Source organism: Chryseobacterium ginsengisoli, assembly GCF_039542325.1.
Taxonomy (GTDB): domain Bacteria; phylum Bacteroidota; class Bacteroidia; order Flavobacteriales; family Weeksellaceae; genus Chryseobacterium; species Chryseobacterium ginsengisoli.
Window position 1 is genome coordinate 173,015 of record NZ_BAABHX010000003.1, and the last position, 57,671, is coordinate 230,685.

Consider the following 57,671-nt stretch of genomic DNA (forward strand, 5'->3'; position numbering starts at 1 on the left):
TGGTGAAATGTAATCTATTGTGCCTTCAAAATTATTATTTACTATTTTGACTAAGTCTTTTGCAAAGCTACCATAGATTATCCTTGCATTATCATGGCATTTGTTGTTTTCAAAAAGAAATCCCCAGCAAACATTACGTTTTTCGTTATCATCAGTAAAACCAAAATATACACATTCATCATTCTGAGAAAAAGCACAGCCGGTAATTTGTACTGAAGCCACATTGTAGGCATTAGAACTTTTAAAGGATATAGCACGATTGAAACCTCTAAAATGGCAGTCTCTTACAACAAAAGGCCATACTGGTCCGTCAAATTCAGACTTAAAATCAATTGCAAAGGTTGAGCCAGCCGTTCTTCCTTCTTTTGCCAAAAACTGGATAGATTCCATGAAAACGGGATCCGTAACTGTACTTTTAAATACAAAAGCGCTGCTGTTTTGAGGAACTATCAGAGAACATCCTGAAAATGGAGAATGCGGCTGTTGCGCATTCCACCAACTTTCTTCTCTTAAAAATGCGCCTGAACCAATAAATTTTACTCCACCTCTTGTATTTTGAATAGGCGTATTGAGAAGGTAATTCCCAGGAGGAAAGAATAACGTTTTCTGAGATGTTTTCTCACAAAAATCAACTGCTTTTTGGATGGCTTCAGAATCGTCGGTTAATCCATCTCCAATTGCGCCAAACATTTTTACAGTAATATAGTCATTTAATACTCTTTTGTAATATTTATGCTCATGTTGGATATAGATTACATGATCACAAAGACTATCATCCATAAGTGTTGTATTATCATACCACTTTTCTGTTTCTACATACTTACACTGTTCACCAGTGTATTTGTCAATAATTAATAAATAACTCATTTTTTTCAAATTAAATTTTAAAATTGGATATTCTTCAGAAGAACTTTATGTGGCTAAAATAGTGATGGATAGCGACAGAAGTTGACGTATTAAATTAATTATTGAAATTAAATTTATTTAAATATTAGTTAAAAAAAACATACCTTTGCGTATTCATAACGCAAATTAATTAATGAGCACTCCAAAAAAATTACAAGACATAAAAGTTGCCGTAGACGCAGTTATTTTCGGATATTTTGATAAAAAAGATCTTCAGCTTTTATTGATTAAAAGAAATATAGAGCCATTCAAAGGAGGTTGGGCGCTTCCCGGAGGTTTGGTTTTGGATGATGAAAATCTTGATGATGCTGTAAAAAGGGAACTTCATGAAGAAGCAGGTATAAAGCCCGATTTTCTGGAACAATTGTATACTTTTGGAAATGTAGGGCGCGATCCTCGAAATAGAGTGGTTTCGATAGCTTATTTAGGGCTTGTGAATCCTTCTTATCACCAACTGTTTGCAGATTCCGACGCGGATGATGCACAATGGTTTAGTGTCAATCAGCTTCCGAAACTTGCTTTCGATCATCAGACAATTATTGATATTGCACTAAAGCGACTTCGTACAAAAATTCAATATCAACCGATTGGCTTCAATCTTCTCAACGACGAATTTGCTTTTTCTGATTTGGAAAATTTATATAAAACGATTATAGGAAAAGAAATCGACCGCCGAAATTTCCGCAAAAAAATCATGAGTTATGGATTGCTGAATGAAACGGACAACGTGAAAAAAGAAGGCAGCGGCAGACCGGGAAAACTATTTACATTCAATCAGGAAAAATATAAAGAGCTCGAAGAAGAAGGATTCTATTTTGAGATCAAATAAATTTAGACACAAATTTTTACTAATCTAATAATTCTTTCGTATTGTCATTCTGAACGAATAGAAGATCTATAAGTTGAAATTAAGGTTCTTCTTTGCCATAATATAAAATAACATTCTTTAATTTAAATTTTCCTGTTTGGTTAAAATAAATTTTTATAACTGAAAATCAATTAACTAAATTACTTAGTGTAAAATTAACACAAATTAATTTGGAGGGAAAATCATATTCTTTTAAATTTGCGTAAAAATGACACAATAATGAAACATTCATTAAAAAATATAATTGAGAAATCTCAGAATAAAGAAAAGTTAGATTTTTTATTCTTTTGGGGGCATACGGTGAAAGACGAGATTACAAAAGCTTGTTTCAGTCAATGGTTTCCTTTTGAATTTGAAGAAAATGGGATTGTTTACAAAACGGCTGAACACTATATGATGGCGGGAAAAGCAAAATTATTTAATGATCAGGAGGTTTTAGAACAAATTTTACAAGCAAAAACTCCAAATCAGGCAAAAAGTTTAGGTAGAAAAGTCAAAAACTTTGATCCGAAGATTTGGGATGAATATAAATATGAAATCGTAAGACAAGGAAACCTTTTGAAGTTTTCTCAAAATGAAAAGTTTAAAGAATTTCTGCTTTCAACAAACGATAAAATCCTGGTAGAAGCCAGCCCATACGATAAAATCTGGGGAATCGGAATGTTGGAATCGAATCCAAAAGCGGAAAATCCAGCTCAATGGAATGGTGAAAATCTGTTAGGATTTGCTTTGATGGAAGTAAGAGACGAATTAAGAGGATAAAAACACAAAACCAAATACAAAATATTGATTATGAAAAAAATAGAATTACATCCGCAGATATTTTTGATTGAAAATTATCTTTCAGATTCAGAATGTGATCGTTATATTGAATTGACACAAGACAAAGTTTTCGAAGAAGCTAAAATCAATATGGGTGGTCGACAGATGATGAGTAAGGGAGTGAGAAACAACGACAGACTGATGATTTTTGACAAAGATTTAGCTAAAAATCTTTTTGAAAAGGCATCTGAATTTCTTCCTCAGACTCATGAAGATTATAATGTTTTGGATTTTAATGAAATGTTCAGAATTTATAAATATTCTCCCGGACAAAGATTCAAAATGCACAGAGACGGAAGTTACATCAGAAATGAAAATGAGAAAAGTTTTTATACATTTTTAATTTATCTGAATGATGACTTCGAAGGTGGAGAAACAGAATTTGAAAATCTGTTCACTGTAGCTCCAAAGAAAGGATCTGCATTGGTTTTTTACCATCCGTTACGACACGAAGGAAAAACCTTGATTAGCGGACTGAAATATGTTTTAAGAACAGATGTAATGTATTTAAAAACTTAAGAAATGAAAAAGATATATGTTTCAGGAAATGGGAATGTATCTTGGGAAAATTTTCATCAGTTTTATATTGAACCATTAAAAAAATTCAATCTTTCAGAATGTGAATTTATCATCGGGGATTTTTCAGGAACTGATACTTTAATGATGGAATTTTTAAAGGACAAAACTGAAAACGTGACGATTCTTCACGTGGGAAGAAGACCAAGATATTTTGCCAATTCGTTTAAAACAAAGGCAGAGAAATGGCATATTATAGGCGGTTTTACTACTAATTATGAAAGAGATATGTTCGGAATCGATCTTTGTACCCATTTTCTTGCTGTCGATTTTAACACAGATAAGAATAGGAAAAGCGGAACATTAAAGAATATTGAAAAGTGTTTTGCTTTAAATAAAATCAAAGTGTAAAAAATTTTACCCATAATTTGCGTAAAAAATACACGAAATTAATAAATTGTTTCACCAAAAAACTTAAAGCTATGTTTGGTTTCAGACACATCAAATTTGATTCAATGACTTACGTTCTTCATTTTAAAAATGGAAAAACCGTAAAAGAAGGAAGAGGGCTGTCATTCTTTTATTTCGCTCCAAACTCGTCTATCGTTGCAATTCCGATGGGAAGTAATGATTTGCCGTTTATCTTTAATGAAAATACCCATGATTATCAAACGGTAAAAATTCAAGGACAGATAAGCTACAAAATTACAGATCCGAAAGCGCTTTCAGATACATTGGATTTCACGGTAAACGAAGCCGGAGTATACAAGAAAAATGATATTGAAAAGCTGAATCAAAGGATTATTAATTTGGCGCAGACTGCAACTTCTTCTTTTATTCATGAATTAAGTTTAAAAGACGCCATTCGTTCTGCAAAACAGATTGAAGGCAACATTCTGGAAGGTTTAATGAATTCTGAAGCAATAAAAACGATGGGAATTGAAATTCTTGGAACCAATATTTTAGCAGTTCAGACGACTCCTGAAATGGCAAGAGCGCTTGAAACGGAAACAAGGGAAAAACTACAGCAGCAAGCGGATGAAGCGATTTATGAAAGAAGAAATTTTGCGGTAGAACAGGAAAGAAAAATCAAAGAATCTGAACTGAATACGGAAATTGCTGTTGAAGAAAAACAAAAGCAGATTGAAGAAAAAAGAATGGAAACCGAGGTTCAGCAAGAAGAAAATAATAGAATTCTGAGAGAAATGAAAATTGCTGCCGATATTTCTGTTGAAAATCAGAGAAAACAGCTGATCGAGCAAAAAACGGAAAACGATAGAAAAGAAGCCGAAACTCAAGGATATATGTTAGAAACGTCTTTGAAACCTTATAAAGAAATGGATTGGAAAATCTTAAGTGTTTTGGGTGGAAAACAGGATGCGAAAAACAATATTGCATTAGCTTTCAGAGAATTGGCAGAAAATGCCGGAAAAATCGGAAACCTGAATATAAGTCCTGATTTGTTGGATACTATTTTGAAATAGTAAGAAATTTTAAGTTATTAAGAATTATTAAGTTGAACTTTGGTTTAAGCTTAAAAATTAGAATGATTTTTCTTAATTAAACTTCACAACTAAATTAAACTTAATGGTTTAAAAATGTTTATAATAAAACAAAATGAAAATCGAATACGCCATTATCATCAAAAATAAAACAAGACTGGAGTGCTTGATTGAAAGATTCAATACCAAAGCTCAGGCGAAATTTTATATTGAAAGTTCGGGAGGAAATTTTCAGGAATATGTGGATGAGCATGAAAAATTTTACGAGTCATTTTTGGAAGTTCAGACAAAGCTTTCGAAAGTCATTAAAAATAAGGTGATTGAAAGAGAGTTTGTTCCGTCTTATATTTTCTCTGAAAATAATTTGATTGTAGTTGTCGGACAAGACGGATTGGTGGCGAATGTTGCTAAATATTCCAAGCATATTCCAATCATCGCAATCAATCCCGATCCTGAAAGATATGATGGAGTTTTGCTTCCATTTACGGTAAAAAATTTTTTAAACGGAGTAAATTCTGTTATCAACGAAAACTTTAGTTTAAAAAAAATGAGGTTTGCGGAAGCAGTTCTTAATGACGGACAAAAACTATTGGCAGTGAATGATTTATTCATCGGGATTTCTTCTCACAGTTCGGCAAGATATAAAATCATGCTGAACGGAAAAGAAGAAACACATTCTTCCAGCGGAATCATTGTTTCCACAAAAACAGGAAGTACGGGCTGGCTGAGTTCAATTTTCAATATGGCTTTCGGAATTTTAGGAAAAACCGATTTGAAATATCCGCAACTGAATGAAGAAGATTTGTATTTTGCAGTAAGAGAACCTTTCAAAAGCATCAGAACGCAAACGGATATTTGCAGCGGAAAGTTGGCAAAAGGAAATAGGCTGATCATAGAATCATTAATGCCGAATAACGGGTTTATATTTAGTGATGGAATTGAGCAGGATTTTCTGCAGTTCAACAGTGGAGCAACGGCGGAAATAAAGCTTTCTGATGATGAAGCTGTTTTAGTAATAAATTAAAAATAACCATGAAAACACAAATTTTATATAGACCTGTTGGAGAAAAAGAAATGCTTTTAATTATAGAAAGCAATTACAAAAAATTTCCTCCAAGATTGGAATGGCAGCCGATTTTCTATCCTGTTTTATATGAAGACTATGCTTCTGAAATCGCAGAAAAATGGAATACGAGAGATGAAGCAGGAAATTATCTCGGATTTGTAACCAAATTTGAAGTGTTGGAAGAAATTGCAAATCAATATCCTTTGCAAAATGTAGGAGCCAAAAATCACAACGAATTGTGGATTCGTTCGGAAGAATTGGATGCTTTTAATAAAGCAATTGTCGGGAATATTGAAGTAACGAAAGTTTTCATTGGAAAAGATTTTAAAAACCCCGCAAATGATGAGATAGAAAATTTATTAGTAAACATTAAAAAACTAACAATGACAAATAAAGGAATGGCAAAAGATACACTGGAAATCTTAGCCAAGAAATATTATATAAACGAACAAAACGAGAAAGTAAGCATAGAAAATGAAATGAAAATCTGTATAAAGGAAACCATTTTGTTTTCATCGGAAGAACTTTCGGAAATGACAAAAAGTAAATTTTCGGAAGCCAATTTTGAAACACAATTTGAAGTGTGGAAATGCAGTTCTTTAAAAGCAATTTTACAATTAGCCGCAGAAGAAAATCAGGAAAAATTGATGTGTCTGAATTTTGCATCTGCAAAAAATCCAGGCGGTGGTTTTATTAACGGAGCTGAAGCTCAAGAAGAAAGTTTGGCGAGAACTTCGGGACTTCATGACAGTTTGCTTCAAGGTTGGGATTATTATGAAACTCATCGTGCAATGGAATCGTGTTTTTATACAGATATGATGATTTACAGCCCGAAAGTCCCTGTTTTCAGGAAGGATAAGGGTGAATTGTTACTGAAACCTGTTTTGTGTAATTTCATCACGTCTCCGGCGGTGAATGCAGGTGTTGTAAAACGTCAGGAACCGGAAAGAGCTCAAGAAATTTTCGGAGCAATGGATATAAGAATGGATAAAATGTTGGCTTTGGCATTACATCAGGGAAACGAAACCTTGATTTTAGGAGCTTGGGGATGCGGAGTTTTTAAAAATGATCCGAAAGAAATTGCGGAATTGTTTAAAAAGCATCTTCACGGAAAGTATAAAAATAAATTTAGAAGAGTGGTTTTTGCAATTCTTTCGAAGAAGGAAGAGATGATACAGCCGTTCGAATAAATATAATGAAATTAACGAGAGAAGAGGTAACTCTGGAAATTTTGGAATTATATTCAAAGTTAAGCTTTATTTTAGATCATAGAGCTGCAGAATATTATGTTGAAAATCCAGATAAGATATTGCCTTCAGTACAGATAAGATATAGAAGGGTTTGTGTTTACTTTGCTTATTTGGGTGTAAAGATTGAAAATATTAAACACTTTTATAGCTTAGATTTTATAGCAGATTTTAAAGATTATAAATTTTCAGATGAAGTAATACCAACTATAAATTCAGTTTTAGAAGGAAATTTTAAAATTGAAAACATAAGAAACAGAAGCCTTAAATTCATGATTTTAAGACTGGTAAATTTCAGAAAAGGTTATATGGATGTTTTAGAAAACTTTTTCGGTGGAGTACGTTTAATGGGATCTATATCTATAGAAGAAAGAGCGTCAAAAGCATTTGTATTAGAAGGAAGGAAAGATATTGACAATCTTATTGAAAGATTAAATAAAGTGATCACTCATTTATTATTTCCACAAACAAAGGATTTTGACCTAAATCTCCTCATTGAAAAGTATAATTTTCCAACAGAAGATTATAAAGTTCTTGATAAAAAAGAATGGGATGATTATCATGAAGGAATTTAAATTAAAAAAATATAAAGAACAGCTGCAAGATTGGCCTGAGAAAGGACATCACGTCATAGCTCAATATGATGATGAAAAAATTATTGTTTATCAGTCATATAGAAAAGAAATTGGTGAATTTGCCGTTAAAAATCAATATTTTGGAGGAGCATTCAGCTTAGAAAGAATGACATGGATAAAACCGAATTTCCTTTGGATGATGTACCGAAACGGTTGGGGAAGAAAGGACGGTCAGGAATATGTTTTGGCGATTCATTTAAAAATAGATGCTTTCAAAAAATATCTTGAAAATGCAGTTTATTCTTCATACAATGACAGACTGGAAATTTCCAGAGAAGAATGGCAGGATCAGGTAAAAGAATCTTCTGTGAGATTGCAATGGGATCCGGATCACGATCCTTTTGGAAACAAACTCGAAAGAAGAGCAATACAGATTGGCTTAAGAAATGAATTTGTTAAATCTTTTGCTAAAGAAGATATTATTTTGATTGAAGATATTTCGGACCTTGTGAAAGAACAACATCAATTTGTATTAAATGATGACTTAGATAATTTGATTCTTCCCGAAGAAAAACCGTTGCTGTTTGATGATGAAGATTTAAATAAAAAATTAAGGTTAAAATAATGAAAGATAAGCTCTTGATTGCTGCAAAATCATTAACAGGAATTTCTATAGGTGATGCTTTTGGAGAAAGTTTTTTCGGAGAAGAAAGTTTGATGAAATCTTATATTCATCAGAGAATTATTCCTGAAAGTTCTTTCGATTTTACAGACGATACCATCATGGCGATTGCTGTTTTTAAATCGTTAGAAAAATTTGGAAAAATCAATCAGGGTTTTTTGGCAGAAGAGTTTACAAAAAACTATTATTTTGATATTAATCGAGGTTATGGTCCTTCAATGCATCAATATTTTAGAGAAACAAAAAGTGGGGAAAACTGGAAAGAAGTTTCTTATTCAAAGTTTGAAGGACAAGGTTCGATGGGAAATGGCGGTGCGATGAGAGCTTCGGTGATTGGAGCTTATTTTTATGACGATTTTGACAAGCTTAAATTAAATGCTGAACTTTCCTGTGAAGTCACTCACGCCAACAAAGAAGCGATTGAAGGAACAAAAGCAATTTCATTAGCTGCCGCTTTTGCAGTTCAGGAAAAATTGGAACTCATAAAACTTAATCAACAAGATTTTATTCAAAAAATTCAAGATGAATTAAGTGATTCCGATATGAAAAGTAAGTTGAATAAAGCTCTTTATTTAGATGGAAATCCAAGTATTGAATTGTTGGTGAAAACTCTTGGAAACGGAATAAAAATGACCGCTCAGGATACTGTTCCGATTGTTATTTGGATGCTTTCGAGATGCAGAAACAATTTTGAAGAATGTCTTTGGAATACGGTTTCAGCTTTAGGCGACAGAGACACAACCTGTGCAATGGTTGGAGGAGTAAGTGCTTTATGTTGTGAAGAAAATACAATTCCTGATTGGACAAAAAATGTTGAAAATTGGAAAAACAGCAAATTTTATGAAAATTGAATTAATAAAAGGCGACATCACCAAAATAAAAGCAGACGCAATTGTGAACGCAGCGAATTCTTCCTTGTTGGGAGGAGGCGGTGTTGACGGAGCCATTCATCGCGCAGGAGGACAACAGATTTTGAAAGAATGTATTGATATCAGAAACCGACAAGGCAAATGTAACACAGGTGAAGCGGTTGTAACGACAGCCGGAAATCTTCCTGCAAAATACGTCATTCATACAGTTGGTCCTGTTTGGAATGACAATGAAGAAAAAGAATCGAAACTATTAGCAAATTGTTATAAAAATTCATTAAAATTAGCTGAAAGCCTTGAAGCGAAAATCATTGCTTTTCCGAATATCAGTACAGGAATTTATAGATTTCCAAAAGAATTGGCAGGAAAAATTGCTGTTGATGAGGTTAAAAATTTCAAATCAGACGTCATAGAAAAAGTTATTTTCGTCTGTTTTGATGCTGAAAATGAAGAAATTTATAAGAAATTATTGAAAGAATAAATTAACGCTCATTTGCTGAGTGAAACGCCTTTGCGAAAGAAAATATGTAGAATAATTTAAATAAAATCTTTGCGAGCTTTGCGTTAAAAAAACTAAAATAAAACTAAAATAAAACAAATGAAAAAACTAACCATATTAACCGGCGCCGGAATCAGTGCCGAAAGCGGAATAAAAACTTTCAGAGACGGAGATGGTCTTTGGGAAAATCATAGCATAACAGACGTTGCAAGTCCGGAAGGATGGAAAAAAGACAGAGCTTTGGTATTGGAATTTTACAACCAGAGACGTCGACAGCTTCATGAAGTTGAGCCAAATGATGCTCACAAATTATTGGCGGAATTAGAAAAATATTTCGAGGTTCATATTATTACTCAGAATATTGATGATTTACATGAAAGAGCTGGTTCTACGAATATCATTCATATTCACGGAGAGTTATTTAAGTCATGCTCTTGCAATAATAAAAGTCTGATTTACGAACAAAAAGATGATATAAATATTGGTGACAAAGCAGGAGATGGAGCTCAATTGCGACCTTTTATCGTTTGGTTTGGAGAAGATGTTCCTTTGATGAAAGAAGCGACAAAAAAAGCGAAAGAAGCGGATATTTTCTTAGTGATCGGAACTTCTTTACAGGTTTATCCGGCTGCAGGATTAATTCATGATATCAAAGATGATTGTCTTTTAATTGTTATTAATCCCAACGAAACGGGCTTCGGATACGGACAAAGAGCTGTTGTGATGAAAGAAACCGCAACTCAGGGAATGAAATTGCTGTTTGATAAATTGATAAATCTTGCGTAATGGAAAATGTTGTAAAAGCAGGGATTTTCGGAGTTTGCATTGGTGATACTTTAGGCGTTCCGGTGGAGTTTAAAAGTAGAGAAACATTAAAAAGTTTTCCTGTTGAGAAAATGCAGGAATTTGGATCTTGGAATCAGCCAAAAGGAACCTGGAGTGATGATAGCTCATTAACACTTTGTATTGCGGAAGAGTTGGCAAAAGGATATGATCTGGAAAAAATAGGGCAAAGCTTCGTAAAGTGGGTAAAATATGGACATTGGACCGCTCACGGAAGACTTTTCGATATTGGCGGAACAACAAGACATTCCATTGCAAGATTAATTAAAGGTGAAAGTGCAAAATTTTCAGGAAATGTTTTTGAGGAAGATAATGGGAATGGCTCTTTAATGAGAACTCTTCCCTTGGCTTTTTATCTTAAAGATGAAGAAAATCTTGAAAACTTATATCAGATTGTAAAAGAAGTTTCGTCGATTACTCACGGACATTTTCGTTCAGTTTTTGCGTGTTTTATCTATGTGATTTTTGCAATTGAATTATTGAAAAGAAAAGATAAAAAAGAAGCTTACAGTCATACTCAAAAATCAGCTTTGGAATTTGCAGAAATTCAAGGATTTAACCCAAATGAGATTCAACTTTTTGATAAGATTTTAAAGAATGATATTTCAACATATTCAGAAGGTGAAATTAGAGGTAGCGGTTATGTTCTTCAAAGTTTAGAAGCCTCATTATGGTGTTTTCTAAATTCTGAAAGTTATTCGGAAGCTGTTTTGAAAGCCGTTAATTTAGGAGAAGATACGGACACGACCGGAGCCATCACAGGTGGAATTGCAGGAATTTATTATGGCTTTGAAAGTATTCCTCAAGAATGGATTGTAGAGTTGGTAAGGAAAGAAGATATTGAGAATTTGTGTGAAAAATTGGAAAAGAATTTGGAATGGAAAAAACAATAAGATTTTATCTATTACTTTATCAGGAAGATGTAGAATATTTGTTTCGGAATAATTTCAGAGAACTGCCGGTGAAAGAAATTTCCAGTACCTACAGTTTAGAAGGTATAGAGAATTTCGCTGTAAATATGATGAAGTATAAACATGAACCTCTGATAACAGCCAAAGTAATCTGTGATTTTGAAAGATATAAAGAATATAAAGATTCTCAACAAGAAGATGAAGAATATATTAATGAGTTTGGAGATTTTACGAAAATTGCGGTAGAAGCTATCAATTATTCTGTAATAGATAAAATAAATGTCATTAATATCTTTGGCAAAAAGTTACAAGAAATTGATAAAAATATCTATGACATTTTAGATGATGAAAGTCGTTTTTTTAAATCAAGATTAAATCAATTTATCCATTCAAATTCCCGTGAGATTATTCCGTACAATTATTTTGGAAGAATAGCTGCTGAAAAAAAAGAATCTCCCACTTTCACAGATAAGGAAATACAACAACAGATAAAGTATGCAATTGCAGAAGAGGAAATCACATTAAAAAACGCAAAAGAAAGAACAGCAACTATAAATTCTGTTGAAGAAGCGGTTGATTTTTTAATTAATGAAGATCTGGAGCAAAAAGATTTAGATCACATTAAAAATAAATCATTAGCTACTCGATTTGATGAATCCGGAGAACATTTTGGATACAACATGTATCTTCGCAATATATTTATTTATCCCAATAAAAATAAAATATTTCTTGAAAATCTGGAGAATTATAATTCACATTATTTAATTGACAGAGGTGAGTTTGGAGAAGGAATTATTGAGGATTTGCTTTGGCGAAAAGTAAACAATTGCGAAACGACGGAGGAAAACAGTGAAAAAATAAAAGAAATTCAAAAACGGATTAACAAAAATATTGAAGGAGATTCTTATTGGAATTTATATATGAAAATAAAAATGCTTTCTTATAATTTCAAAGACGAAGAAATTGAAAAATATCTTGAATTAGAAGATCAATCTGAGAATGATGAAGATAATTTTTACGAATATTATTATCAGCAAAAAGCTCTTTTAGCGAGATTAAATGAAAAAGAAAGAGAAATTTTCGAAAACTTAAAACAAGATTATTTCAACGTACAAAATATATTAAATAAACTAAAAATATAAACCATGAACGAACAACAAAAGAAAAAAATAAGCAAATTTATAAGCCTGGTTCTAAGACATAAACCCGAAATCATCAATCTAAATTTAGATGAAAATGGCTGGACAGACGTTGATGAATTAATCACAAAATCAAAAAGAGATTCTTATGGTGGTTTTACCTTTGAAGAACTTGATGAAATTGTGGAAACCAATGATAAAAAACGTTTTATTTTTAATGAAGATAAAACCAGAATCAGAGCAAACCAAGGACATTCGATTGATATTGATTTAGCATTGAAACCGCAACAACCTCCTGAATTTCTCTATCATGGAACGGCTGAAAGTAATATCGATTCCATTTTAGAAAAAGGAATTGAAAAAAGAAATCGACAGCACGTTCATTTGAGTCAGAACAAAGAAACTGCAACCAAAGTCGGAATGCGCCACGGAAAACCTGTTATTTTGATTATTAAAACAAAGGAAATGTTTGATAACGGAATTGAATTTTATCTTTCAGAAAATAATGTTTGGCTGACCGATTTTGTGGATGCAAAATATATTCAAAATGACAACTAAAGAATTTGAAGAAGAAGTAAAAGGTTTTTCGCCTGAGAAAGATAATTTAAAAGAGACAGTTGATGAGCTATTTGGTAAAGGAGCGGGAACCGTACATATTTTATACTTCATTATAGAACATAAAAACTGTAAATTAACAGAAGCAATGGAGATTGTTGAATCCTGTCCGAATTATCATAAAAGATTTAAATGAAAAGAACTTTAGCAATAGGCGACATTCACGGTGGATTAAAAGCTTTGAAACAAGTTTTTGAAAGAGCCAACATAACTGAAAATGATAAATTGATTTTCCTCGGAGATTATGTAGATGGTTGGAGCGAGTCTTCTCAAATTATTCAGTTTTTAATCGAACTTTCCGAAAAGCAGGAATGTATTTTCATCAAAGGAAATCATGATGCATGGACGGAAGACTGGCTTTCTTTCGGAGCCGATCCCGATGTTTGGCTTTTCAATGGAGGACAAAGCACGGTCGATAGCTATTCTGGCTATTCTTTGGAAGATTTGGAAACTCACCTAGAGTTTTTTCAACGGATGAAAAATTATTATGTTGACGAAGAAAACCGCTTGTTTATTCATGCCGGTTATTCTTCGATGCATGGTTCTGAGAAAGAGGTGTATTCAAGCAATTACCGTTGGGACAGAACGCTTTGGGAAACTGCTGTTGCGATGGATAAAAAATTAGACAAAAACTCAGAACTGTATCCGAAAAGGCTGCTTTTATATAAAGAAATTTTCATCGGTCACACTCCGACTTTGTATTTGGGAAGTAAAGAGCCCGTTAATAATGCCAATGTCTGGAATTTAGATACTGGAGCAGCATTCACTGGATCATTAACGATCATGGATGTCAATACCAAGGAATTCTGGCAAAGCGATCCACTTCCGATTTTATATCCTGATGAAAAAGGAAGAAATAATTATAATGTAAGACCTAAAAACCGATAAGGCATAATAAACATCTGCACCATCTGCAAAATCTGCGAGAATAAAATAAAAATATACAGCAAGTTTGTCATTCTGAACGGAACAAAGTGAAGTGAATAATCTCTAAAAATAAAGCTAAGATTCTTCCTTCGTCAGAATGACAAACCGTATATAATGATTGGAAATTCAACATTCAGCCTTTGCTGAGTGAAACGCCTTTGCGAACGAAAAATACGCAAAACAACTTTAAATAAGATCTTTGCAACCTCTGCGTTAAAAAATTCATCGATTTTTCAGTTTTAGAAAAAAGAAAGTAATTTTAAAGCTCGAAATATCACTTCAATGAAACTGAAATATCTCTTACTTTTCTTAAGTTCATCCTTATTCTTTGCACAAAACAATTTTCAGACACCTTTTGAAAAAGGAAATGGAAATCAGACCGTTACTTATGACGAGATGAATGCATATTATCAAAATTTAGCTAAAAGTTTCAACACAATTCAATATCTGAAAAAAGGAGAAGATGACAATGGGAAACCAATTTATGTGGTTATTTACAATCCTTTTCCTGAAAAAGATTTAAATCAATTAAGAAAAGATAAAGCAATTTTATTCGTCAACAACGGAATTCATCCAGGCGAACCAGACGGAATAGATGCGACAATGATGTTAATGCGGGATTTAGCAACAAAAAAAATCAAAACACCACAAAATTTTATCATTGCAGCGATTTCAGCGTACAATGTGAGCGGAATGCTGAATCGTGGTTCATTTTCCAGAGCGAATCAGAATGGTCCAGAACAATATGGCTTTAGAGGAAATGCAAGAAATTATGATCTGAACAGAGATTTTATCAAAGCGGATACAAAAAATGCCAGAAGTTTTCAGGAAATTTATCAATGGCTGAAACCTGATGTTTTTATTGACAATCATGTGAGTAACGGTGCAGATTATCAATATACTTTCACTTATATTTCAACTTTCAAGGAACGTTTGGGAAATGTTTTGGGAGAATATTTTTACAATAATTATCAGGCGAAAAACCTTGAAGATCTAAAGAAACTGGGTGACTAAAGTACGCCTTATGTCAATATTCACGGAGATATTCCGGAAGTTGGCTTTGCTTCGTTTGAAGATTCGCCGAGATATTCTACAGGTTACACGACTTTGTTCAATTCTTTAGGAACGGTTCCTGAAACGCATATGTTAAAGCCTTATGACAAAAGAGTGGATGCAACGTACAAATATATGTTGGTAAACCTTCAGAATTTAGACAAAGATTACAAAAAGATCAAACAGCTCCGAATTGAAAATTTAAAACAATATAAAGCCGGAAAACAATACGGAATCCGTTGGAAAATCGATTCTACGAAATATTCTACGATGGATTTCAAAGGATATGAAGGAAAGTATAAGCCAAGTGAAATTTCAGGGAAAGAGAGATTGTTTTATGACAGAAATAAACCTTTCACAAAAAATATAAAACTTTTCACAACGGCAGTTCCGACAGGCTATATCACGATTCCGAAATATTATGTAATTCCGCAGTCGCAGTATCGTGTAATTGATGAGTTTAAAAGAAACCAAATTCAGATGAAACCGATTCAGAAAGACAGCACTATTGCGGTGGAATCTTATAAAATTAATGATTTTAAAACGGTAAAAAATCCTTATGAAGGACATTATTCACATTTTGAGACAACTGTTGATAAATCGAACCACAAGTTGACTTTTTCTGCCGGAGATTATATTGTTCCAACTAATCAAGAAGGTGTAAAATATATTATTGAAACCTTAGAACCGGAAGCACTGGATTCTTTCTTCAACTGGAATTTCTTTGATGGAATTTTAGCACAAAAAGAATATTATTCAGCCTATATTTTTGAAGATACAGCTGCAGAACTATTGAAAAAAGATAAAGATTTAAAACAAAAATTCGAAGCCAAAAAAGCATCCGACAAAAAATTTGCAGACGACGGAACGGCTCAATTGGATTGGGTTTACAGAAATTCTCCTTATTTCGAGGAAAAAACATACAGACAATATCCGATTTATAGAATTTTATAAATCTTGTTGTTGGTAAAACGCAAAGGCTCAAAAACTTAACATTTATCTTGCTTTTAAGGCGAAAGAACACTTCGACGAGCTCAGTGTGACAAAAGATTTTCAGCAAAGTTACACGGTAATCAATTTTATCGAAGATAAAATCCTTGCGTCTTAAAAAAGATATAAAAATATTCACTTTGCGTTTTACCAACAAAAAAATATAATTAAATTATTGACAATCAAATCATAATTACCGTAATTTTCACATACGCAATTGTTGTTTTTACTGACGAAAATTAATTTTTATCAGACGAAATTTGCTTTATTAAAACCAATAAAAACTAACACTTATGGCAACTAAAAAGCAATTTTTCGTATCACTGGAAGGCGTCGACCTTACAGACGAACAGCTAAAAAACATTGACAGAGGAATACAAAATGTAGTTCTTTCCGAACTTTCAAAAGTAGATAATTCTCAGGCTTTTGGAGCACATCGAAATTTTAAAGAATTGACAAGACCTCTGAAAGTAAAGGATTGGTTTCCTTGGGGAATCATTATTTTCAAACCGGGAATAGACCTGAACAAACAAATGTTAGACATCCAGACTCAAATAAAGGGTTATGGAGGCTAGTTTTAATTCTTCAAAGAAGATGTGTCCCAGTTATGTTGGAAAAGTTGGGGCACAACTTTTTGGGGTTGTTAACAAAGACGGAAAGGTGCAGTTTATTACGCCTCTCACCGTCACAGAAGATTTTCTTGAAGAAAATGAAAATCTCGAGCAGAGATTTCGTTTTACGGGAAAATGTGTAGAAAAAGGCTGCGCTCAATGGAATAATGAAGAATCGAAATGTTCTTTATCTCAAAAAGTTCAGCATTTGGATAATAATAAAAGTTCAGAGTTATCTTTTTGTCCGATTCGTTCTCAATGCCGGTGGTTTTCACAGGATGGAAATGAAGCTTGCTTTTCGTGCAATGAGATTACGAGAAATATGGAAGAATTACTTTTAAACAGAGTATAAAACAAATTTCTATAAAATTTGTAGACTAAATTTGATTGTATTTCACTAAAAATTGTTAAATTAGTGATAAACAAATAATTATGAAGCAAATTTATAAATTGGCATTGATCCTCGGAATTCTGCCTGTTGCAGTATCTGCACAGTACTCACAAAGTTTTGATTCAGCAACCGTTCCTTCCGATTGGACAATTATCAACGGAGGAGATACAGAAGCTTGGCAAACTTGGACATCTTATGACTCGACATTCAATGCTCCACATTCAGGAACACATTTTTTAGGCTTAAAATACGGAAGTACAGCTCACAGCGATTATGCTATAAGTCCGGCAATTGTTGTTACTGCAGGTGTTTCAGACAAGCTTACTTTTTGGGCTAGAAATAGAGGAGCGGGACTTATAGAACAGTTCGACGTGAAAGTTTCTACTACAAGCCCAACTGCGGCAGGACTTACAAATACGGTTGTTGCTGCATTGAAACCGCCGATTTCCTGGACACAATATACGTATGATCTTTCAGCCTATGTGGGACAAACCATTTACATCGGATTTTATTCTTCAACTACAAATGTCTGGTTTGTAGGAATTGATGATTTTCAGGTTTTTGGTATGGCTTTATCGGTTTCAGATGTTGATAAAAAGAATGCTAAAATTTATCCGAATCCGGTAGAAGATGTTTTACATATCGAAAGCAAAAATAAAATTTCCGATGTTAGTATTTATGATATGTCAGGAAAATTACAGCAACACACAAAAGTGAATTCTGAGGATGCAGATATTGACGTTTCTACCTTAATAAAAGGAACCTATCTTATCAGAATAAATGACGGAAAGTCTGAAAAAACACAGAAAATTATTAAAAAATAAAATTAAAAAGACGTTTCAGGTTGGGACGTCTTTTTTTACTTATTGCCTAAGAAAGATAGAGGAAAACTATACTTCAGATGATACAAATCATATTTATAACTGTTTAGGGAAATTTTAACAGAACATGAATTATTATCATGTATAAAAGTATTATGATAATAATTCTCTCACTAATTAGAGACATAAGTAAAAAAATATTATAAAAAATATGATTGAAATAAATGTTTATCAGATATAATTACTGCTATATTTGCCAAAATTTAAATTCATGAACTATAAGCTTGAGCTTAACATGCAGGAGGCCGGCTCTAATATTGTTTTTAACACAATTGTATTTGATTTTTTTAAAATTAATATCGTTGAAAGATATACCGGAAAGATGAATTTTAATCCGACGCTGTGTGAGGTTATATTTAAAGTAAGAACTTTGGATGATACTCTCATCAATAGAAAAGATGGAAATGCAAGAGTGAAAATAAAGGGAGATCATTTTGAAACTTATCAGAAAAATATACAGGTTTTAAACTCTTATGATTACAAAAACAAACTGATCAACAGGAAAGATGCTGATCAGGAATATGTTCATTTTATTTTAGGTATGGTGATCGCATTTTATGATCTGAATTGATTTCCAACAATTTCTCTGCTTTGGCGGCATACCCTTTGAATGATTGAATAAAGTTCGTGTAACGAAATAATCAATCATCAATTTACTATGAAAAAACTATTAGCCGCCTCTTTAGTCGGGATTTCAGCAGGAATTGCTGTTGTTTTTATTTTTGGGTATGGATATATTTTTAAAGCTTTAGCCATTAACTTAAAAAAAGGACCAATAACTCCTTCCATTGATGATGAGGAAAAATTTCCGTCCCGGATAGTTCAGAATCATGATCCGCAACAGTGGGAAAAAAGTGATACTTATAATACAAAAACACTTTCAGAAAACCTTTTAAAAGAACTGAAAAAAACACGCACCTCATCTCTCCTTATTGTACACGATGGCAAACTTATACATGAACAGTACTGGAAAGATCACAATTCTTCCTCGTTAATGAATTCTTTTTCAATGGCTAAGGGAATTCTGTCGGTTTTGGTAGGTTGTGCAATTGACGATGGCTATCTTCAGTCTGAAGATCAATTAATTTCTTCTGTATTTCCTCAATATAAAAACAATCAGTACGGAAAATTCCTCACTTTTCGTCATTTGATGACTATGCAGGCTGGTTTGGATTGGGAAGAGGAATATCATCATCCTTTTGCAGAAAATTCAAAGCAATATTTTGTAGATGATCTTGCAGAGCAGGCTTTTGGAGTAAAGATGAAAGAAATGCCGGGTCAGAAATACGAATATCAAAGTGTTTCTGCTCAATTGTTAGGTCTTGCATTGAGAAAAGCAACGGGAAAGGAACTTGCATTTTATCTTTCGGAAAAAATTTGGAAACCTTTAAAAATGGAATTTCCTGCCAAATGGAGTATCGATGAAAAAGGGATGGAAAAAGCTTTTTGCTGTATTCATGCCGCACCCAGAGATTTTGCAAAACTCGGTCAGCTGATCATGCAGGAAGGAAATTTGGAAGGAAAACAGCTAATCAGTAAAGAATATTGTAAGAAACTCCTTACTCCTACACAGGAAAACGATGCTTTTTGTTTTACAATTTGGGCAGATGATGATAGTGCTCTGAAGTGTAGATTTTTCTATGGCTTTTTAGGTCAGTTTATTATTATGATTCCTGAAAAAAATATGGTCATTGTAAAAACAGGCTTTTATAACCGATTGGAAGTAGATAAAAAAATGAGACCGGTTCAGGTAAAGTTTTTGGTAGAAGAACTAAGTCGATTGATTTAAATTGCTCAACTAAGTTTATAACAAAATAAAAAAGCTGCAAATCGCAGCTTTTTATGTAATAGTAGATTAAAATGAATCTCTGTAATTTAGATTCCCGGTTGCTCCTTGAGGAAGGAAAACAACCTTTCTTTTAATACCTTTTGCTTTCTCCAATGCTTTAATTGCTTTTTGGCGTTCAACTTCTCTGGTGAAGTGAGAATTTACATTTTCTGCTTGTGTAGTTGATGCTTTCATATATAATATTTTTTGGTGTGTGTTAAAAACATCTAATCTAAAAGTATACCGTTTTAGAAGGTAATAGAAAGATGTGGTATCTAAAAATTTATTTATTATTATTTTATCTTTTAGAGATGAAATTTGCTATTCTTGGCATAGTACTTGAATGCTAAATTGCAACTATTAGAAATAAACAGTTATAAGGGACAATTAAATATTCCCGGAGGAATTCGGGAATATTTTTAATAAAATAAGACACCACTATCACTTTAAATATTAATACTTTGATTAAATCCTCAGCTTCGGTTGGGGATTTTTATTATATCTAATTTTTATAACTTTACAAAAAAATCCCATGTCGTATGTAATAAAAACAACATCAGATGGTTTGATCTATATAAAAGCCTCTTTTGTTACGAACGTAAAAAAACCGAATGCATTGGAAGGTGCAAAAGTATTGGGAAAGCCTTTAGTTATTAATGCCAATCATATCGGTTTTCTCAGTTTTAATGTAGAAGGTCATGTAACGTACTTTATGGCAAGTGGTTTTGAGATCTCAATGAACGTATTATATGAAGAAGCGGAAGAGGCTTTTAATTGTGCAAAAGGAAATATTGAAAAGATTGTCAGGTAATTTACAATCCTTTTTTAATAAAATTAAAAACCCGTATATCAGAGACATACGGATTAGTAAAAAACACAAATGAGAAACAGTTAAATCTTGGATGCTTTCTTTGAAAAAAACATTCTTAACTTAAGCTGTCAAAAATATTTTTTTGATGAAATGTGATGTTTCATTTTTAAATTCAGCCTCAAAAGAGATTTATTATTCATAATAATGATTTCGTGATCTGTTTTAATTCTTCTTTGCTCAGACCCTGCAAAGTGTAAGATTTGCGAATCTGTTTTCCATTTATGGAAATAATTGAAAGATGTAGTCTGGAGTAAAATAAATGATTTTTTATCTCGGCACCATTAATTTTATTCAAAGGAAATTCTAAAGAGATATCTCTGTTCTTTTTAATGTAGTTGAAATACTTTATAGTGACGACTTCTCCGGTATTTTCATATTCAAAAAATTTTGTATTGAATAATAGAAACAATAAATACAGAAATAAAATGAATAAAATTGTAAGTAATAACTTGTTTTGTAATCTTAACAAAAAGAGAAGGATGAAAGATAAAGCAACTGCTATTAAAGATAATAAAAGACAATTTACTCTTATTTTTACTGCCTTTTTATTGTTTATTTTTACAGTATTCAATGTTTTTTTAGCTTAATTTAACCTCTTTATTGCTCTACAATAGTAAGCGCATTATAAATTCCACCACCTGAAGTATCAAACTGACTTATTGTACCATCAAATCCTACAGTGATCCAGGTAAATGGTCTTAATTTATCTCCTTTGTTTAAATATACACTTACCGTACACGCAGAACCTACAGGAACAGCATTCGGACTCGCTCCTGTATCTGAAGCGTAACCGTTGTTTGTTTTTACTCTTTGGGTAATTGTTCCGGATGGATTTCTCACTTCCCAAATGGCTTCAGTCTGGTTATTTCCTCCTGTATTTACCTGGCTGGATTGCAATGCAAAAGTAAAAGTCGCAAAATATACACCATCTCTTGGCGCCACGAATTCACCTGTAGCCGGATCAAAATTAGCTGTTGGTACACCTGAATCTGAATCCAGTTTTTCTGTCCAGTTAGTCAAATAAGAAGACCTGCGTTGAACAATTCCTGACTTGGTGCCTATTTCTGCAGGGACTGCACTTTCAAATACATAAGTGTCCTGTGTAGTTTTACTTGCCATTACTATAATACGTGGTTTACCTTTAGGGAAAAAACTGATCCAATTGGTACCGTCAGAAAACTCTAAATAACCCTTTACACCAATTGCAGGACTTGCAACATAACGCAATGCACCTGCGCCTGCCTGAACAGCTGTTTTATCAGTATTTCCTATCGCCACTGAACCATTGGTATTGCGTAGATCTATCGCTACTTTCGGATTGGGAACCAGAACACCTAGTTTGCCCGTGTTATCTACAATTACATTTCCCGCATCGGTTTTAATTTCCAATGGATTTACTGGATTTTGTATTCCAATTCCTATTTGTGCTTTCACCTGTGTTATCAAAGACAACAGAGGTATTAAAATGCCTAATAAATTCTTTATTTTATTTTGTTTTTTCATCGTTGTTAAACTTTTACAATTCACTAATGCTTAAATTATTTAATTTGCCGTCATTCAGAGTATTTCTTGCACTCCCTATATTGTGTTTAACACTGAATTTGATGGTGTCATCCTTTTTAAGATTAAAAATAGCATTACAATTACCACTTAAATAATTGCTTACCGCGCCTGCCTGAAATGCAGGATAAGAATTTACAGTTTTAAAGATTGGAATATTATCCGTACTCTGATTGCTTTCTATTGCAGTTTCTATGAAAGTATTTTTAGGAATATTACCACTGGCTAAAGTGATGCTGAAAGAAACCAAATAAAATCCGTCACGGGGAGCTGTAAAAATACCATTAGCAGGATCAAAGTCGCCACCTGCACCAGTACCGGAATCAGCAGTTTCGGCCCAGCCATTAATGAAAGTTGAAGAGGCATTTGAAATACTTTGAGCAGAACTTTTATTGGCATTTACCAATGCTTTAGCCGGAGGATTAAGGGGCAAAGCGATCCAGCTAACTCCGTCAGAATATTCTATAAAACCATTTGTATTGTAACGTATTGCACCTGCACCGGCTTCAGAAGGAGTTTGTATATTGGTTCCAAGACCAATAATTCCTTTATTATCTGATGATCGAAGATCTACTTTAGTTACAGGATTTAAAACTCCTATTCCCAATCTGCCTTCCGATGTTACAACAACATCATTTGATAATTTTGCCGCATCCGGTGTTGCACCATTATCTTTTGCTGCATCTATTTGTAAAGGCTGTGCAGGATTTGAAGTAAAAATCCCTATTTGCGCGGATATTTTACCTGCTGAAAAAAGTAAAATGAAAGTCAGCAGTTTATATATGATATTAATTTTCATAATATGTTTAATGTTCTATAATGGTTAAATTATTAAATCCATCATCCGGATTTGCCGGATCTGAAGAATCAGTCGTAACACGAAGTGCAACAGAACCACTTGATATAAGATTATGAAGCAGTCTGGCTACGATTTTTGTACCCGCTGTTAAAGTAAGTGTAACTGTACTTGAACCTCCGGCTTGTGTAGATCTTGTAGAATTAGCATCATCGGAAGTACCTGTCATCGATTGTCCGAAGGTTTTGTAAACGCTTGCCAAAACAGTATTTGTCACGGGATTATAGAACTGGGATTCTACTCTGGATCCGTCATTAATAATCGTACTGTTGAAATTAAAGGTTAATAAAAAAGTATAAGTACCATCACGAGGAGCAGTAAATTCACCAGTACCAGGAATGAAGCTGTTGCTCATATCGCGTACCTCACTCCAGTTGATAATAGTCGTGGGCGAACCTTGTACTATCGCCTGACTTGTAATTTTACGAACTACTACTACTGCTTTTTGGGGAGCGATATAAGCTTTGTTCCAGACAGAACCGTCTGATACTTCTATTTTTGCTCCTACAGGGGCATTAACGACGTCATAACGTACAGCACCTGAACCAGCGGCGGAGGCAGTCATCGTAGTGGTATTTAAGCCTAAGGAGTTTTCGGTTGCTGTCGATCTCATATCTAATTGTACCGTTGGGTTCAGAATACCAACGCCAATATAACCTGTTGTTTTGCTGATAATAACATCATTAGCTAATTGTGCGGAAGTCGGGATTCCTGTAGCTGCGTTATCTTTGGCACCATCTACATGTAAAGCTCCTAATGGATTGGGTGTACCTATTCCTGTTTGAGCATAGGCTAATCCAACGGAACAATAGAATATTGGTAAGAGCAATATTTTATTTATCTTTTTCATTTTGAATAATTTAGATTATTGTAACGGTAGAATTTCAGACGTTTCTGGATGTACAATTCCTTTGTGAATCGAAATTAAGTGTGCCGATAATGGCAATTTTTTTTTCATTTTTTATGTATTTAAATATGTTTTTAATTTCAGAAGATCAATTCCTTATATGAGAAATTGGGTTTTCCATTTGTTTATTGTATTTCTGCTCAATTTAAAGTGTTTGGCAAGCTGAGAATTATTCAGGTTGTGTTTTTTCTGGTATTCTAATATTTGAAAAATCGTTGATTTATTATAAGAACGATGCCTTTGGTTGAATTCGGAGTTTTCTGTAGAGCTTTCATCAAAAAGAATCCGGCTTATCTCAATAATATCAAGCGTTGACAAAGTGTTTTTTAAAAGCAGATGATTGCATATTTGTTTTTTTTCAGGATATTTCAAATCGATCATGTCGCTGTATATCCTTTTATAATCAGGAGATGCTTCCACGAGCTGTTCAGAATTATTTTTCATCATTATTTTCTTTTAATTGGCGGTATTTATTCATCCATTTATATATTGTTGTTTTTGGAATTCGGTATTCGCTCATGATCTGGGCTTTTGTTTTGTTTCCGCTTTCTATCTGCTCCAGAATAAAGTCTACCACTTCTTTCGTATAAATATTTTTTCTGAAGTTGGGAAGTGAGGACTTTTTATTTGAATTATTATTGTAATGTGTATTGGCTTGAGGAGCATATAAAATCAAATGTTGAGAATAGATCCTGAAAAAATCATACTCGAGAAGAATGCTTAACCTCAATACAATTTCAGTATCCAGAGATTTTTGGGTCTGCATAGATTTCCATTCCGATTCTGTGCATTTTATAAATTTGCATATTCTCGGCGAGTCGATTTTTTTTTCTGCAACCCGCTGACTGATCAGATTTCCCAAGTGGATATTTTTCAGGTCTATAATCATGGATTAAATATTTGGAATTTGTGTTTTAATATGTCGTGACATAAATATCACTCACTCTGTTGTTCGTATTGTCTGTACAGTACAAAAACAGTCTTTTTTTGATCAAACCGAAGAAATATCTTTTCAGTGTACATTCATATCCTACGGATTGTATCTTTTCAATCTTATAATCTTTCAGCAATACCTGAACTTCTGAAATTGTTTTTCCTACAAGTATTTCATAGTTGCCCTGTTGCATTTTCAAATAGTGTTTTATAAATGAATTCCCATTGTGTGTTTTCAGAATATAATTCATCCTGATTTATAATACCCTTTCGATACTTACGCTGCTTTCCGTGGTTCCTCCAAAATTGTAACTGCTGATCGACCATGATGAACCATCCAAAACCAGACGGAATTTCACATCATTATTAACGTCCAAAAATAAAACGCCATCTGTAGAAACAAGATAATTTCCGACATTGATAAAAGGTGATGCTTTACCGGACATATAAGCTTTTTCTACTCCGTTTACCACAACAACAATGGTGATTCTGGCTCCGTTAAAATCAAATCCGGCGGTGAAACCACTGAATAACACATTAAAATTAATCCTGTATAATCCTTTCTGTCTTATCCTGAAGGTTTCAGAATCTCTTACAACAGACAGATAATCAGAAAACTGAGAACTATTTTGGGGAACAGAAAATTTCAGATTATCAGAGCTGCAAAGCTGTAAAAGCTGCCCAAAAAGATCGGAAGTGGAAAGACAGGTCATGTTGGTGCTGTTAATATTCGCTCTTGTCCATGTTGTTGACTTGTTTTTAGCGTTAAAAGCCTGCTCCCATTTTGTGCCGTCATAGACTTTGGTAAGGCTTTCACTTTTATTATACATCAACATCGCTTCCATCGTGGCATCATCGTCATATTTATCAGGTTGAGAGCTGTTGTATTTTGGTAGTATCGTTTCGTTTTCTGCAACGGGAAGAATAAGCACTTTCTGCCCGGAATTTTGAAGCTCCAACTGGGTATGACTATTTAAAGGGGTTGATCCTCCCATGACAACCTGAGAATTTGCCAACATAAATCCCAACATACCTGTAAATGCTAAATATTTTTTCATGTGTTTAAATTTTAATGGGATTATCTTAATTTCTGAATATTAACAAAGGTTTCCCGATGATCCACAGAATTTGAAAAAGTAGACAGTACAGAATCTGTATTTACTGCAGCCTGAAGTCTTATCCGTGAATTGGCAGGTAATGTGACCGAAGCTGAAACACTTGCGCTTTTATTTCCTCCCTGTCCCAAATCAATGAAGACTCCGCCATATAGTTTGGTTTCCTCAAATGCTAATGTAGACCAGTTTGTACCTCCGTCATAGCTTACATCAATACTTACCCAAAATGTAGCATCTTTTCCCAAAGAGCCCAATGAAAAACCTCCAAATCCCGTCACTCCTGAAATATAATACAGTCCTGCTTGCGGTATCTGGATCACATTGTCACTTCCATTTACAGGCAATGTTGTATTCAGATTGTTTACTAATAATTGAGATCTGTTTACTGTAGGCGAAAGTGAAATGGTCTGTTTGTTGTTGCTTCCCAAAAGGGCAAAAACACTGCATGTACTTACTGTAATTGGAGTAAATGGCGGAAAAGGATTGAGAATTTGTACTCCTAAACAATTCCATGTTTTAGAATTGTCCGCTTTTCTTCTCGCCAGAAAAGGATTATACCACCCTCCAAGCTGAAGCGCAGGAATCCAGGTTGTTCCGTCATATTTGTAATACTGCTTGTCTTCTTTATTATAGAGAATTGCTCCTTCCAGAGTTGCTTCATCATTAAAGTAGTCTTCCTGAGTATTATCAAATAAAGGAAAAGTTGTAATATTCTCAGCTCTGGTAAAGATCACGCCTTTATTGGCATCTTTTATATCTAGTAAAGCATTTTGATGGGCAGAGCTAGCTGTTTTGGAAATCATCACCTGCGCATTGAAAAATGCTGCTGCCAGTAAAGCTGTTGCCGATAAATATATTTTAGGATACATAATTTTAGAATTAATGATTTATAAAACAATTTTCTCGAAAATCAACTCTCCGGTTCCATACGTATTATTGTTCTGAAAACTCGTCGAAGAATTGATCAAAGGTGAAAATCCTGATTGCATAAAACCCTGCAGACGGAATTTTTCTCCGGCGCTGACCTGTACAACGATCGATCCGTTGAAAACAGGTGAATATCCCAGATTGTCATTGTCGCTCGTAAAAGATTTAGAATCGATGGTTGAGAATACTGTAGGCGTTGCAACTGCAGCTTTTTGTAATCTCAACTGAATTTCATCCGTATTCAGTCCGTTGAAAGTTGCGTAAGATCTGTAAGTAATTCTATACAAGCCAGTTTCGTTTACTGTCACGACATTGGATGCCAACGAAAGATTTATAGAACTTCCCAAAAAATCTGAGCTCCCATTGTTTACAAGTGAAATGGTTCCTGAAGACGTACAGCCATACGGAGGAAGAAGTCCGCCATTACAGGAAAGACTCAGGTTGGATGAGCGCGAGAAATGAGCAAAATATTGTGGTCTTACTTCCACAACATAATTGTAAATGCTCGACCAATTGGTTCCGTCATGCTCATAAATCGTAGCATTGTTCTTACTGTAAGCTATTGCTCCCCTATAATTGTTATCATTATCGGGATCTGCCGCATTGGTGATCTGTGAAACTACGGGCAACAAAACAGTCTTCGAAGGTGTTGAGGATTTCACATCGAGAATTGAGTTTTGGTGTGGTTCGTGGTCGGCAGGATTGGGAGCAATACCTATTTGGGCGTTGTATAAATTTCCCAAAATAAAAAGTGAAATAAAATAGTGTTTTTTCATCATCAATTTTTTTAAGTGTTATTAACTGTCAATTGAATCAAACTCTTTTTTTTCAAAAGCAATAAATTTTTTAATCATTTTTAGCGTGTGTGTTTTTAGAATCTGCGTGTTACTAAGACTCAAATAATTCAATATTACTACTGGATTACAGTGCAATGTTAGAAACTTTTAGAGGTTGTTTCAAAGTGATAGGGGTTGTAAATTCGGAAATTCGAACGTAAAAAATAAATCAATAATGCGTTTGTTATTAATATTTTACAGCGTTACTAATCAAAATAAGTTGTATTTTAACATAAGCAATTTAAAGGATGAAAAAAAGTGATGTGTTGGGTAATAATTTTAAAAATTTGTTGAGGTGGTTTTTCCATATTTTAAGGTTTAAATGGCTAATAATTAAACCTTTATAAGGAAATCAAAAAGTTGTAATTTCGGAATTTATTACAAAAAAGACACGGATTATGAATTAAATAGCACTAAAATTGTAATCTAAAAAAAACAATACAATGATGTCCACAGGGAAAACTAGTCTTTTATTATTAAGTAGCTTGATTTTTGGGTTTTGCAACGCTCAAGTTGGGAATCAAACTATAACAAAAGAAAGTATCGACAAAAAGATTTCTTTAAATAAGAACAGCTCCAAGAATCCGCGTGAAGATCTTTATTTATTTTTAAAAATTAATAAGGATTCAAAAAGTATTAATTATAAAGAAGGAATTGTAGCCAGCGCAAAAAAATTAATGATTCTTTATCACAGTACCGGAGATGATGAAAAATCTATTGAATATTCTCAGGAACTTGAAAAGCAGGCAAAAGAAATCAATGATAACGAATCTGTTTCTACCGCTCTTATTCAAAGGGCGACAGATTTTTCTTCACTCGGTCTTTCCGACGAAAGCTATAAGGAACTGCAAAATGCTAAATATTATGTAAACAAGATCACAGATGCCAATAAGAAACATTATCATATGTCGCTTGTATATCAGGGTTTAGCTGCAGGTTATTATGTTCCTAAAAAAGCAAATCAGGATACTGTTTTGTCTTATTTTAATAAAAGCCTGGAAGAGGTAAAACAAATTTCCGATGACAAAAATAATATAAAGCAAACAGAAGAAAAATATGATATGATCTCTTATCTTTATATGAATCTGGGGATGTATTATGCCATGATGCATCAGCCTAAAAGATTAGATCTTGCCGAAGAATATTTACAAAATTCATTAAGTACACTCAATAACAGAAAATTCACTGAAATTAAGGCGAATAAAATTCCGATTTTAAATTATTTGGGAAACTTTTATTCTGAACAAAATAAAAATACAGAAGCGATCGATTATGCAAGACAGGTCATAAAACTTGAAAAAACACAAAAATCTCCCGCTGCAAGAGTCTCTGCCTATGCTACTTTAGCGAATTCTTATGAAGCAATGAAGAATAAAGACTCTACGATAAAATATATGTCATTATATACTAATCTTAGTGATAGTCTGGCTCATATAACTAAAATATCTACGGATAAAGCAATAAAAAAAATAAGCTCAAAGCAAGATAAAGTGCATAAAGACAATGAGTTGAAAATTATCATTATTTCCTGTATTTTTTTCCTTCTACTCGTTGTATCCGGCTGGTTCTTCTGGAAGCGAAATCAAAATAAAATTCATAAAAAATATAAAATTGTCATTGAAAATATTAAAAATGAAGCAAAAGAAAGAGAAGTAAAAACCGATGTTGATCTTTTGCCGGAGATGGAAAATAAGATTACTGAAAGCGGCATGAAGATCTCTCAGGATACGACCTCATCTTTACTGTTTAAGCTCTCAAAATTTGAAAAATCTGAAAGATATTTAAAAAAAGACATAAGTCTGCCATCTTTAGCCGGATCATTAAATACCAATACGAGATATCTTTCCGAGCTTATAAAACAACATAGAGGCAAAAATTTCAATAATTATATCAATGGATTGCGGATACAGTATATCTCTAATAAACTATATGCAGATCCTATTTTCAGAGAATATAAAATCAGCTATCTCGCAGAATTCTGTGGGTTTTCTTCGCGGGAGGTTTTTGCTGTAATATTTAAGAAAGAAACTGGAGTTACGCCGTCCTATTTTATCAGCCAGCTCAAAAAAGAGAATCTGGAAAAGGAGATTGTGTGAAATGTATGGCAAACAATTTCAAGATCTCACAGAAAAATGCTGTTTGTATGAGAAGTTTTTAATAGGTAAAAGAAAATAATCAAATAAAAATAACCAACAAAAAAGACGTTTCCAACAGAAACGTCTTTTTAATTATCTTGGTAAGCCTCTTTTCAGAGCGATTTCTGCTCGTTTTATGGCTACTTTTTCTTTCCAGTCCATGTACTTTTTCTTGAAATTCTTCTTCATAATGTCGTCGAATTTTCGCTGAACCGTAAGATTCCATAAAGATTGTGCCTTTACAGCCCACGATTTGTCCCATGCTCTCAGAGAGATCGAGAAACTTCCGTCCAGATATTTCATCCAGTGCCACCAACCTGTCGGCATGAATAAAGTGTCGCCGTGTTCCAGATAACAGTCGATACCTTCAATACCGTTCAGTGCAGGGAACTTTTCGAAATCAGGGTGTTCTATATCATAATCTTCCAGCGCGTAGGTAGCATAAGGAAGCTGATACAGTCTTTCTTTCCATTTATTTTCGAATAAAATCACATGCTTTCTTCCGTTGAAGTGAGTGTGAAAGATGTGCGCCAAATCTATATCATAGTGCAGAAAAGTTACAGAGCTTGCTCCTCCGAAAAACATACTTGGATATTTATCCAGAAAACCACCCATCAATTCTTTAGGAGAAATATAGTCTTCCAGTAATTTGTTGGCATGTTTTATAGGATCAAAAAAGAAAATTCTGAGATCAGTAGGCTCTCTTTGGATGAGGTCTATGTAATCTGCAAATTTCATTTTTGTAGTAGGAGTGTTAATGGGAGCGGCAGGATCAGCTTTTTTAGAATCATAAAGGGGTACTTCCACATCTCCGACAACTTCCTTTACATACTCCATGGTCCACTTTTGGTAAGCAGGCCATTTTTTTGCCATGTTTTTGATGACAACAGGCTTTCTCGGCTTTAGATATTTTTCAATGAATTCTTCTTGTGTAATGTCATCTACAATATCTATAGGCTTTAGATTGATTCCCATTTCTTAAAATTTAATGTTACAAAATTATTAAATAAAAATATACGCTCACGTATTTAAGCTTTTTTTAATCTATGATTCAAATCATTTTTAACTATTTAGACCAAATAAAAGTATAGAAATTTTTTATGCAAAAAGATAGTAAGGATCATGATAATAGATACATCTAATATAAACTAAAAAAGCTTTCCTGTCTTAATAAAAGAAAAGAACCGGTTAATAAAAATATAAACTTTTATAACTATTACGAGTTCAGATGATTTTGTTGTGTTTAAATTTTTGATTTACAGCGGTTTATAGATTTTTTATATAACGGGTTATATTATTTTAAAAAAATTAAATAAAAACACGTCGAGTTTTGTCGCCTCCCATGTAGATACTTGCACTAAGAAAAATCAAACTCTAACATTTATAAATTAAAAAAAATGCAAGAACAAGAAATTAAAACGAAAGCAGAGTTAAAAACTCTATTTGAAACCGGAGATAAACCTACACAGGCAGATTTTTGGGCGTGGCTAGATGCTTACTGGCATAAAAAAGAAAAGATCGCCATGGAAAATATCAGCGGCTTAGAAAACGGACTTCCTAATCCAAGCAATATTTATGCAGAGATCGACGAAGCAGGAAATGCTTCTTTAGAATCTTATTGGGTAAAAAAACTATTTGTAAAAGAGGGAACTCAAAATATTCCTGACAATTTTGCAGCAGGTATGAGCTTAACAGATTTAGAAATACCTGATTCCGTTATAACTATCGGAAATGGTTCTTTCGGAAGTAATAGGCTTAAAAATATTACGTTTTCCGATAATATTACTGCGATTGGGAATTCTGCGTTTTCTGGCAATCAATTGAGTAATATTAAATTACCTAAGTATATTACTTCTATTAGCGATTCTGCTTTTAGTAATAATAGATTGGAAGAAATTAATCTTCCCGCCAATCTTATTTCTATTGGATCAGCTGCATTTGCAGGCAATCAATTAACGGTGCTTGATATTCCCGATAATGTTACCAGCTTAGGGGATTACTCATTTAATGCCAATTTACTTAAAGAAGTAAAAATCTCTAAAAATTTAGACCGTATCGGAATTGGAGTCTTTAACTCTAATCAATTGGAATCTATTGATCTTCCTGATAATATTATTTATATTGATAATTCTGCGTTTAGCAACAACAAATTAAAGGATATTTCTTTACCGAAAAATCTGATTAAAATTGGTGAGTATGCTTTTTCAGGAAATTTGCTTTCAACCATTTCCATACCGGAAAATGTTACTGAAATCGGGTATAGTGCATTTAATGGAAATACTCTCGAAAGTATAACATTATCCCAAGGATTAACCAAGATCAGAGATTATGCTTTTGCAAATAATCAGATTACTTCTGTTGTCATTCCTGACACTGTTACTGAAATGGGCAATCAGCCATTTTATAACAATCCTATTAAGGAATTGGGATTACCTGCAGGATTAACTAAAATTACAGATAGTTTTTTAATGAACGGACAATTATTAAGTCTTACTATTCCCAAAGGAATTGTAGAAATTGGGATCAATGCGTTTAATCAAAATCAGTTGACGGAATTGATTATTCCTGAAAGTGTGAAAACTATTCAATATTATGCATTTGCTAATAACAAGCTTGCTAAACTAGAGCTTCCTGATGCGCCGCTTACTATTAGATCTGGTGCTTTTATGAACAATGATCTTACCGAAGTTGTATTTCCGGAAGGCATTGCCTATATCGAATATAATTCGTTTACAAATAATAAACTGACGCAGGTTACGCTGGGACCAAATACACAATATTATTCTTCTTCTTTCGACAGCAATGTAGAAGTAACTGGAGGAGTGTTTTTAGGATAAAAAACTTAAAAACAAAAAATAATCTATATATTTTTATCAGGATAAATTATTTAAAAGCTAAGAGATAATTTTGAAATTTAAATTAACTCTGTTTTTATTAAGCAAAAAACTCTGCAAAAGAATTGCAGAGTTTTTTATGTTTTATGAGGAAATTAAAAAAAAATACCCTGCAAGAAAACTTGCAGGGCAAAAACACAATTTGATGAATAAAAATTCATTTCGTGAGACAAATGTAAAGCATTTATTTTTAATTAAAATTCACTAAAAAGTGGATAAAATAAACTCAAACTATAGAATTTTTTCTATAGTTTTCTTAAAAGGTTCTGTTATGATTTAAATAAAGAATCCATAATGCTTTTTTGATTAATTTTTTTAAGTTGAGAAAAAATTTTGTTTTTTTTCATGCCCAAAAAATACAGCGTAATTTGTTGATTTTCTTGTGCATTGGGATTCAAAAATTATTCATAGGTTTGTGACATGACACAAATGAGAAATTCGCGAAACATTTTGCGGTGCTCTACTGCAAGATGTATTTCTTTTTAGAAGTCATAAATGATGCATCATCCAACTTGGTTGCTTTATTCTAGATAAAGGTGACCAGCTTGGGAAAATTAATTATTAACGATTCTAAAAATTAAATTTTATGAAAAAGAAACTTTTATTTTGCGCCATGATGGGCGTGTCGGTTATGGCGTTTGCGAAAACAATGCAAGCAGTTTGGACTTCAACTTGTGGTGTTCAACACTATACAACATTTACAGGCAACTGGAGCTACACTGCTATGGAAAGCTACCTTGCATCTATTAATGAAATAGAATGTGGTGTAAGACCTGTTATAAATCTTCATCCTTAATATTAAATTGGATAGGCAGAACAACTTCTGCCTATCTTTTATATCTAGACTAAATATGAAAAAAACTATTTTACTTTTTGCCATTTTTATTTTTTCAATAATACTTTCTCAAAAAATAGAGTTTGATCCAACAATAAAAGTAACATATGATTCTAAACTTCAGCTCGGAGAAAAATATTATCATAACCAAAGATTTGTTTTAGTAGGAAATTCACAAGACTATTATTTTGGAGCTGCACAAAATTATTTGAATGACACAGGACAATACGAAAGCAAAGGGATAGATCTAAGAGCAATTAGTGATTATTTTCAGGAACGAATAATTAGAAAAAATAATAAAACTACAATTTATATTTCTGTAATTGATTCTAAAATTAGATACGAAGAATCAGACCCTTTGCAATGGGTTTTATATAGTGATACAAAAATAATCAATGGTGTGAAGTGTCAAATGGCAGCAACAAATAAATTCGGGAGAAGGTGGATTGCTTATTTTTCTAAAGATTATCCTCAATCTTTAGGTCCATATAAATTCACAGGATTACCTGGGTTAATTTTTGAATTATATGATACAAGAGATGATTATCATTTTACAGCAGCAAAAGTTGAAAAAGATTCTGATGAATTTACCTTTAATCTTTCAGCATATAAACTGATGAATAAGAAAAACTATCTTCAGGCAAAATATAATTTGGAATTTACGGTTGCAGCTTTTCCCGAAATGGATGAACAAATGAGAAAAGAATTTGAAGGTGTATTAATGAGAAAAAGAAAAATGTATAATAATCCTTTAGAACTTAAACCTTTTGAATAATGCTTCGAGAGCCTCAGCATGACATATCTCTAATACTAAAGGCATTATTTTAACCGTCAATTTGTAGCGATGTCATGCTGAGGCTCTCGAAGCATCTATACATTTAAATTTCAGTAAAGTGGAAATAAAAAGGCTCTAAAAATTTGAAAAAAAACAGAAATCTATAAACAGTAAGATAAAAATGCACAACAATCCTTTAGAACTTAAACCTTTTGAATAATGCTTCGAGAGCCTCAGCATGACATATCTCTAATACTAACGGTATTATTTTAACTGTCGATTTGTAGCGATGTCATGCTGAGGCTCTCGAAGCATCTATAATATTTCAAAGTTTTCAATAAAATAGCACATAAAAAAGCCCTAAAAATTTAGGGCAAAAACACAAAAATGTCAGAAAAACCGACTTATTTTTTCAAATTTTTAATTAATTCTTCGAGTTGAGCAGCTAGAACTTTTGCAGCTTCAGAATCTGTTATATTGATAATAATTCCCTGTTGAATATCCTTTTGTCCAATTGAATTGTCTTTTAATTCTGCATTTTCAAGATTGTTGTATGTTGTGTCTTTTTGATTGTCAAACAAATCAAGAATACTCACTTCATAAATTTCAGCTAACTTTGGTATAAATTGAGACTTAATATCAGTCGATTCATTTTCCCAGTTGGTATATGTATTTCGGTCTATTCCAAGCATATCCGCAATTTCCTGTTGAGAAAATTTTGTTTTACTTCTAAGTCTTTTAAGATTAGTTCCTACTCCCATAAATGAAAATTATTTTTACAAATGTATACATTTAGACAAAAAATAAATAATAATCCTCCTGAAAATTCTGTTTCCGCCACAAATACCATCATTTACCGCAAAAACAAAGAAAAATTTTCATCGTATAGAGAAAAATATATTAAAAAATAAACATGGAAATACTGTGAAAATATAACTATATTTGTAGTGATAAAAATAGGGCTTTAACTTTTTGCTTTAAATACAATCTTTATAGGTGTGTAACAAAAAGCTGTAACCATTAACTAATTAGGCAAATAATAAATTATGAAAAAGAAAATTTCTTTATTCCTGATGATTTTTTTCTCCGTGCTATCCTTTGCACAGAAGACAGTTTCAGGGAAAATCACGGATGAAGACGGTGTGGCGATTCCAAGTGCAAGTGTCACGGTAGAAGAACCGGGAAAAGACGCAATCCTTGCCTACGGAATCACCAATGCGAAAGGAGAATATAAAGTAACTTTCACTTCTGCAGAATCTAATGTAGACCTTAAAGTAAAGGCTTTTAACCAAAGACCTTTAACAAAACAGATCACCAACAGCGACCAGACCATGAGTTTTAAAATGGAAGGTGAAGCTACGGAAATCAAAGAAGTAAAGCTTAAAACAAAAATGGTAACCGCAAGAGGAGATACCATTTCATACGATCTGAAAGCATTCGACAGCAAAAGCGACAGAACATTAGCCGATGTTTTGAAAAAAATGCCGGGAATCGAAGTAAATACAGACGGAACAATTCTTTATCAAGGTAACGCGATCAATAAATTCTACGTCAACGGAAAAGACTTAATGGAAGGAGGTTACGGAACGATCAATAACTCGCTTCCGAAAGATGCGGTACAAAAAGTTGAGGTTTTGGAAAATCACCAACCTGTAAAGATCTTGCAGGATAAAGTACCTTCTGATCAGGCAGCCATCAATATCAAGCTGAAAAATTCAGTAACTATGACGGGTAGAGGAGAAGTAGGAGTCGGCGGAAGTCCTTTGCTTTGGAACGTGAAATTAACACCGATGTTTTTCGGACAGAAAAGTCAGTGGGTGGTAAATTATAAATCGAATAATGTAGGAGAGCAGGTAGAAAATGAAGGAAATATTTTATCATTCGGAAACAGATTTGAAGGTAAAAGAATCAACGCCTCCCAAAACGACTGGCTGAATGTAGAAAATGCAAGCACTCCGAATCTTCCGGTAAAAAGATATTTGATGAACAGTGTTCATTATATATCTGCTAATTATTTGACGAATATCGACAAGAAAAAAGAATGGGAGCTGAAAGCAAACGCAAATTATACGAATAATGCAGTAGAAAGAGAGTCTTATAGTGAACAGCAGTTTTTTGCTACAACAGACACTCCTGCATCGACAGTATTTCAAAACATCCACAATAATTTCTATACGGATAAAGCAAAAGGAGAATTGATTTTTACCAAAAATGCTAAAAAAGGATTCTTTAAAAATACCACAAGCTTTTCTCAATATTGGAATGCAGACAGAGGAATTGTTGATAGAACAGTTAATAGTACTGCAAACTTAACAAGACATGGAGAAGAAGCGGTAGAATCTCCTACAACATCTTTCCAAAACTCACTAAGTACAATCATTCCTTGGAAAGAGAAAATGGTGAATGTAATGTCTTATATAAACTATCAAACTGATAAGCAAACACTGGATGTTTCACCAGCTTCTTATCTGGCAATTCCAGGATTTCTTCCTACATCTACAGATTTTGTAACTCAGAATTTAAGACTTAAAACTTTTGAAGCGAATCATTCTGTAAACATTGGTTTTTCTGCAAAAGGATGGACATTTACACCAGAAGTTGGATTTAATTTTAAATCAACGGATCTAGTTTCGAGTTTGTCAAATATTATAACAAATCCTTTTACTGGTCCAAATGCTACACCAGCTTCACAATACAGTAATGATTTAAGTTATACTACTGCAACACCTTATGGAAGTTTAGGGGTAAATTATAAAAACGATTCATGGTCATTGTATGCGAGTCTGCCGGTGAATTCAAATAATATTAAAGCGGAAGATCCTTTAAGATTAGTTTCAAAAGAGGTAAATAAAGTAACTTTTGAGCCGATTGTTTTTGCTCAATATACATTTGCTTCTTTTTGGAAAGCTTCGGTAAATGCAAATATCAATAATAATTTTGGCGAAATAAATTCAGCATATTCCGGATTCTTAATGACTTCGCCAAACGGAATAAATGCAATGTATGCTAATAACCCGATTCCTCAGAATAATAATAAAACGGCAGGAACAAGAATAGAGTACAGAAATCCCTTGAATAATCTGTTCTTTAATATCAATTATCGTTATTCGGATGCAAAAAGAAACCTGATTTCTAATCCGAGAATTGTTGCAGGGTATACGGTGATGGAATATAAAGAACAAGATAACCATTTGTTGAATAACGGATATAATTTAGAAGTCGGAAAATATTTTCCAAAGTTCAAAACAAATGCCTCTGTTAGCTATAGTAATAATACAGCAAAATCTGATGCTTTTTTAAATAATGATTCTTATACAAACAAGAATAACAGTCAGTCAGTTGGTGTAAAGTTCAACAATACGTATTTCAGCTGGATGAGCATCGATTATAATGCAAGTTTCTCAAGAACAAAACAGACAAGTACAGGACAGGTAATTTCTAATGCAGCAAGAAAAGGATTTACACACAATTTAGGTCTTTTCTTGTATCCGATCGAAAATCATACTATTGGATTCAATTGGGATCAGGTGAATACAAATGCAGCTAATGAAAAGTATAATAATGGCTTCTACGATCTTTCATATCAGTTTACTTGGGCTAAAAAGAAAATTGATTTTGAAGTAAAATGGTTGAATATAGCGAATAAGAGAGTATTTGAAACGTATGATATTAACACAAGTAATATTTCTTACACAAGAATACAACTTCGACCAAGTCAGGTAATGTTCACCGTAAAATTCAATTTTAAATAAAAAGTAAGACTAAATAAATATAAAAACCAATCTCACGAGATTGGTTTTTTGTTTAAGATATATTGGAATGATTTTAAAATCCGGGATTATCTGCAGAAGGACCATAACTTCCCGGCAATGGAATGTCATTCAGTCTGTAATAAACGCCAAGCTGTGCTCTGTGATGTGTAATCTGATTCAGACTGTGACGGATTGATCCGTATTTCGACCATTTTGCCAATTCCTCGCCATTGTTTTTCAAAGCCCAGGTTTCGTTGAGGTCATCTTCTTTTGCATTGCTTAACGCCTTGTCGCTTAACTGGTAATTTTCATCAAGAGCTTTCAGAAGATCTTCTTTTGTGGAAAGTTGTTTTGGTTTGTAATCTGTTGTTGCAAAATCCAGATCAGAAGTTTTCAGCATTGTATCTGCCCATCCGAAAACTTCCCCGATATGAGTCGCAAGAGGCATCATTTTCATGCTTTTCTCGTGCGGGGCAAAATCATTTTTGTCATCAGGATATTCTTCAAAAAACTTTCTGGTTGTCTGATACTCTTCCTGAAGCTCGTTTTTTAATTGAGATAATGTGTCCATAATATTTTGTTTTTAAGTGATTTAAATGTAAGATTTTTAAAGATGAAAATATTTTAACGAAATCATAAAATTTAAAATATTTAGCTAGTAATATGCTGAATGTCATTCACAACGGAGCAAGGCGAAGTGAAGAATCTACAAGTAGTAATCAGTTTCTCCTTCACCAAAACGAAAAACAAAGTCGTAATATTTCCATGGTTATCATTTGCAGAGTAAAATGCCATTGCGAACGAAATAAAGTACAATTTGAATAAAATCTTTGCGTCTATTGCGTTAAAAAATATTTCTTCAAAAAATAATTTCAAAAAAATCTGTAACAAAAAACACAAACCAGAAACTAATAACTATAAACATTAGAAAACAATGAAAAAACTATTTTCAATATTCTTTATCACTCTATTTGCTTTTGCAAGCGCTCAGGATAATGATTCGAAGGAAACAGCAAACCGCTTTTTTTATGAATTGACTTTCAAACCGAAAAAAGATTCTGTAAAAACTGAAAAAGTAATGACTGTTCTGGATATTGTGAAAGACAGATCGGTTTACAGAGATTATACCATGATCGGGCAGGATTCTATTATGAAAGTTCAGATTGAAGCAATGCAGAAAGCGGGTACTTTTAAAGATTTATCAAAATCGATCAGAATGCCGAAGTTTTCAGAAAAAATCGTGAAGCATTATCCTGATATGAAACTGCAGTATATCGAAAGAATCTCAAGCGGATTCACACCTGCAGGTATTGCATACAGCGAAACAGCAAAATTCGACTGGAAAATCTTAAATGATAAAGCAAAGATAGGAGCTTATAATGCTCAGAAAGCAACCGTAGATTTCGGAGGAAAAAAATGGGTAGCTTGGTTTACTACAGAGCTTCCGTTCCAGGACGGGCCATACAAATTTTCAGGACTTCCGGGATTGATCGTGAAGATTGAGGATGAAGGTAAAAACTATTCTTGGGTTCTTCAGGGAAACAGAAAAGTGCCGAATTGGGAAGAATTATCTTACGCAGAAAAAATTTCCAACATGAATCTGAAAGTGACGGAAATGCCGAGAGAAAAATTCGAGAAAACATTTACAGAATTCAAAAAAGATCCTTTTGCAACGGTAAGACCAATGATGAACCAGGAAATGTTGTCTAAAACAATTCCCGGAATGGACGGAACAATCGGCGATATGCTGAAAAAACAGGAAAAAATGTACAAAGATTTCTTTAATTCTAACGATAACCCGATCGAGCCGCCTTACGAAAAGCTTAAAGTTGGAAAAGTAGAAAAGGTAGGAAAAGAAAAAGATTAAACGACACATTCATTCAACTAAATTATATCTAAGTCAACCCAAATGTATTCATGCATTTGGGTTGATTTTTTTCATGATAAGTCGTTATTTAGATTAAATTTAAATAGCGTATATTTGCAGACACAAAAATGTTGGCTTTGAAAGAGAAGGATTTACATAAGTTGAGCGGATTTCCCAAGAACAGACTGGGAAAGATTGTGGGATATGATAATGACAGCCTTAGAATGCCCAACAAAATCATCGAAATGGGGCTTCTTCCCGAAACTTCTTTCAGAATTTTGTATCAGGCTCCGTTCAGCGGACCGATGTATGTGGAATTTGGAGACGAAAAAAGCCGGATTGCCCTTCGTGAGGAAGAAGGAGATTATATCATTGTTGAAGAATTGAATTAATGCAGAGCTCTCAAAAAAAACAGGTCCTTTTAGTCGGAAATCCCAACGTTGGAAAGTCAACGGTTTTCAATGCTTTAAGCAACAAAAAGCAGAAAACCGGAAACTACGCCGGAGTTACCGTTGCAAGTCATTCCGGGAATTATACTTATAAAAATGAGGAGGTTGAGATCATCGACTTGCCGGGTTCTTACAGTATTTATCCAAGTTCGGAAGATGAAGCGATTTTTTCTAAATTTCTTATCGATGAACAGCAGAATTACGCAGGAGTTATCTATATTCTTGAAGCATTAAGTTTAAAAAGAGGTCTTCTTTTATTCCAGCAGATTCAGGATCTTGGTGTTCCGATGATTTTGGTTGTCAATCAGATCGATCAGGCGGAAAGAAGAGGAATTAATATTGATATTCAGAAATTCTCAGAAGCTTTAGGTATAAAAATCATTCAGACCAATGCCAAAGAGCATGTCGGGATTGACGAAATTAAAGAGGCCGTATTAAACAACGATTTTTTAAAAACAGAAAAAATTTCTTTCGAAACGCCTAACGAACATAAAGATTTCATTCAGAAATTAGCCTCTCACAAAGGTTTTGATAATGAATATAAAGCTTGGATGAGTCTTTCCTTAGGAACAGATTTAGGTAGAATTGATTCTATTATTGGCTTAATGAACGAGCCGGACTCTAAAAGCTTAGTCCCGAAAAGATTACAGGTTCAGGAAACGGTAAGAAGATATCAGAATGTTGATAAGATTTTGGCGAATGTTATCACGAAAAAACCTCAGTTCAAAGAATTATTAACGGAGAAATTAGACAAAGTTTTAGTTCATAAATTCTGGGGATATGTTGTTTTTCTAGCTATTTTATTGATCATTTTCCAAAGCGTTTTCTTTTTGGCGGAATACCCGATGAACTGGATTGATGATCTTTTTTCATGGCTGACTGCTTTTTCATCTGAACATTTACCTAAAGGACCGGTTAATTCACTTATTTCAAACGGAATTGTTCCGGGAATCGGAGGGATTGTAGTTTTTGCGCCACAAATCGGGATTTTATTATATTTCCTTTATTTACTGGAAGATTCAGGATATATGGCGAGAGTTGTTTTCCTGATGGACAGGATTTTACGCCCTTTCGGACTGAACGGGAAAAGTATTGTTCCATTAGTTTCGGGAACGGCTTGTGCAATTCCTGCAGTGATTTCCACAAGAAATATTGAAAATTTAAAAGAGAGATTATTAACTATTTTGGTAACGCCTTTCATGACGTGTTCTGCAAGGCTTCCTGTTTACAGTATCATTATTGGATTAATCATTTCAGATAAAACTTTTTTAGGTATAAAATACAAAGCTTTGGTTTTGATGGGAATGTATCTGCTTGGTTTTGCCGTAGCATTATTTTCCGCAGCAATTCTTAAAAGATTTATTAAAAATAAAGGGAAAACCTACCTAGTAATGGATTTGCCGACTTACAAAAAACCTCTTTTTCTTTATGATTTTAAAATGGTTTTGGGTAAAGTTTGGGACTTCATTTCGGGAGCAGGAAAAATTATCTTCATTGTAAGTATCATCATCTGGTTCTTAAGTTATTTCGGACCAAAACAGAAACCGGATCAGTTTGTGGCAACAGACGTTCATTTGGATCATTCTTATTTGGCTAAAATGGGAAAAGGAATCGAGCCTTTAATTGCACCGCTTGGTTACGACTGGAAAATGGGCGTTGGAATTCTGACAAGCTTCGTAGCGCGTGAGGTTTTTGTAGGAACAATGTCAACCTTATACAGCCTTGAAGATGATGCTCCGGAAGTGAAAGTAATCGATAAAATGAGACGGGATGTAAAACCGAATGGCGAAAAGGTTTTCAGTTTTGCCACAGGAGTTTCCGTACTTTTATTTTACGCATTTGCAATGCAGTGTGTTTCTACACTTGCAGTAGTCTACAGAGAAACCAAAAGCTGGAAATGGACCGGCTTACAGGTAGCAATGATGACAGGTTTGGCATACTTTGTGTCGATGATAGCTTATCAGATTTTGAAATAATGGATTCTTCATTAATTTTACAGTATATAATTGTTTTACTGATCGTTGCATTCGCATGTTATTCTTTGTTTAAAATACTGAGAAAGAACTTTGCACCGAAAAAATTCAGTTCCAAAAGAACCAACTGCGATAAGGATTGTGGTTGTTCTTAAATTTTAACTAAATTTTTTTAGGAGCTTAATCCCGCTTTTCGCTATATCTTTTTTGTTACGGCTTCGCTCCGCTTCGCCGCAACAAAAAAGGATGCCGCTGCAATCGGGCTAGGTTGCAGTCGTATATTTAAGCATTTGGAATATTCATACAATTTGTCATCCCGTAGTGATCTAGACACGAATCTTTCCATAATATTTCTAATACTACGCCTAGATCACTACGGGATGACAAAGGTTGAAAATAAAATAATCTCATCGATATTTTTCGACATCAACTACCATGTTTTATTTGTATTTTTGAACAAAATTTAAACACCATTTTGTTGATGTCAACAAAATGGTTTCACTAGGAATGTATAAATAAAAACATAATTAATGTCACTAATAAAAAGTATTTCAGGAATCCGAGGAACAATCGGCGGAAAAGTAAATGATAACTTAACACCGCTTGATGTGGTAAAATTCGCTTCGGCATTCGGAACCTGGCTTCAGAACAATAAAAATAAAAAAGATTTAACGCTAATCATTGGAAGAGATGCCAGAATTTCTGGACAAATGGTATCTTCTTTGGTGACGGCAACGTTGCAAGGTCTTGGAATCAATGTAGTTGATTTAGGACTTTCTACCACTCCAACCGTTGAAATTATGGTTCCGGAATTGAAAGCAGATGGAGGAATTATCCTTACCGCTTCTCACAATCCAAAACAATGGAACGCTCTGAAATTATTAAACGAAAAAGGAGAATTTATCACGGGTGAAAACGGAGCAGAAGTTCTTGCTTTGGCAGAGAGTGAAGATTTCAATTATGCTGAAGTTGATGATTTAGGAAAATATGAAACAAGAGACGATGCTTTTGATATTCATATTCAGCAGATTTTGGATTTGCCGATGGTAGATGTTGAAGCAATCAAAGCTAAAAATTTCAAAGTGGTTTTAGATGCGGTAAATTCTACGGGAGGTATTGCAATTCCAATGTTATTGGATAAATTAGGTTGTGAAGTTGTAAAGTTATATTGTGAGCCAAACGGACAATTTCCGCACAATCCGGAGCCTTTAAAAGAACATTTAGGAGATATCTGTGAATTAGTGAAAAAAGAAGGAGCAGATTTAGGTGTTGTTGTAGATCCTGATGTTGACAGATTGGCTTTAATCGACGAAAAAGGCGAAATGTTTGGTGAGGAATACACTTTGGTTGCCGTTGCAGATTATTTATTGAAAAATAAAAATGGGGTGGCAATTTCCAATCTTTCTTCAAGCCGTGCGTTGAGAGATGTCGCACAAGCACACAATTCAGAATATTTTGCAAGTGCTGTCGGAGAAGTGAATGTAGTAACTTTAATGAAGGAAAAAAATGCAGTAATCGGAGGTGAAGGAAACGGAGGAATTATCTATCCGGACTTGCATTACGGAAGAGATTCTTTGGTAGGTGTTGCTTTATTTTTGACTCATTTAGCCAAAGAAAATAAAACTGTTTCTGAACTAAGAGCAGGATATCCAAGTTATTTCATGGGGAAAAAGAAAATCGAACTGACACCGGAAATCAATGTGGATGATATTTTATCTAAAATGGAAAAAGAATATCAAAACGAAAATGTTTCAACAATTGACGGCGTGAAAATCGATTTCGAAAACAATTGGGTCCACCTTAGAAAATCCAATACAGAACCAATTATCAGAATTTATACGGAAGCTAAATCTCAGGAAGAAGCCGACAAATTAGGAGACGATATCATCGCAAAAATCAAAAGTTTGATTTAATAAAATAATAGGAACGGAGCTTTTAGTTCCGTTCTTTTTTTTGCAAAAATGTTCGAACATCTACAAAACAGATTCTCTTTTCCGAAAGAAACATGGGGAAAATACAGGAAGAATTTCACACGAATTGAAGTTCCGGCAAAAACCATTTTGTTGAATGAAGGAGAAATTTCGTTAAATGCTTATTTTATCGAAAAAGGAATTGTAAGAGCGTGGTACAACAACGACGGAAAAGACATAACCTTCCAGTTTTTCATGGAAAATACAATGTTTTCTTCATTGGAAAGCTTCCGGAAAGGATTGCCAAGTATGCTTTCAATGGAAACAATTGAACCTTGCGTTTTGTGGCAAATTGATAAACCGACCGCAGATAAAATCTTAGAAGAAGTTTACGAAGATCCAAAACTCAGAAACGAATTTATGGATTCTGTTTTTGAACGTGTTTTCGATTATATGAAACATTTTTTTTCTTTTATTAAAGACAGTCCGCAGGAACGCTATTTAACTCTTTGCAAAGACAAACCAAATATCATCAAAAGAGTTCCGCAACATTATATTGCGTCTTATTTGGGAGTTACAACCGTTCATTTGAGCAGAATTAAAAGTAAGATTTTGAAGGAAAAATAATCAACCGATAACAAATGTTATTGCACTTTGAAACGCTTTCAAAATAATTTTGCATTAAAATTTAAGATAAATGAAAGCAGCAGTAGTATTTGAAAAAGGCGGAATTCCTCAATATGCAGATTTCCCGGATCCAATCGTTAATAATGATAATGAAGCTTTAATATTCGTAAAAGCAGCCTCCATCAAACACCTTGACAGAGCCAGAGCAAGCGGAAAACATTATTCAACAGAAAATAATGAACATCAACCGACAATTGTCGGAAGCGATGGAGTGGGTTTCCTTGAAAATGGATCTAAAGTTTATTTCTTCAGTAAAAAAGGAACCGTTGCAGAAAAGGCGGTCGCAGATAAAAAAATGATTGTTCCTATTCCTGATGAATTAGATTTCACGATTGCGGCAGCGTTACCAAATGCAGTGATGGGTTCTGCGATGGGGCTTAAGTTTAAAACTAATTTAAAAGCAGGAGAAACTGTTCTCATCAATGGAGCTACAGGAATCACAGGAAAAGTTGCCATTCAGATTGCAAAATTATATGGAGCTAATAAAGTGATTGTGACAGGAAGGAATGAAGAAGCATTACAATCTCTGCTTGAATTGGGTGCAGACGAAACTGTTTCTTTACAATTGAGTGATGAAGATTTTAAACAAAAAATCAAAGATATTCATAACGAAACTCCGATTGATATTGTATTGGATTATATTTGGGGACATTCGGTGGAAAATATTTTATCAGCATTAAAAGGGGACGGAACTTTTTCCCATAAAACACGATTGGTTTCTGTCGGTGGAATGAGCGGTGACACGATTCAGTTATCATCACAAATTTTGAGAGGAACAGACATTCAGATTTCAGGTTCAGGCTTGGGAAGCTGGACTCAGGAGGAAATGAAATTGCTTCTTTCGGAGATTATTCCTGAGATGTTTCAGGCAGCAGTTAACGGAAATTTAAAAATTGATACAGAAACCGTTCATTTGGAAAATATCCAAACAGTTTGGGAAAGCGAAATAACCAACAGAAAGCGATTAGTTGTGTTAATTTAATAATAACTCCTCTTTTTTATCCACAATTCTTTGAATTTAATATTCTTTTCACTATCTTTAAGATAGAAATTTACAAAGATGAATGTCGAAAAAATTTCGCAACTTTGCATACATTTTGAATTATAAATTTCAGAAGTAATATTAATTTAAGAAGTTTGTCGAGGTTTGTAAGTACATTCGAACATTGGCCGACTAAGGAAACGAGTATTGGAAGAGTATTTTGGAAATGAACTTGTGAAAAAGTTCGAAGAAATGATGGAAAATAATGATGAATTCTACTTTGATACAGAAGAGTTGGAAGACATTATTGTTTATTATTTGGAGCTTGGAGATTTTAATTATGCAAATACTGCAGTGAATTATGGTCTGAAGCTTCACCCCAATTCTTTAGATATCAAGATCAAAAGGCTTGAAATTCTTTTGGAATGGGAAGATTATAATACATCGAAAGAGCTTATTGACGAGTTGAAAGGTTCCTCTATGGAAAGCACAGACTTTTTGGTTTGCTATGCGAAGTATTATTCGAATTTAGGAAATCCTAGAAAATCCATTGAAATATGTAAAAAAGCTCTGGAATTGCAGGAAGAAGAGAATTTTCTTCACAATTTTATTGCGGATGAATATGTGAATTTAGGAGATCCTTTTAACGCTCTTAAACACTACAAAAAAGCCCTTAAGGAAGATCCGACGGATGAATATTCTTTGGAAAACTGTATGGTTTGCTTTGCAGATTTGAATAAGAGTGAGGAGGCGATTGCCTTTCTTAATGAATATTTGGATGAATTTGCCTATTCTGAGATTGCGTGGTTTGAATATGGACAGTTTTATTTCAACAGAAAAAATTATGAGGAAGCAATAAAAGGGTACGACTATTTATTGGCGATCAATTCAAATTCTGTTGGAGTATATGCGAATAAAGCGGCTTGTTATGAGGCATTGGGTCAGTATAAAAAAGCGATCGAAGTTTACGAAGAAATGATGGAGCTGGAATATACGAAAGCTTTCACATTTTACAAGATCGGACTTTGCTACAAAGCACTGAAACAACCAATTGTAGCATTGAATTCTTTCCAGAAATCGTTGAGAGAAGATCCTCAGTTCTATCTTGCAATGATGGAACAGTCTTATCTTTACGAGGAAATGGGCGGAATGACAGAAGCTTTACATTTTGCAAAAGAAGCGACCCATCTTAATGATGATAACCTTGATTATCAGAAAAGACTGGCATTTTTATTCATCGATTCAGGGAAGTTTGAAGAAAGTCTTTCTTGTCTTAAAAAGTTGGTAGAAGCTGAGCCTACAAGATTTTACAATTGGTACGCATATTCGGAAGTGTTAATGCTTTTGGGTGAGTATGAAGAAGCTGTTACTCTTTTAAATAAAGCTGTAAAAGTGCATGACAGAGCGGAATTGTATTATCAGCTAAGCAATTGTTATTTCAACTTAAAAGAGCAGGATAAAGGCAAAGAATCGCTTTTAAAAGCATTAGATTTAGATCCTTCTTTGGTTTCGGATATGCAGAAAAAATATCCTTTTATTAAAGACGAGGTTAAAAAAGCCAAGGCAAAGGTTAGAAAGAAAAATTCTGAAGGTTAAAAAACCGGACGTTTTGATTAATCGATTTGAAGAATTAATTTTAAATCAAATAAAAATCCTGCAGAAATGCAGGATTTATTTTTTTATAATATTGGATTTTGTCCTTAAAAAGATCAAACCGGCAATAATAATACCCGCACCAACAAATTGAAGGGTGCTTAGTTTTTCTCCATCTAAAAATCCCCAGATAATCGCCACAATCGGCATTAATAATGTAACTGTTGATGCAAATAAAGGAGTGGAAACTTTTAATAAACGATAGTTCATCATCATTGCCAATCCTGTTCCGAAGATGGATAATAGACTTACGAACATTAATCCTGTTAAATTATTTTCGTCAAAGCTAAACGATGAGAAGAATCCTGTGAAGCTTAAAGCGATTAATGAAGGAAAAAATAATACAAATGAAAATACAAAAGCCGATAAAACCGTAGAAGAAACTTCCATTAATTTAGATTTTACTGTTGTTGTGCTTAAAGCATAACATAATGTTGCCAATAGCAATAATAAAATAGGAATAAGTTTAAATTTTCCACCTTCACCGTCTCCACCAAAAGCAAGTAGACAAACTCCTGTAAAACTTATTAAAGTTCCGAAGATCTGTTGTTTTGTTGTTTCAAATTTCCAGATCAGAGCACCGACAATAATTACGAAAATCGGCATCATTGAGTTGATGATTCCTGCAATGCTGCTGCTGACTTCCGTCTCGGCAATCGGAAATAAAAACATAGGAATAAAATTTCCTGTAAATGCAGCCAAAAGCAACCATTTTAAATGTTTTTTCGGAAATAATTTATACTTTGAAATAGCAATAGGCATTAAGATAATTCCGGCAATCAAAACTCTTAAAGCTCCCACTTGATAAGGACTGAAATGTTCTAAAGATTTTTTAATTAAAATAAAAGAAGATCCCCAAATAATACTCAGTATAATAAGGAGGACCCATTTTTCTTTATCTGCGTTCATGGTTTTCGTATAAAATTTTTAAAAATTCTTTTTTGGGAATCATTTTCGCACCAAGACTTTCAAGATGGTCTGTATGAGATTGGCAGTCAATTAATTCAAGTTCGTCTTTGTGGGTTTCTATAAAATGAATAAATCCGGCTTTGGAGGCATTGCTCACTTTTGCAAACATGCTTTCACCACAAAAAACCTTACCAATTTGAAGTCCGTAAAAACCACCAACCAATTTTCCATCTTGCCAAACTTCAATGCTTTTTGCCAAACCATATTTATGCAACTGAATAAAAGTTTCCATCAGTTCATCCGAAAGCCATGTTCCTGCCTGTCCTTTCCGGCTTGTCTGTTGGCAATTTTTAATGACTTCTTTAAAATTTTGATTCTCGGTAAATGTAAAAATATTTCGATTTAATATTTTTCTCATCGATTTTGAAACCCTCAAATCATTTGGGAAGATCACGAATCTTGGATCGGGACACCACCAAAGAATTTCCTCCTCCGGATTATACCAGGGAAATATACCTAATTGATAGGCAAACCAAATCCTGTCTATTGACAGGTCACCGCCAAATGCTATAATTCCTTCATGTCCGTCGTAAAGTTCCGGATCAGGAAATGAAATCTCGTTTTCGTCTAATCGAACCATTTTTAGGAAAAAAAATCCCACTTAAAAAGCAGGATTTATATTTTCGGTATTATCTTTTAATTAAAAAGGTAAATCATCGTCATCGTCGCCTGCGAAAGGATTCTCATTAGAAACCGGAGAAGCAGACTGAGATGGTGAAGCTTGTGTAGGCTCTGAGCCATTATCAAAAACCTTCTCTACTCTCCATCCTGTAATAGAGTTGAAGTATTTTGTTTCACCTTGTGGAGAAACCCATTCTCTACCTCTGATGTTGATTCCCACCTTTACATTTTCGCCTTCTTTCAAATTATCTAATAAACCAATCTTATCAGAAAGAAATTCTATGTTTATCGGCTGCGGATACTGTTCCTGCGTCAAAATAACCATTTCTCTTTTTTGGAAACCGCTCGCAAATGTCTGAGCATCAAATATTTTCTTTACCGTTCCTTGTAATTCCATATCGTAATTATTAACACGGTAAAAGTAAGAAAATCAATCGTAATAAAGGCTACGTGGAAAAAAAAATGTAAAAATTTTAATTTTTTTACTGAAAAGTTTGGAGATAAAGGAATTTATCCTATCTTTGCACCACTGAAAACGAAAAAACGAAACAAGTTCTTTTAAAAATAAGTTTTCATAATAAACAACGCGGATGTGGTGTAATTGGTAGCCACGCCAGACTTAGGATCTGGTGCCGAGAGGCGTGGGGGTTCGAGTCCCTTCATCCGCACAGTATGCGAAAATAGCTCAGCTGGTAGAGCACAACCTTGCCAAGGTTGGGGTCGCGGGTTCGAATCCCGTTTTTCGCTCCACTCCATGCCCTGGTGGTGGAACTGGTAGACACGCAGGACTTAAAATCCTGTGTCCGCAAGGACGTACGGGTTCAAGTCCCGTCTGGGGTACTAAAACCCTCTGTAATTTTTTACGGAGGGTTTTCTGTTTTTAAAATATTTCAACACAAAGTTTTTGATGAATACTATCAAAGACATATAAGCAAAACAATTCTAAGGATTAATTAAATCATATTAATCGAAATTAAAAATCAGCTGAGTAAAAGTATATTATCTTACATCTTCCGAATAAGTTTTTAGATAAATGATGCCAGTCAATAAAATATGCTTTAAACATCGAACAAACCAAACAGAATAAAAATAAAATAATTCGATTGATGTTTGGTGGGATTATAATTTTTAATATATTTGAAAAAGATAGATCCTTGCTTTTCTTTTTAAAGAAATGATGATGTTTCGTCATCACTGTGAAATTGCTTAGCATACATCACTACATACTATCTTTAATGGGGAAAATGGTACTAGTAGGTACCTTTTCAGTTCATTTTCCGAGAAAATAAAGGTACCTACTAGTACCATTTTCTGGAGTTGATAGATATAGTCCTTAGAAAATACGAAGGTTTATCCAAAACAAAGCCCTATACAATCGTAGGGCTTTTTATTTATAAAAAAGCACACCTAAATGTCACAAAATCTCAGCAGACAACAGATTTACGACCGTATAAAAGAATCTTCCAAGGACAGTTATATTTTGGAAGAAATGAAAAGGCTTGGTTTTTGGCAGGAAACCTCTACGCCTTCCTTACCGGAACAGTTGATTCAAAGGGAGGTCGTTTTGCAAAAGGAGTTACAAGAGCTACTGGCAAAAGACCGAAAATATGGTAATCAGGAAGCCATGCTTCGCGAAATGCGTAAAAAACGTATGCAGGAAGCAAAAGCCAAAAGAGAAGTAACGAAACAAAAAAGTAAACAAAAGCGACAGGATAAAGCTGATCACTGGAAAAATCTCCAGCAACAGCAAATTATTTATCTTGGTGAAGATGTTTCTAAAGGACTTCACCAAACAGACTCAGAGATAGAAAAACTATTGCAGTTTTCACTTCCTGTTTTTGAAAACGTATCGGATTTCAGTCAGAAATCAGGTTTCGGACTTTCATTGATAAAATATCTTGCTTTTCATAGGAAAGTTTCAAAAAAAACGCACTATCACATTTTTGAAATTCCAAAAAAATCAGGTGGAAAAAGAAAAATTTCTGCTCCAAAACCACAACTGAGACATTTCCAACAATGGATTCTGGAAAATATATTAAATAAAATTTCAGTAGGAGAAGTTGTTCATGGTTTTACGGCAAAAAGATCGATTGTGACCAATGCAGAGCCACATCTTGGAAAAGACATTATCATTAATATAGATTTGCAGGATTTTTTCCCTTCAATCAGCTATAAAAGAGTGAAAGGACTGTTTTCAAAACTTGGATATTCAGAGCAGCTTTCGACTATTTTTGCATTGGTTTGCACTCAGTCTCATACAGAAGAGATTTTATTGGATGATGTTAAATACTTTGTTCATAAAGGAGAAAGGTTTTTACCACAAGGTTCGCCTGCAAGTCCTGCCATTAGTAATATTATTGCTTATAAACTAGATAAAAGATTAAAAGGTTTAGCTCAAAAATTAGGCTTTGTATATACTAGATATGCGGATGATCTTACTTTTTCTGCCAATCAGGATAATGAAGAAAATATCAATAAACTTTTATATTTTGTAAGACAGGTTATCAACGCTGAGAATTTTACGATTCATCCCGAAAAGCTTCACATCATGAGAAGCAAACATCAGCAGAAAGTAACGGGAGTCGTAGTCAATGAAAAGCTGAATGTTGAGAGAAAAAAACTCAGAAAATTCAGAGCTCTTTTACATAATATCGAAGTCAATGGATGGCAAAACCAAACTTGGGGAAAAGCGTTTCACTTAATTAATGCAGTTGAAGGTTATATCAATTTTGTAAATATGGTAAATCCGTCGAAAGCATCGGTTTTCAAAGAAAAACTGGATGTAATTATTGCGAAACATGGTAAGCCGATCGTAGAAGTAAGAAAATTGATTCCTGAAATTGTAGAAATAATCGCGGTACCTGAAATCAAAGAAGAAATAATAGCACCAAAAGAAGAAAAAACAGATTGGTGGAATATTTTTTAGTCTGAACCAAACACATAATAATAACATCTTAATCAGTAAGATAGATGAAAATTATCAAACAAACCAAACTCTTTTTCCACGAAGGAAAATCGGATAAAGTTTACGAAATAGATCTTTGTGAAATTAATGCTGATGCTTTTGCTGTCAATTTCCGTTACGGAAGACGAGGAGCAGCATTGAAAGAAGGAAGTAAAACTCCTGCATTTGTTTCCAGAGAAAAAGCAGAAAGTATTTTTGACCAGCTCGAAAAAGAAAAAAGAAATAAAGGGTATCAGTCTGAAGTAGAAGTATTTGTAGAGCTTCCGTTATTGGATTTTCTGAATATGAATTCTGCGGAAGGAGTTATCTTAAAACGTCTGGAAGATGCTACACAAGGAATCAATTCTTTCAAAACAGAATGGAAAACTTCCCGTGTAATCTGGAAAGCGGCTCAAATGGGAATTAAAGAAGCTATTCCTTATATTTTGAAACTGGCTACAAAAGGCGATGAAATGCAATTGTATGCTTCTATTTTTGCGATCAGAACATTTAAAATGACTCAAGCTTCTGAGCTTTTACGTAGCATTGCGAACAGTTCAAGGCACAAACAATATATCAGAAATGTTGCTTTTGATGCGCTGTTAACGATCAATGAAGGTTCAGAATTAGAGAAAACAGTTTCTGAATTATTGGAAAGCTTGCCATCCGAAATAAAATATGCCATCGACAAAGGAGATTATGATGGTTTAAAGCAGCAATATCTTGAAAAATTCAGTAAAAAAGAGAAAACAGACGAACTGGTTTATCTTTATCTTTTATCGAAAGCGTATCCATCTTTGGTTAAGTTAATTGAAGAAATTATATGGAAAATTCCATTTGGGTCGCCGTATTTCAGAAATATTCGTGCGATTTATAAACTTGCCCGCTTCAGAGATGATGCACAGATTTTAGGAATGTTGTCATTTTTATTCGAAAAAAAGGCAGCAATGTTCAAGAGAACAGCTAGCTTGGATAAAGAAGCGTGGAATCAGAATCAATATTTTTACCAGTTCGGGAATTCCGTTAATGTAAGAAAAGAGCTTTCTAGTGATGAAAGCAGGATTGCATTTTCAAATTTTACCAAACTTTATTTTCAGAAGAACAGTTTTTATTATTTAAAAGAATTAGGAGAGCAAAATAAAGCGAAAGAATACTTGAGATTTGCTGTAAATGCATTAGTACAATATTCTAATGATGATTATATTCCCGCCAGAAGAGGACCATTAAGCCAGTATGGAAGTTACAATTGGGAAAGCCGCAGATATTATTACACTGTAGTAGATTTCCCAGAATGTTACCGATCTCCTCTTCTTACAACAATACTTTTCGGGAGAGATAAAAACCGAAATATGGATTCAAATCTTGAATTCTATATTAAAAAAGAACAATTCTGGAGCTCAGATTATTATTACAAGGCAAATGAGATGAAGAAAGTGGAGACGGAGAATAATAATTCAAATGTATCCGAACAGCCTTCAAGCCAAAATCAACAGCAAGGAGCTTTAGACAATATTATAGGTGCATTCAAAAATATTTTTGGTTCAAATAAAGAAAAACCTGTTGTTCCTCAACAAAAACAGGAAGAATCTACAATAAAACCTGAATCAAATCCCTCAAGACTTGAACTTTATCCTGAATTTTGGGATGAAATGCCGGAAGCTTATATTCAGCTCTTGATGCAAGGAAAAATGGATTTGGTAATGAAATTTGCTTATGAAAATCTTTCCGTTCATTCAAAATATCAGGATTTATTACTAAAAATTGAACCAGAAATGATGATTCGGTTGTTGAATAAATCTTCAGAGTATCCACAAAGTTTAGGCTTTGATGCTTTAGAGAAAAGACAGGAAGAATTAAAGCAAAATCAAGTTTTTACAGCGCAAATTTTAGTTTCTGAAAGTGAAAAGGCAAGAAATTGGGCAAAAGAAACAATAGAAAATAATACTCAATATTTTCTCGCGTCCACAGATTTTATTATGATTTTAATTATGAATTCACGAAAAGAATCTAATGAATTCATCAATAATTTACTTCAAAAAGCATCTTTATCTGAAGACAGACAGAAAACAGTACTCGGAAAAGTAATTATAGAATTGCTTTCTCTGGAAAATAACGACGAAAACAATAAAATCGCAGAATCTGCTGCCAAAAAGCTTAAAATAACAACATTCTCTAATTTTTCCGAAATCAGTTGGGAAATTGTGGCTCAATTATTGACTTCTCCGTTGAACAATAATAGATTTTTGGCAAGTGAAATTTTGCTTTCCAAATCTGAGAAATATCCGGTAACAGAAATTCCTCTTTCAATTATTGAATTGTTATTGAGTAATGAAAATGAATCCATCAGACAAAACGGAATCAGTCTTTTAAATCAATACCCAAAAGAGGAAATCGGGAAAAACTGGCATCAGATTCTTGTGTTGCTTTCTTCAAACCATAAGGAAGTTGTAGAAAATGTTTTTTCATTGAATGATCATCTGGAAACTCAGGCTGAAACTCAATTACAGATTGTTGAAAAATTATTTGAGATGTTGATGAAGGAGCAGAAATTTGAAAATTCTCATCAGTTATTCAGGGATTATCTTGAAAAAACGGCTCCGAAATATATTGACAATATTCCTGTAAAATGGATTCTCAGATTGTTATTTGCAGACAGTGTAAAAAACCAGCTTTTCGGCTTCGAATTGCTTAAAAAAGTAAGCGACAGCAATAAATTCACGTTGAAACAAGTCATTTCTCTCGCAAATCACGAATTTTTAGCGGTAAGACAATGGTCTTGGAATTTTTATAAAAATAATATTGAAAGAATTAAATCGGATCGCAATCACGCGTTGGGAATTTTGGATGCAAAATGGGACGACAGCAGAGAATTTGCGTTTCATTTCTTCCAAACCGAATTTACAGACGAAGATTGGGATACGGATTGCTTAGTCGGAATTGCAGATTCGGTGCGTTCTGATGTTGAAAATTTCGGAAAGAATCTGATCATGAAATTCTTCAAAAAAGAACACGGATTGGAATACCTTACGAAATTAAGTCAACATCCAAGCCAGAATATTCAGCTTTTTGTGACTTCATATCTTGAAGAATATGCAACTGATAAGCCTGAAAAATTGAAAGAATTGGAGTTTTATTTCCGTTCAGTACTTTCAAGAGTAAACAAATCGCGAACTGCCAAAAACCGAATTTTCATTTTCTTAGAAAAAGAAGGACGAAAAAATACGGAATCAGCAGAAATCGTCAGTAAGATTTTAGACGATCTTTCCGCAACGACAGCCATTCAGGATAAGGCAAAATGCATCAATATTATTTCTGAGCTGAAAATGATCTATCCTCAACTGAATGTTCATCTTCAATTAATTTCTTAAGCCATGTTATTCGATTATAAATTTCATAAAGATACGGCCATCACGAACTCTGCAACGAGTACGCAAATGAGCTTTTCTCCCGATCTCCAAAGAGATCCGACATTTTTTGTTGGCAAACTGAATAAAAAAATTCCTTTCCGTGAAGCGATTTCTGCGTTGCATGATGTGGTGGTTTCCGATCTTCGTTTTAAACCAAAAGATAAAACGGAATACAAAGAATGGGTTGCAGAACAGGAAAAGCTTTGGTTAAGTGATTACATGGCTGAGTTTCAAATTGAAGAAGTCAAAAAAAGACTTGCCGAAGTAAGGGGAGAGCTCGATCAGGTTTATAAAGAAAAAAACAGGGTTTTAGGACCTTTCAACACTGCCAAAAAAACATATTTTGATTATTTGTATCAAAAAGATAAAGATGCATGGTTTGTTCTTGATCCTGTCATAACGGTTCATCCTGATGAAGTTTTCTTTGAATGTTTCAGCCAGGACGAATCTACTTACGGAAAATTAAGCAGCAGTTATAATGTTTTCACAGAGATCAACGAATTTAAATGTGGAACAACAAATATCGATTATTCGGCTGCACTTTATAATGAATTCCAAAAGATAAGGGATTATAAAGACACGGAATTTAAAATTGATCCTTCAGGTTTTGAAGCACTTACTACAAACGAGGAAGTGTATAAAGAAGAAAAAATCGATTTACCGGATTCTTGGGTTCGCGGATTTTTACAGGTAAGTTCTGCAATGACTTTACCTGCAACTACTTTTGATCTTCATCCGATGGATATTTTCAGTATTTGTCAGTTTTTAAGAAGATTCAAAGAGAAAAAAGGACCAAGAGCACTGCGTTTTATTTTGGAACCCGGAAAACCTATTCAGGCAGTTTTTGAACCTTGGTATGAAACGCTTACTTTTCATCGCTCAATTTATATAGGACCGGAAAGCAAAACGATCAGAATCTGGGGAAGAAGAAGACTGTTGATTTTAGAAAGATTAATTCCGATTGCCAAAAATTTCAGGGTGGTTTTATTAGGAAACGGATTGCCTTCGTTCTACATTGCGGATTTGGGTGATATGGCTTTCACTTTAGGACTTTCCGGATGGACAACCAATGACTGGAGCAGAGCAGGGAATTTTGATTTGATGGCTCCGAGAGGACATGTGGATTTGATGACTCAGGAAAAAGTATTCAATACTTTAAAAGAAACATGGTTTGGAACAACAGCCGAACTTTCGAAAAAATTAAATCTTGATACAGCTACAATTTCAACTTCACTTACATCTTATACACAAGCAGGAAGGGTAATTTATGATCTTAATTTAGGATTATACAGGGTTCGAGAATTGACTCAGGATCCTTTGGATATGAAACAATTACGTTTTTCAAGTCCGCAGGAGGAAAAAGCAGATAAATTGATTTCTGAAGGCAAAGTGAAAATCGATTATGATATAAAAAATGATGTTCTTAATATCCAAGGGAAAATAAAAGAAAATAATTATACATATAAAACAGAAGCTTTCATTGATAAAGATCAGCGATTGATTGATGGAAATTGTCAATGCAGTTTTTATCAGGCAAACGGTTTGAGACAAGGACCTTGTGAACATATTTTGGCAACAAGAATGATGATTAATAGGAAGTAATATAAAAGTTTAAATATTTTATGCTAGTTTTATAAAGGAGGAATTTTTTTGTTAAGAATTTCCTCCTTTATGCATTTCCCATCTTTTTTTCTATTTTTGTGAAATTCCAAATTCCAATGAACAAGATTATCCTCATCGAAGACGAAACTAGTGTTGTATCTTTTATAAAAAAAGGACTTCAGGAAAACGGGTATGAAGTTTCCGTGGCTTTTGATGGTAAAACAGGAGTACAATTGGTACAGTCAAACGATTTCGATTTGGTCATTTTAGATATTATGTTGCCCGAAATGAATGGGTTGGATGTCTGTAAAGAAATCAGAAAAACAAATCAGCATGTTCCGATTTTATTCCTGACAGCGTTGGGAACTTCAGAAAATATTGTTCTTGGTTTAGAAAGTGGAGGAGATGATTATTTGGTTAAACCATTTAAATTCATTGAGTTAGTTGCTCGAATTAAATCTTTATTAAGA

56 protein-coding genes, 3 tRNA genes and 1 pseudogene (2 of these 60 running past the window's edge) are annotated in these 57,671 nt (G+C 33.6%); 43 read left to right on the forward strand and 17 right to left on the reverse strand.

The annotated features are described in order from the left end of the window. Positions 1-867, reverse strand: partial view of a glycosyl hydrolase family 28-related protein gene (locus tag ABD940_RS09910; RefSeq protein ID WP_345203069.1) — the start only. The gene continues 1,257 nt to the left of window position 1, outside the view; only the first 867 of its 2,124 coding nucleotides appear in the window; the start codon lies at positions 865-867; its stop codon lies off the left edge, out of view. Positions 868-1,039: 172 nt separating this feature from the next. Here ABD940_RS09910 and ABD940_RS09915 point away from each other — a divergent pair, with 172 nt between their 5' ends. The 23 genes and pseudogenes from ABD940_RS09915 (at position 1,040) to ABD940_RS10025 (ending at position 19,702) form a co-directional block, all read left to right on the forward strand. Beyond that, positions 1,040-1,735 (forward strand): NUDIX hydrolase, encoded by a 696-nt coding sequence (locus ABD940_RS09915; protein WP_345203072.1) that lies wholly within the window; start codon positions 1,040-1,042, stop codon positions 1,733-1,735. 258 nt (positions 1,736-1,993) lie between these two features. Beyond that, positions 1,994-2,536: a riboflavin biosynthesis intermediates N-glycosidase gene (gene ybiA, locus ABD940_RS09920; RefSeq protein WP_345203075.1), complete on the forward strand. Its 543-nt coding sequence runs from the start codon at positions 1,994-1,996 to the stop codon at positions 2,534-2,536. 30 nt (positions 2,537-2,566) lie between these two features. Continuing rightward, complete coding sequence (locus ABD940_RS09925; protein ID WP_345203078.1) at positions 2,567-3,115, forward strand: prolyl hydroxylase family protein; 549 nt, start codon at positions 2,567-2,569, stop codon at positions 3,113-3,115. Positions 3,116-3,118: 3 nt separating this feature from the next. Beyond that, a complete protein-coding gene (locus tag ABD940_RS09930; RefSeq protein ID WP_345203079.1) occupies positions 3,119-3,523 on the forward strand; it encodes a hypothetical protein in 405 nt (134 codons plus the stop codon). Between the two features lie 71 nt (positions 3,524-3,594). Further along, positions 3,595-4,596, forward strand: a complete 1,002-nt coding sequence (locus tag ABD940_RS09935; RefSeq protein ID WP_345203080.1) for an SPFH domain-containing protein — start codon at positions 3,595-3,597, stop codon at positions 4,594-4,596. A 133-nt stretch (positions 4,597-4,729) separates the two neighbouring features. Next, positions 4,730-5,638: a diacylglycerol kinase catalytic domain-containing protein gene (locus ABD940_RS09940; RefSeq protein WP_345203083.1), complete on the forward strand. Its 909-nt coding sequence runs from the start codon at positions 4,730-4,732 to the stop codon at positions 5,636-5,638. 8 nt (positions 5,639-5,646) lie between these two features. Further along, positions 5,647-6,870 carry a TIGR02452 family protein gene (locus ABD940_RS09945; RefSeq protein ID WP_345203085.1) on the forward strand — a complete coding sequence of 408 codons (1,224 nt, stop codon included), beginning with the start codon at positions 5,647-5,649 and terminating at the stop codon, positions 6,868-6,870. A gap of 5 nt (positions 6,871-6,875) precedes the next feature. Continuing rightward, positions 6,876-7,502 (forward strand): hypothetical protein, encoded by a 627-nt coding sequence (locus ABD940_RS09950; RefSeq protein ID WP_345203088.1) that lies wholly within the window; start codon positions 6,876-6,878, stop codon positions 7,500-7,502. Beyond that, entirely contained in the window at positions 7,489-8,127 is a 639-nt protein-coding gene (locus ABD940_RS09955; RefSeq protein ID WP_345203091.1) for a DUF4291 domain-containing protein, read from the forward strand. The genes ABD940_RS09950 and ABD940_RS09955 overlap by 14 nt, the downstream gene beginning before the upstream one ends. Further along, entirely contained in the window at positions 8,127-9,035 is a 909-nt protein-coding gene (locus ABD940_RS09960; protein ID WP_345203093.1) for an ADP-ribosylglycohydrolase family protein, read from the forward strand. The genes ABD940_RS09955 and ABD940_RS09960 overlap by 1 nt, the downstream gene beginning before the upstream one ends. Continuing rightward, entirely contained in the window at positions 9,025-9,534 is a 510-nt protein-coding gene (locus ABD940_RS09965) for an O-acetyl-ADP-ribose deacetylase (RefSeq protein ID WP_345203095.1), read from the forward strand. Before ABD940_RS09960 ends, ABD940_RS09965 begins: the two co-directional genes overlap by 11 nt. A 117-nt stretch (positions 9,535-9,651) precedes the next feature. Then, the gene (locus tag ABD940_RS09970; protein ID WP_345203098.1) at positions 9,652-10,338 is read left to right on the forward strand and encodes an SIR2 family NAD-dependent protein deacylase; all 687 of its coding nucleotides are present in this window, start codon (positions 9,652-9,654) and stop codon (positions 10,336-10,338) included. After that, complete coding sequence (locus ABD940_RS09975; RefSeq protein ID WP_345203100.1) at positions 10,338-11,288, forward strand: ADP-ribosylglycohydrolase family protein; 951 nt, start codon at positions 10,338-10,340, stop codon at positions 11,286-11,288. The genes ABD940_RS09970 and ABD940_RS09975 overlap by 1 nt, the downstream gene beginning before the upstream one ends. After that, positions 11,273-12,448, forward strand: coding sequence for a hypothetical protein (locus ABD940_RS09980; protein ID WP_345203103.1), 1,176 nt, complete (start codon positions 11,273-11,275; stop codon positions 12,446-12,448). The genes ABD940_RS09975 and ABD940_RS09980 overlap by 16 nt, the downstream gene beginning before the upstream one ends. Positions 12,449-12,451: 3 nt before the next feature. Continuing rightward, positions 12,452-13,003, forward strand: coding sequence for an RNA 2'-phosphotransferase (locus ABD940_RS09985; protein WP_345203106.1), 552 nt, complete (start codon positions 12,452-12,454; stop codon positions 13,001-13,003). After that, on the forward strand, positions 12,993-13,196 hold the full coding sequence (locus tag ABD940_RS09990) for a hypothetical protein (protein ID WP_345203109.1): 204 nt from the start codon (positions 12,993-12,995) through the stop codon (positions 13,194-13,196). Before ABD940_RS09985 ends, ABD940_RS09990 begins: the two co-directional genes overlap by 11 nt. Further along, positions 13,193-13,948: a metallophosphoesterase family protein gene (locus ABD940_RS09995; protein WP_345203111.1), complete on the forward strand. Its 756-nt coding sequence runs from the start codon at positions 13,193-13,195 to the stop codon at positions 13,946-13,948. Before ABD940_RS09990 ends, ABD940_RS09995 begins: the two co-directional genes overlap by 4 nt. A gap of 321 nt (positions 13,949-14,269) precedes the next feature. Then, positions 14,270-15,994: pseudogene (locus tag ABD940_RS10000) on the forward strand (M14 family metallopeptidase). A gap of 329 nt (positions 15,995-16,323) precedes the next feature. Continuing rightward, complete coding sequence (locus tag ABD940_RS10005) at positions 16,324-16,605, forward strand: hypothetical protein (RefSeq protein WP_345203114.1); 282 nt, start codon at positions 16,324-16,326, stop codon at positions 16,603-16,605. Next, positions 16,595-16,993, forward strand: a complete 399-nt coding sequence (locus ABD940_RS10010) for a hypothetical protein (RefSeq protein WP_345203116.1) — start codon at positions 16,595-16,597, stop codon at positions 16,991-16,993. Before ABD940_RS10005 ends, ABD940_RS10010 begins: the two co-directional genes overlap by 11 nt. A gap of 80 nt (positions 16,994-17,073) precedes the next feature. Then, on the forward strand, positions 17,074-17,856 hold the full coding sequence (locus ABD940_RS10015) for a T9SS-dependent choice-of-anchor J family protein (protein ID WP_345203119.1): 783 nt from the start codon (positions 17,074-17,076) through the stop codon (positions 17,854-17,856). Positions 17,857-18,124: 268 nt separating this feature from the next. Beyond that, complete coding sequence (locus ABD940_RS10020; RefSeq protein WP_345203122.1) at positions 18,125-18,484, forward strand: prevent-host-death protein; 360 nt, start codon at positions 18,125-18,127, stop codon at positions 18,482-18,484. A gap of 87 nt (positions 18,485-18,571) precedes the next feature. Then, positions 18,572-19,702: a serine hydrolase domain-containing protein gene (locus tag ABD940_RS10025; RefSeq protein ID WP_345203124.1), complete on the forward strand. Its 1,131-nt coding sequence runs from the start codon at positions 18,572-18,574 to the stop codon at positions 19,700-19,702. 66 nt (positions 19,703-19,768) lie between these two features. Here ABD940_RS10025 and ABD940_RS10030 read toward each other — a convergent pair whose 3' ends face one another. Then, complete coding sequence (locus ABD940_RS10030; protein WP_345203127.1) at positions 19,769-19,936, reverse strand: hypothetical protein; 168 nt, start codon at positions 19,934-19,936, stop codon at positions 19,769-19,771. 337 nt (positions 19,937-20,273) lie between these two features. Between ABD940_RS10030 and ABD940_RS10035 the strand changes: the two genes are divergently transcribed. After that, positions 20,274-20,552, forward strand: coding sequence for a hypothetical protein (locus ABD940_RS10035; RefSeq protein WP_345203129.1), 279 nt, complete (start codon positions 20,274-20,276; stop codon positions 20,550-20,552). A 657-nt stretch (positions 20,553-21,209) separates the two neighbouring features. Here ABD940_RS10035 and ABD940_RS10040 read toward each other — a convergent pair. The 9 genes from ABD940_RS10040 to ABD940_RS10080 all read right to left on the reverse strand — a co-directional run bounded on the left by ABD940_RS10040 (position 21,210) and on the right by ABD940_RS10080 (position 27,686). Then, positions 21,210-22,115: a hypothetical protein gene (locus tag ABD940_RS10040; protein WP_345203132.1), complete on the reverse strand. Its 906-nt coding sequence runs from the start codon at positions 22,113-22,115 to the stop codon at positions 21,210-21,212. Between the two features lie 13 nt (positions 22,116-22,128). Next, positions 22,129-22,971 carry a complement C1q domain-containing protein gene (locus ABD940_RS10045; protein ID WP_345203134.1) on the reverse strand — a complete coding sequence of 281 codons (843 nt, stop codon included), beginning with the start codon at positions 22,969-22,971 and terminating at the stop codon, positions 22,129-22,131. A gap of 7 nt (positions 22,972-22,978) precedes the next feature. Continuing rightward, complete coding sequence (locus ABD940_RS10050; protein WP_345203136.1) at positions 22,979-23,878, reverse strand: hypothetical protein; 900 nt, start codon at positions 23,876-23,878, stop codon at positions 22,979-22,981. A 153-nt stretch (positions 23,879-24,031) separates the two neighbouring features. Then, positions 24,032-24,382 carry a helix-turn-helix domain-containing protein gene (locus ABD940_RS10055; RefSeq protein ID WP_345203138.1) on the reverse strand — a complete coding sequence of 117 codons (351 nt, stop codon included), beginning with the start codon at positions 24,380-24,382 and terminating at the stop codon, positions 24,032-24,034. Beyond that, positions 24,369-24,824 (reverse strand): helix-turn-helix domain-containing protein, encoded by a 456-nt coding sequence (locus ABD940_RS10060; RefSeq protein ID WP_345203140.1) that lies wholly within the window; start codon positions 24,822-24,824, stop codon positions 24,369-24,371. Before ABD940_RS10060 ends, ABD940_RS10055 begins: the two co-directional genes overlap by 14 nt. A gap of 25 nt (positions 24,825-24,849) precedes the next feature. Continuing rightward, on the reverse strand, positions 24,850-25,062 hold the full coding sequence (locus ABD940_RS10065) for a hypothetical protein (RefSeq protein WP_345203142.1): 213 nt from the start codon (positions 25,060-25,062) through the stop codon (positions 24,850-24,852). 63 nt (positions 25,063-25,125) lie between these two features. Next, complete coding sequence (locus ABD940_RS10070; RefSeq protein WP_345203144.1) at positions 25,126-25,926, reverse strand: hypothetical protein; 801 nt, start codon at positions 25,924-25,926, stop codon at positions 25,126-25,128. Between the two features lie 20 nt (positions 25,927-25,946). Further along, entirely contained in the window at positions 25,947-26,852 is a 906-nt protein-coding gene (locus tag ABD940_RS10075) for a hypothetical protein (protein WP_345203147.1), read from the reverse strand. Positions 26,853-26,870: 18 nt separating this feature from the next. Then, positions 26,871-27,686, reverse strand: a complete 816-nt coding sequence (locus ABD940_RS10080) for a hypothetical protein (RefSeq protein WP_345203149.1) — start codon at positions 27,684-27,686, stop codon at positions 26,871-26,873. A gap of 503 nt (positions 27,687-28,189) precedes the next feature. On the opposite strand from ABD940_RS10080, the gene ABD940_RS10085 reads away from it, so the two are divergent. Further along, positions 28,190-29,842: a helix-turn-helix domain-containing protein gene (locus ABD940_RS10085; protein ID WP_345203152.1), complete on the forward strand. Its 1,653-nt coding sequence runs from the start codon at positions 28,190-28,192 to the stop codon at positions 29,840-29,842. A 132-nt stretch (positions 29,843-29,974) separates the two neighbouring features. On the opposite strand, the gene ABD940_RS10090 is transcribed toward ABD940_RS10085, so the two are convergent. Beyond that, positions 29,975-30,856: a cupin-like domain-containing protein gene (locus tag ABD940_RS10090; protein WP_345203154.1), complete on the reverse strand. Its 882-nt coding sequence runs from the start codon at positions 30,854-30,856 to the stop codon at positions 29,975-29,977. A 422-nt stretch (positions 30,857-31,278) separates the two neighbouring features. Between ABD940_RS10090 and ABD940_RS10095 the strand changes: the two genes are divergently transcribed. The 3 genes from ABD940_RS10095 (at position 31,279) to ABD940_RS10105 (ending at position 34,385) form a co-directional block, all read left to right on the forward strand. Beyond that, a complete protein-coding gene (locus tag ABD940_RS10095) occupies positions 31,279-32,718 on the forward strand; it encodes a leucine-rich repeat domain-containing protein (protein WP_345203156.1) in 1,440 nt (479 codons plus the stop codon). 643 nt (positions 32,719-33,361) lie between these two features. Then, a complete protein-coding gene (locus ABD940_RS10100; protein WP_345203158.1) occupies positions 33,362-33,571 on the forward strand; it encodes a hypothetical protein in 210 nt (69 codons plus the stop codon). 55 nt (positions 33,572-33,626) lie between these two features. Then, positions 33,627-34,385: a GLPGLI family protein gene (locus ABD940_RS10105; protein WP_345203161.1), complete on the forward strand. Its 759-nt coding sequence runs from the start codon at positions 33,627-33,629 to the stop codon at positions 34,383-34,385. Between the two features lie 404 nt (positions 34,386-34,789). On the opposite strand, the gene ABD940_RS10110 is transcribed toward ABD940_RS10105, so the two are convergent. After that, positions 34,790-35,146, reverse strand: coding sequence for a helix-turn-helix domain-containing protein (locus tag ABD940_RS10110; RefSeq protein WP_345203164.1), 357 nt, complete (start codon positions 35,144-35,146; stop codon positions 34,790-34,792). A gap of 285 nt (positions 35,147-35,431) precedes the next feature. Between ABD940_RS10110 and ABD940_RS10115 the strand changes: the two genes are divergently transcribed. Next, entirely contained in the window at positions 35,432-38,137 is a 2,706-nt protein-coding gene (locus ABD940_RS10115; protein ID WP_345203166.1) for a hypothetical protein, read from the forward strand. Between the two features lie 73 nt (positions 38,138-38,210). On the opposite strand, the gene ABD940_RS10120 is transcribed toward ABD940_RS10115, so the two are convergent. Beyond that, positions 38,211-38,708, reverse strand: coding sequence for a DinB family protein (locus tag ABD940_RS10120; protein ID WP_345203169.1), 498 nt, complete (start codon positions 38,706-38,708; stop codon positions 38,211-38,213). A 363-nt stretch (positions 38,709-39,071) separates the two neighbouring features. On the opposite strand from ABD940_RS10120, the gene ABD940_RS10125 reads away from it, so the two are divergent. The 7 genes from ABD940_RS10125 (at position 39,072) to ABD940_RS10155 (ending at position 47,601) form a co-directional block, all read left to right on the forward strand. Next, positions 39,072-40,004 (forward strand): GLPGLI family protein, encoded by a 933-nt coding sequence (locus ABD940_RS10125; RefSeq protein ID WP_345203171.1) that lies wholly within the window; start codon positions 39,072-39,074, stop codon positions 40,002-40,004. A gap of 128 nt (positions 40,005-40,132) precedes the next feature. Beyond that, positions 40,133-40,396 (forward strand): FeoA family protein, encoded by a 264-nt coding sequence (locus ABD940_RS10130; protein ID WP_345203174.1) that lies wholly within the window; start codon positions 40,133-40,135, stop codon positions 40,394-40,396. Further along, entirely contained in the window at positions 40,396-42,429 is a 2,034-nt protein-coding gene (gene feoB, locus ABD940_RS10135) for a ferrous iron transport protein B (RefSeq protein WP_345203176.1), read from the forward strand. Before ABD940_RS10130 ends, feoB begins: the two co-directional genes overlap by 1 nt. Positions 42,430-42,956: 527 nt before the next feature. Continuing rightward, complete coding sequence (gene glmM, locus ABD940_RS10140) at positions 42,957-44,339, forward strand: phosphoglucosamine mutase (RefSeq protein WP_345203179.1); 1,383 nt, start codon at positions 42,957-42,959, stop codon at positions 44,337-44,339. Between the two features lie 48 nt (positions 44,340-44,387). Further along, on the forward strand, positions 44,388-44,963 hold the full coding sequence (locus ABD940_RS10145) for a Crp/Fnr family transcriptional regulator (RefSeq protein ID WP_345203181.1): 576 nt from the start codon (positions 44,388-44,390) through the stop codon (positions 44,961-44,963). Between the two features lie 70 nt (positions 44,964-45,033). Beyond that, positions 45,034-46,005, forward strand: coding sequence for a quinone oxidoreductase family protein (locus tag ABD940_RS10150; protein WP_345203184.1), 972 nt, complete (start codon positions 45,034-45,036; stop codon positions 46,003-46,005). 207 nt (positions 46,006-46,212) lie between these two features. Further along, positions 46,213-47,601 (forward strand): tetratricopeptide repeat protein, encoded by a 1,389-nt coding sequence (locus ABD940_RS10155; RefSeq protein ID WP_345203187.1) that lies wholly within the window; start codon positions 46,213-46,215, stop codon positions 47,599-47,601. Between the two features lie 75 nt (positions 47,602-47,676). On the opposite strand, the gene ABD940_RS10160 is transcribed toward ABD940_RS10155, so the two are convergent. Genes ABD940_RS10160 through ABD940_RS10170 form a run of 3 tightly spaced genes read right to left on the reverse strand, consistent with a single transcriptional unit; the run spans position 47,677 to position 49,645 of the window. Beyond that, positions 47,677-48,567 (reverse strand): DMT family transporter, encoded by an 891-nt coding sequence (locus ABD940_RS10160; RefSeq protein WP_345203189.1) that lies wholly within the window; start codon positions 48,565-48,567, stop codon positions 47,677-47,679. Next, a complete protein-coding gene (aat, locus tag ABD940_RS10165; protein WP_345203191.1) occupies positions 48,554-49,207 on the reverse strand; it encodes a leucyl/phenylalanyl-tRNA--protein transferase in 654 nt (217 codons plus the stop codon). The genes ABD940_RS10160 and aat overlap by 14 nt, the downstream gene beginning before the upstream one ends. Positions 49,208-49,267: 60 nt before the next feature. Further along, entirely contained in the window at positions 49,268-49,645 is a 378-nt protein-coding gene (locus ABD940_RS10170; protein ID WP_345203193.1) for a DUF3127 domain-containing protein, read from the reverse strand. 189 nt (positions 49,646-49,834) lie between these two features. Here ABD940_RS10170 and ABD940_RS10175 point away from each other — a divergent pair. From ABD940_RS10175 to ABD940_RS10205, 7 genes are all read left to right on the forward strand, one after another. Beyond that, a tRNA-Leu gene (locus ABD940_RS10175) sits at positions 49,835-49,916 on the forward strand. Between the two features lie 6 nt (positions 49,917-49,922). Further along, positions 49,923-49,998, forward strand: a tRNA-Gly gene (locus ABD940_RS10180). A 6-nt stretch (positions 49,999-50,004) separates the two neighbouring features. Continuing rightward, positions 50,005-50,088: transfer RNA gene (locus ABD940_RS10185), tRNA-Leu, on the forward strand. 571 nt (positions 50,089-50,659) lie between these two features. Further along, the gene (locus ABD940_RS10190; RefSeq protein ID WP_345203195.1) at positions 50,660-52,174 is read left to right on the forward strand and encodes a retron St85 family RNA-directed DNA polymerase; all 1,515 of its coding nucleotides are present in this window, start codon (positions 50,660-50,662) and stop codon (positions 52,172-52,174) included. Between the two features lie 44 nt (positions 52,175-52,218). Beyond that, a complete protein-coding gene (locus ABD940_RS10195) occupies positions 52,219-55,560 on the forward strand; it encodes a WGR domain-containing protein (protein ID WP_345203198.1) in 3,342 nt (1,113 codons plus the stop codon). Between the two features lie 3 nt (positions 55,561-55,563). Beyond that, complete coding sequence (locus ABD940_RS10200) at positions 55,564-57,201, forward strand: SWIM zinc finger family protein (protein ID WP_345203200.1); 1,638 nt, start codon at positions 55,564-55,566, stop codon at positions 57,199-57,201. 116 nt (positions 57,202-57,317) lie between these two features. Then, on the forward strand, positions 57,318-57,671 hold the start of the coding sequence (locus ABD940_RS10205) for a response regulator transcription factor (protein WP_345203202.1). The gene runs 354 nt beyond the window's last position; only the first 354 of its 708 coding nucleotides appear in the window; the start codon lies at positions 57,318-57,320; its stop codon lies off the right edge, out of view.

Excerpts from the sequence above, each read along its gene's own strand:
- ABD940_RS10035 (WP_345203129.1), top strand. The coding sequence starts at position 20,274 with ATGTCGTATGTAATAAAAACAACATCAGATGGTTTGATCTATATAAAA.
- ABD940_RS09965 (WP_345203095.1), top strand. The coding sequence starts at position 9,025 with ATGAAAATTGAATTAATAAAAGGCGACATCACCAAAATAAAAGCAGAC.
- ABD940_RS10190 (WP_345203195.1), top strand. The coding sequence starts at position 50,660 with ATGTCACAAAATCTCAGCAGACAACAGATTTACGACCGTATAAAAGAA.
- ABD940_RS10125 (WP_345203171.1), top strand. The coding sequence starts at position 39,072 with ATGAAAAAACTATTTTCAATATTCTTTATCACTCTATTTGCTTTTGCA.
- ABD940_RS10060 (WP_345203140.1), bottom strand. The coding sequence starts at position 24,824 with ATGATTATAGACCTGAAAAATATCCACTTGGGAAATCTGATCAGTCAG.
- ABD940_RS10195 (WP_345203198.1), top strand. The coding sequence starts at position 52,219 with ATGAAAATTATCAAACAAACCAAACTCTTTTTCCACGAAGGAAAATCG.
- ABD940_RS09925 (WP_345203078.1), top strand. The coding sequence starts at position 2,567 with ATGAAAAAAATAGAATTACATCCGCAGATATTTTTGATTGAAAATTAT.
- ABD940_RS10120 (WP_345203169.1), bottom strand. The coding sequence starts at position 38,708 with ATGGACACATTATCTCAATTAAAAAACGAGCTTCAGGAAGAGTATCAG.
- ABD940_RS09945 (WP_345203085.1), top strand. The coding sequence starts at position 5,647 with ATGAAAACACAAATTTTATATAGACCTGTTGGAGAAAAAGAAATGCTT.
- ABD940_RS09975 (WP_345203100.1), top strand. The coding sequence starts at position 10,338 with ATGGAAAATGTTGTAAAAGCAGGGATTTTCGGAGTTTGCATTGGTGAT.
- ABD940_RS09960 (WP_345203093.1), top strand. The coding sequence starts at position 8,127 with ATGAAAGATAAGCTCTTGATTGCTGCAAAATCATTAACAGGAATTTCT.
- ABD940_RS10005 (WP_345203114.1), top strand. The coding sequence starts at position 16,324 with ATGGCAACTAAAAAGCAATTTTTCGTATCACTGGAAGGCGTCGACCTT.
- ABD940_RS10025 (WP_345203124.1), top strand. The coding sequence starts at position 18,572 with ATGAAAAAACTATTAGCCGCCTCTTTAGTCGGGATTTCAGCAGGAATT.
- ABD940_RS09990 (WP_345203109.1), top strand. The coding sequence starts at position 12,993 with ATGACAACTAAAGAATTTGAAGAAGAAGTAAAAGGTTTTTCGCCTGAG.
- ABD940_RS09950 (WP_345203088.1), top strand. The coding sequence starts at position 6,876 with ATGAAATTAACGAGAGAAGAGGTAACTCTGGAAATTTTGGAATTATAT.
- ABD940_RS10160 (WP_345203189.1), bottom strand. The coding sequence starts at position 48,567 with ATGAACGCAGATAAAGAAAAATGGGTCCTCCTTATTATACTGAGTATT.
- ABD940_RS10115 (WP_345203166.1), top strand. The coding sequence starts at position 35,432 with ATGAAAAAGAAAATTTCTTTATTCCTGATGATTTTTTTCTCCGTGCTA.
- ABD940_RS10040 (WP_345203132.1), bottom strand. The coding sequence starts at position 22,115 with ATGAAAAAACAAAATAAAATAAAGAATTTATTAGGCATTTTAATACCT.
- ABD940_RS10075 (WP_345203147.1), bottom strand. The coding sequence starts at position 26,852 with ATGTATCCTAAAATATATTTATCGGCAACAGCTTTACTGGCAGCAGCA.
- ABD940_RS09940 (WP_345203083.1), top strand. The coding sequence starts at position 4,730 with ATGAAAATCGAATACGCCATTATCATCAAAAATAAAACAAGACTGGAG.
- ABD940_RS10130 (WP_345203174.1), top strand. The coding sequence starts at position 40,133 with ATGTTGGCTTTGAAAGAGAAGGATTTACATAAGTTGAGCGGATTTCCC.
- ABD940_RS10020 (WP_345203122.1), top strand. The coding sequence starts at position 18,125 with ATGAACTATAAGCTTGAGCTTAACATGCAGGAGGCCGGCTCTAATATT.
- ABD940_RS10110 (WP_345203164.1), bottom strand. The coding sequence starts at position 35,146 with ATGGGAGTAGGAACTAATCTTAAAAGACTTAGAAGTAAAACAAAATTT.
- ABD940_RS10085 (WP_345203152.1), top strand. The coding sequence starts at position 28,190 with ATGATGTCCACAGGGAAAACTAGTCTTTTATTATTAAGTAGCTTGATT.
- ABD940_RS10105 (WP_345203161.1), top strand. The coding sequence starts at position 33,627 with ATGAAAAAAACTATTTTACTTTTTGCCATTTTTATTTTTTCAATAATA.
- ABD940_RS09935 (WP_345203080.1), top strand. The coding sequence starts at position 3,595 with ATGTTTGGTTTCAGACACATCAAATTTGATTCAATGACTTACGTTCTT.
- glmM (WP_345203179.1), top strand. The coding sequence starts at position 42,957 with ATGTCACTAATAAAAAGTATTTCAGGAATCCGAGGAACAATCGGCGGA.
- ABD940_RS10070 (WP_345203144.1), bottom strand. The coding sequence starts at position 25,926 with ATGAAAAAATATTTAGCATTTACAGGTATGTTGGGATTTATGTTGGCA.
- ABD940_RS10010 (WP_345203116.1), top strand. The coding sequence starts at position 16,595 with ATGGAGGCTAGTTTTAATTCTTCAAAGAAGATGTGTCCCAGTTATGTT.
- ABD940_RS10145 (WP_345203181.1), top strand. The coding sequence starts at position 44,388 with ATGTTCGAACATCTACAAAACAGATTCTCTTTTCCGAAAGAAACATGG.
- ABD940_RS10170 (WP_345203193.1), bottom strand. The coding sequence starts at position 49,645 with ATGGAATTACAAGGAACGGTAAAGAAAATATTTGATGCTCAGACATTT.
- ABD940_RS09955 (WP_345203091.1), top strand. The coding sequence starts at position 7,489 with ATGAAGGAATTTAAATTAAAAAAATATAAAGAACAGCTGCAAGATTGG.
- ABD940_RS10080 (WP_345203149.1), bottom strand. The coding sequence starts at position 27,686 with ATGAAAAAACACTATTTTATTTCACTTTTTATTTTGGGAAATTTATAC.
- ABD940_RS09985 (WP_345203106.1), top strand. The coding sequence starts at position 12,452 with ATGAACGAACAACAAAAGAAAAAAATAAGCAAATTTATAAGCCTGGTT.
- ABD940_RS10045 (WP_345203134.1), bottom strand. The coding sequence starts at position 22,971 with ATGAAAATTAATATCATATATAAACTGCTGACTTTCATTTTACTTTTT.
- ABD940_RS09980 (WP_345203103.1), top strand. The coding sequence starts at position 11,273 with ATGGAAAAAACAATAAGATTTTATCTATTACTTTATCAGGAAGATGTA.
- ABD940_RS09970 (WP_345203098.1), top strand. The coding sequence starts at position 9,652 with ATGAAAAAACTAACCATATTAACCGGCGCCGGAATCAGTGCCGAAAGC.
- ABD940_RS10065 (WP_345203142.1), bottom strand. The coding sequence starts at position 25,062 with ATGCAACAGGGCAACTATGAAATACTTGTAGGAAAAACAATTTCAGAA.
- aat (WP_345203191.1), bottom strand. The coding sequence starts at position 49,207 with ATGGTTCGATTAGACGAAAACGAGATTTCATTTCCTGATCCGGAACTT.
- ABD940_RS10030 (WP_345203127.1), bottom strand. The coding sequence starts at position 19,936 with ATGAAAGCATCAACTACACAAGCAGAAAATGTAAATTCTCACTTCACC.
- ybiA (WP_345203075.1), top strand. The coding sequence starts at position 1,994 with ATGAAACATTCATTAAAAAATATAATTGAGAAATCTCAGAATAAAGAA.
- feoB (WP_345203176.1), top strand. The coding sequence starts at position 40,396 with ATGCAGAGCTCTCAAAAAAAACAGGTCCTTTTAGTCGGAAATCCCAAC.
- ABD940_RS10015 (WP_345203119.1), top strand. The coding sequence starts at position 17,074 with ATGAAGCAAATTTATAAATTGGCATTGATCCTCGGAATTCTGCCTGTT.
- ABD940_RS10200 (WP_345203200.1), top strand. The coding sequence starts at position 55,564 with ATGTTATTCGATTATAAATTTCATAAAGATACGGCCATCACGAACTCT.
- ABD940_RS09995 (WP_345203111.1), top strand. The coding sequence starts at position 13,193 with ATGAAAAGAACTTTAGCAATAGGCGACATTCACGGTGGATTAAAAGCT.
- ABD940_RS10055 (WP_345203138.1), bottom strand. The coding sequence starts at position 24,382 with ATGATGAAAAATAATTCTGAACAGCTCGTGGAAGCATCTCCTGATTAT.
- ABD940_RS10095 (WP_345203156.1), top strand. The coding sequence starts at position 31,279 with ATGCAAGAACAAGAAATTAAAACGAAAGCAGAGTTAAAAACTCTATTT.
- ABD940_RS10100 (WP_345203158.1), top strand. The coding sequence starts at position 33,362 with ATGAAAAAGAAACTTTTATTTTGCGCCATGATGGGCGTGTCGGTTATG.
- ABD940_RS09930 (WP_345203079.1), top strand. The coding sequence starts at position 3,119 with ATGAAAAAGATATATGTTTCAGGAAATGGGAATGTATCTTGGGAAAAT.
- ABD940_RS09915 (WP_345203072.1), top strand. The coding sequence starts at position 1,040 with ATGAGCACTCCAAAAAAATTACAAGACATAAAAGTTGCCGTAGACGCA.
- ABD940_RS10050 (WP_345203136.1), bottom strand. The coding sequence starts at position 23,878 with ATGAAAAAGATAAATAAAATATTGCTCTTACCAATATTCTATTGTTCC.
- ABD940_RS10150 (WP_345203184.1), top strand. The coding sequence starts at position 45,034 with ATGAAAGCAGCAGTAGTATTTGAAAAAGGCGGAATTCCTCAATATGCA.
- ABD940_RS10090 (WP_345203154.1), bottom strand. The coding sequence starts at position 30,856 with ATGGGAATCAATCTAAAGCCTATAGATATTGTAGATGACATTACACAA.